This window comes from Congzhengia sp., assembly GCF_037235575.1.
Classification (GTDB): domain Bacteria; phylum Bacillota; class Clostridia; order UBA1381; family UBA9506; genus Congzhengia; species Congzhengia minquanensis.
In genome coordinates this window covers 1-57671 of record NZ_JAXUNN010000014.1, presented here as the reverse complement: position 1 = coordinate 57671, position 57671 = coordinate 1, and the positions used below count along the sequence as shown (strand labels likewise).

General features: G+C 48.6%; 53 protein-coding genes (1 of these 53 running past the window's edge). 29 read left to right on the top strand and 24 right to left on the bottom strand.

The genetic code is table 11. The annotated features are described in order from the left end of the window. The 16 genes from WIG73_RS02780 to WIG73_RS02705 all read right to left on the bottom strand — a co-directional run. Positions 1–138: the 5' portion of an XRE family transcriptional regulator gene (locus WIG73_RS02780; RefSeq protein ID WP_337399194.1), read on the bottom strand. 90 nt of this gene lie to the left of the window's left edge; the window shows 138 of its 228 coding nt (coding positions 1–138); it begins with the start codon at positions 136–138; its stop codon lies off the left edge, out of view. 327 nt (positions 139–465) lie between these two features. Further along, entirely contained in the window at positions 466–1458 is a 993-nt protein-coding gene (locus WIG73_RS02775; protein WP_337399193.1) for a hypothetical protein, read from the bottom strand. Positions 1459–1524: 66 nt separating this feature from the next. Next, positions 1525–2268 carry a peptidylprolyl isomerase gene (locus tag WIG73_RS02770; RefSeq protein ID WP_337399192.1) on the bottom strand — a complete coding sequence of 248 codons (744 nt, stop codon included), beginning with the start codon at positions 2266–2268 and terminating at the stop codon, positions 1525–1527. A gap of 59 nt (positions 2269–2327) precedes the next feature. After that, the gene (locus WIG73_RS02765) at positions 2328–2744 is read right to left on the bottom strand and encodes an aspartate carbamoyltransferase regulatory subunit (protein ID WP_177680377.1); all 417 of its coding nucleotides are present in this window, start codon (positions 2742–2744) and stop codon (positions 2328–2330) included. Then, entirely contained in the window at positions 2741–3676 is a 936-nt protein-coding gene (gene pyrB / locus WIG73_RS02760) for an aspartate carbamoyltransferase (protein WP_337399191.1), read from the bottom strand. Before pyrB ends, WIG73_RS02765 begins: the two co-directional genes overlap by 4 nt. Positions 3677–3757: 81 nt before the next feature. Beyond that, a complete protein-coding gene (gene pyrE, locus WIG73_RS02755) occupies positions 3758–4396 on the bottom strand; it encodes an orotate phosphoribosyltransferase (protein ID WP_337399190.1) in 639 nt (212 codons plus the stop codon). 16 nt (positions 4397–4412) lie between these two features. Continuing rightward, positions 4413–5114: an orotidine-5'-phosphate decarboxylase gene (gene pyrF / locus WIG73_RS02750; RefSeq protein WP_337399189.1), complete on the bottom strand. Its 702-nt coding sequence runs from the start codon at positions 5112–5114 to the stop codon at positions 4413–4415. Beyond that, positions 5114–6025 carry a dihydroorotate dehydrogenase gene (locus tag WIG73_RS02745; RefSeq protein WP_249313226.1) on the bottom strand — a complete coding sequence of 304 codons (912 nt, stop codon included), beginning with the start codon at positions 6023–6025 and terminating at the stop codon, positions 5114–5116. Before WIG73_RS02745 ends, pyrF begins: the two co-directional genes overlap by 1 nt. Then, a complete protein-coding gene (locus WIG73_RS02740; RefSeq protein ID WP_337399188.1) occupies positions 6019–6750 on the bottom strand; it encodes a dihydroorotate dehydrogenase electron transfer subunit in 732 nt (243 codons plus the stop codon). The genes WIG73_RS02745 and WIG73_RS02740 overlap by 7 nt, the downstream gene beginning before the upstream one ends. A 1-nt stretch (position 6751) precedes the next feature. Beyond that, entirely contained in the window at positions 6752–7960 is a 1209-nt protein-coding gene (locus WIG73_RS02735; protein WP_337399187.1) for a dihydroorotase, read from the bottom strand. Positions 7961–8131: 171 nt separating this feature from the next. Continuing rightward, a complete protein-coding gene (locus tag WIG73_RS02730; protein ID WP_177679922.1) occupies positions 8132–8458 on the bottom strand; it encodes a methylated-DNA--[protein]-cysteine S-methyltransferase in 327 nt (108 codons plus the stop codon). Between the two features lie 2 nt (positions 8459–8460). Next, positions 8461–8673: a helix-turn-helix transcriptional regulator gene (locus tag WIG73_RS02725; protein WP_337399186.1), complete on the bottom strand. Its 213-nt coding sequence runs from the start codon at positions 8671–8673 to the stop codon at positions 8461–8463. Between the two features lie 424 nt (positions 8674–9097). Next, the gene (locus WIG73_RS02720; RefSeq protein WP_337399185.1) at positions 9098–10153 is read right to left on the bottom strand and encodes an alpha/beta hydrolase; all 1056 of its coding nucleotides are present in this window, start codon (positions 10151–10153) and stop codon (positions 9098–9100) included. Positions 10154–10160: 7 nt separating this feature from the next. Beyond that, entirely contained in the window at positions 10161–11576 is a 1416-nt protein-coding gene (locus tag WIG73_RS02715; RefSeq protein WP_337399184.1) for an MATE family efflux transporter, read from the bottom strand. Between the two features lie 134 nt (positions 11577–11710). After that, positions 11711–13471 (bottom strand): ammonium transporter, encoded by a 1761-nt coding sequence (amt, locus tag WIG73_RS02710; protein ID WP_337399183.1) that lies wholly within the window; start codon positions 13469–13471, stop codon positions 11711–11713. Between the two features lie 130 nt (positions 13472–13601). Further along, complete coding sequence (locus tag WIG73_RS02705; RefSeq protein ID WP_177678928.1) at positions 13602–15701, bottom strand: glutamine synthetase III; 2100 nt, start codon at positions 15699–15701, stop codon at positions 13602–13604. Positions 15702–16087: 386 nt separating this feature from the next. Here WIG73_RS02705 and WIG73_RS02700 point away from each other — a divergent pair, with 386 nt between their 5' ends. The 26 genes from WIG73_RS02700 (at position 16088) to WIG73_RS02575 (ending at position 44940) form a co-directional block, all read left to right on the top strand. Next, entirely contained in the window at positions 16088–16330 is a 243-nt protein-coding gene (locus WIG73_RS02700) for a helix-turn-helix transcriptional regulator (protein ID WP_249313192.1), read from the top strand. Between the two features lie 74 nt (positions 16331–16404). After that, the gene (locus WIG73_RS02695) at positions 16405–16632 is read left to right on the top strand and encodes a helix-turn-helix transcriptional regulator (protein ID WP_177678932.1); all 228 of its coding nucleotides are present in this window, start codon (positions 16405–16407) and stop codon (positions 16630–16632) included. A 141-nt stretch (positions 16633–16773) separates the two neighbouring features. Continuing rightward, positions 16774–17874: a glutamine amidotransferase family protein gene (locus WIG73_RS02690; RefSeq protein WP_177678934.1), complete on the top strand. Its 1101-nt coding sequence runs from the start codon at positions 16774–16776 to the stop codon at positions 17872–17874. After that, a complete protein-coding gene (locus WIG73_RS02685; RefSeq protein ID WP_249313189.1) occupies positions 17864–19369 on the top strand; it encodes a glutamate synthase-related protein in 1506 nt (501 codons plus the stop codon). Before WIG73_RS02690 ends, WIG73_RS02685 begins: the two co-directional genes overlap by 11 nt. A 24-nt stretch (positions 19370–19393) precedes the next feature. After that, a complete protein-coding gene (locus WIG73_RS02680; RefSeq protein ID WP_177678938.1) occupies positions 19394–19831 on the top strand; it encodes a 4Fe-4S dicluster domain-containing protein in 438 nt (145 codons plus the stop codon). A 3-nt stretch (positions 19832–19834) separates the two neighbouring features. Beyond that, positions 19835–21067 carry an FAD-dependent oxidoreductase gene (locus WIG73_RS02675; protein ID WP_337399182.1) on the top strand — a complete coding sequence of 411 codons (1233 nt, stop codon included), beginning with the start codon at positions 19835–19837 and terminating at the stop codon, positions 21065–21067. After that, positions 21064–21786: a glutamate synthase gene (locus WIG73_RS02670; protein ID WP_337399181.1), complete on the top strand. Its 723-nt coding sequence runs from the start codon at positions 21064–21066 to the stop codon at positions 21784–21786. The genes WIG73_RS02675 and WIG73_RS02670 overlap by 4 nt, the downstream gene beginning before the upstream one ends. Before the next feature lie 159 nt (positions 21787–21945). After that, positions 21946–23646, top strand: a complete 1701-nt coding sequence (locus tag WIG73_RS02665; protein ID WP_337399180.1) for a heparinase II/III family protein — start codon at positions 21946–21948, stop codon at positions 23644–23646. Between the two features lie 53 nt (positions 23647–23699). After that, positions 23700–26048, top strand: a complete 2349-nt coding sequence (locus WIG73_RS02660) for a family 78 glycoside hydrolase catalytic domain (RefSeq protein WP_337399179.1) — start codon at positions 23700–23702, stop codon at positions 26046–26048. Then, the gene (locus tag WIG73_RS02655) at positions 26048–27313 is read left to right on the top strand and encodes a glutamine synthetase family protein (protein ID WP_337399178.1); all 1266 of its coding nucleotides are present in this window, start codon (positions 26048–26050) and stop codon (positions 27311–27313) included. The genes WIG73_RS02660 and WIG73_RS02655 overlap by 1 nt, the downstream gene beginning before the upstream one ends. 35 nt (positions 27314–27348) lie before the next feature. Continuing rightward, positions 27349–27948 carry an ANTAR domain-containing protein gene (locus WIG73_RS02650; RefSeq protein ID WP_177677896.1) on the top strand — a complete coding sequence of 200 codons (600 nt, stop codon included), beginning with the start codon at positions 27349–27351 and terminating at the stop codon, positions 27946–27948. After that, positions 27945–28793, top strand: a complete 849-nt coding sequence (dapF, locus tag WIG73_RS02645) for a diaminopimelate epimerase (protein ID WP_337399177.1) — start codon at positions 27945–27947, stop codon at positions 28791–28793. Before WIG73_RS02650 ends, dapF begins: the two co-directional genes overlap by 4 nt. 32 nt (positions 28794–28825) lie before the next feature. Beyond that, entirely contained in the window at positions 28826–30016 is a 1191-nt protein-coding gene (locus tag WIG73_RS02640) for an LL-diaminopimelate aminotransferase (protein ID WP_337399176.1), read from the top strand. Between the two features lie 3 nt (positions 30017–30019). After that, positions 30020–30775, top strand: coding sequence for an HAD family phosphatase (locus WIG73_RS02635; RefSeq protein ID WP_337399175.1), 756 nt, complete (start codon positions 30020–30022; stop codon positions 30773–30775). 39 nt (positions 30776–30814) lie between these two features. Beyond that, positions 30815–31567: a 16S rRNA (uracil(1498)-N(3))-methyltransferase gene (locus WIG73_RS02630; protein ID WP_337399174.1), complete on the top strand. Its 753-nt coding sequence runs from the start codon at positions 30815–30817 to the stop codon at positions 31565–31567. A gap of 71 nt (positions 31568–31638) precedes the next feature. Further along, a complete protein-coding gene (locus WIG73_RS02625; RefSeq protein ID WP_249313152.1) occupies positions 31639–32124 on the top strand; it encodes a hypothetical protein in 486 nt (161 codons plus the stop codon). Positions 32125–32190: 66 nt separating this feature from the next. After that, on the top strand, positions 32191–33441 hold the full coding sequence (glyA, locus tag WIG73_RS02620) for a serine hydroxymethyltransferase (RefSeq protein ID WP_337399173.1): 1251 nt from the start codon (positions 32191–32193) through the stop codon (positions 33439–33441). A 79-nt stretch (positions 33442–33520) separates the two neighbouring features. Next, positions 33521–34612 (top strand): hypothetical protein, encoded by a 1092-nt coding sequence (locus WIG73_RS02615; protein ID WP_337399172.1) that lies wholly within the window; start codon positions 33521–33523, stop codon positions 34610–34612. Between the two features lie 18 nt (positions 34613–34630). Further along, on the top strand, positions 34631–36181 hold the full coding sequence (locus WIG73_RS02610; protein WP_337399171.1) for a DUF975 family protein: 1551 nt from the start codon (positions 34631–34633) through the stop codon (positions 36179–36181). A gap of 24 nt (positions 36182–36205) precedes the next feature. Beyond that, complete coding sequence (locus WIG73_RS02605; RefSeq protein ID WP_337399170.1) at positions 36206–37429, top strand: FAD-dependent oxidoreductase; 1224 nt, start codon at positions 36206–36208, stop codon at positions 37427–37429. A gap of 345 nt (positions 37430–37774) precedes the next feature. Next, on the top strand, positions 37775–38719 hold the full coding sequence (locus WIG73_RS02600) for an alpha/beta hydrolase (protein ID WP_337399169.1): 945 nt from the start codon (positions 37775–37777) through the stop codon (positions 38717–38719). Beyond that, positions 38720–39967, top strand: coding sequence for a hypothetical protein (locus WIG73_RS02595; protein WP_249313139.1), 1248 nt, complete (start codon positions 38720–38722; stop codon positions 39965–39967). 16 nt (positions 39968–39983) lie between these two features. After that, entirely contained in the window at positions 39984–40643 is a 660-nt protein-coding gene (locus WIG73_RS02590; RefSeq protein WP_337399168.1) for a DUF6320 domain-containing protein, read from the top strand. Positions 40644–40662: 19 nt separating this feature from the next. Beyond that, positions 40663–42249: a response regulator gene (locus WIG73_RS02585; RefSeq protein WP_337399167.1), complete on the top strand. Its 1587-nt coding sequence runs from the start codon at positions 40663–40665 to the stop codon at positions 42247–42249. Further along, entirely contained in the window at positions 42212–43972 is a 1761-nt protein-coding gene (locus WIG73_RS02580) for a sensor histidine kinase (protein ID WP_337399166.1), read from the top strand. Before WIG73_RS02585 ends, WIG73_RS02580 begins: the two co-directional genes overlap by 38 nt. Next, positions 43969–44940, top strand: coding sequence for a substrate-binding domain-containing protein (locus WIG73_RS02575; RefSeq protein ID WP_337399165.1), 972 nt, complete (start codon positions 43969–43971; stop codon positions 44938–44940). Before WIG73_RS02580 ends, WIG73_RS02575 begins: the two co-directional genes overlap by 4 nt. A gap of 55 nt (positions 44941–44995) precedes the next feature. On the opposite strand, the gene WIG73_RS02570 is transcribed toward WIG73_RS02575, so the two are convergent. From WIG73_RS02570 to WIG73_RS02545, 6 genes are all read right to left on the bottom strand, one after another. After that, positions 44996–47422 (bottom strand): GDSL-type esterase/lipase family protein, encoded by a 2427-nt coding sequence (locus WIG73_RS02570; RefSeq protein ID WP_337399164.1) that lies wholly within the window; start codon positions 47420–47422, stop codon positions 44996–44998. Positions 47423–47490: 68 nt separating this feature from the next. Further along, a complete protein-coding gene (locus WIG73_RS02565; protein ID WP_337399163.1) occupies positions 47491–49266 on the bottom strand; it encodes a DUF4173 domain-containing protein in 1776 nt (591 codons plus the stop codon). Further along, entirely contained in the window at positions 49267–49473 is a 207-nt protein-coding gene (locus WIG73_RS02560) for a helix-turn-helix domain-containing protein (protein WP_177677229.1), read from the bottom strand. 4 nt (positions 49474–49477) lie between these two features. After that, positions 49478–49936: a DUF2975 domain-containing protein gene (locus WIG73_RS02555; RefSeq protein ID WP_337399162.1), complete on the bottom strand. Its 459-nt coding sequence runs from the start codon at positions 49934–49936 to the stop codon at positions 49478–49480. Between the two features lie 121 nt (positions 49937–50057). Next, positions 50058–52196 carry a ferrous iron transport protein B gene (feoB, locus tag WIG73_RS02550; protein WP_337399161.1) on the bottom strand — a complete coding sequence of 713 codons (2139 nt, stop codon included), beginning with the start codon at positions 52194–52196 and terminating at the stop codon, positions 50058–50060. Positions 52197–52242: 46 nt separating this feature from the next. Further along, a complete protein-coding gene (locus WIG73_RS02545) occupies positions 52243–52470 on the bottom strand; it encodes a FeoA family protein (RefSeq protein ID WP_337399160.1) in 228 nt (75 codons plus the stop codon). A 259-nt stretch (positions 52471–52729) separates the two neighbouring features. On the opposite strand from WIG73_RS02545, the gene WIG73_RS02540 reads away from it, so the two are divergent. Genes WIG73_RS02540 through WIG73_RS02530 form a run of 3 tightly spaced genes read left to right on the top strand, consistent with a single transcriptional unit; the run spans position 52730 to position 54993 of the window. After that, the gene (locus WIG73_RS02540; protein WP_177677237.1) at positions 52730–54037 is read left to right on the top strand and encodes a phenylacetate--CoA ligase; all 1308 of its coding nucleotides are present in this window, start codon (positions 52730–52732) and stop codon (positions 54035–54037) included. 27 nt (positions 54038–54064) lie between these two features. After that, positions 54065–54496 (top strand): ACT domain-containing protein, encoded by a 432-nt coding sequence (locus WIG73_RS02535; RefSeq protein ID WP_177677239.1) that lies wholly within the window; start codon positions 54065–54067, stop codon positions 54494–54496. A 26-nt stretch (positions 54497–54522) separates the two neighbouring features. Beyond that, positions 54523–54993, top strand: a complete 471-nt coding sequence (locus WIG73_RS02530) for a GNAT family N-acetyltransferase (RefSeq protein ID WP_177677241.1) — start codon at positions 54523–54525, stop codon at positions 54991–54993. Positions 54994–55043: 50 nt separating this feature from the next. Here the strand turns inward: WIG73_RS02530 and WIG73_RS02525 are convergent, their stop codons facing one another. Together WIG73_RS02525 and WIG73_RS02520 are read right to left on the bottom strand one after the other, a co-directional pair. Then, entirely contained in the window at positions 55044–57125 is a 2082-nt protein-coding gene (locus WIG73_RS02525; protein ID WP_337399159.1) for a sodium-translocating pyrophosphatase, read from the bottom strand. A gap of 98 nt (positions 57126–57223) precedes the next feature. Next, a partial coding sequence (locus WIG73_RS02520) for a hypothetical protein (RefSeq protein WP_337399158.1) occupies positions 57224–57671 on the bottom strand: 448 nt, incomplete at its 5' end.

The following is a 57671-nucleotide window of genomic DNA, read 5'->3' as shown; positions in this document are numbered from 1 at the left end:
GGATGGAGAACGATCTTTGTGTTCCATATCGTATAAAAAGCTGTGATTAATTTCACATTCGCTTAGCACCGTTTTAATTGCCACCGAGCGCGCTCTGCATCGAAGCTTAATTCGTTCTGCAATTTGTTTATTCTGCATAATTCCACGCTCCCTTTTTATACAACTTGGCCAAAATTTCAGTTATAACTGATTTTTCTCTTGACTTTCAGCTATAACTGATTTATAATGTAAATGAAATCAAAAAAAGACAGAGATTGCCCTGGAATAGTAATATGTGACAATATCATTATAACAGCAATTGCGCTTTCTGTCAACTGATTTCACGGAGAAACAGCGGTCCCACGCCGTTTCTCTCCCCCTAAAATAAATTACTGCTCCTTTCTTGTATATCTCCTGTGGTAAGTGTGATTGCAATCAGCAGTAATTTTTAAACGCGGCGGAAAATCCGCCGCGTTTTTTTCTGTGCTATTTCGTCTCAGTTGGTTCTTGAGGCTTCGGCTCCTCAGCTTTTGTCTCCGGCGCTGCCGGCTTCGGTTCCGGTGCAGCCGGTTTTGCTGCGGCTTCCGCCGGTTTTGGCTCCGGTGCAGCCGGTTTTGGCTCCGGTGCAGCCGGTTTTGGCTCCGGTGCTGCCGGTTTTGGCTCCGGCGCTGCCGGTTTCGGCTCAGGCGTCGGTGCTACCGGCGGGCGGGGCTGTGCGCCGTTTGGCGCACCGTTGGGCGCAGACTGCGGCGGATATTGCTGATAATATGGTCCGCCATTGGGCGCGCCGCCGGGCGTCTGGCCATAGGGCGGATATTGATAATACACCGGCCTGTGGTTTCTGGTTTCATAAAAATAAGCTTCCACCAGCCCTAAAAACAGCGGGCCGAACGCGATAAACACAATATACACAATCGCCAAAAGCAAGGCAAACAAAACGCCCAGAATGGGAATTTGTGCAAGCAGCGCCAAAATCATAACCACAACAAGGAATCCCAACGCAATGATAATATCTGCGCCAAACATTGCGCCCCTTTTGCCCTGGGTCTCGCGCATGGAAACGCGCAGCGCCTCGGTTGCAGAAATTTCGGGCCGCGTCATCAGTATGTAGGGCGTAAAGCGGTAAGAATATGCCTTAACAATGCCGATTATAATGCCTGCAAAGGGAATGAGTGACCAAATCAGCACCCAAAGCATCATCCATGCCATGCCGCCGGCAACGTGCCAGAAATTTTTAAACCCTAAAAACAGCTGGTCGGAATTGACCTGTTTACCCCGCAGCCCGTCTAAATAAATAATCGACATGCCAGCGGAAAGCGTTAAGCTCACCGGAATGAACACAATGGGCAGCGGCAGGCAGAAAATAACCGCCAAAATGCACAGCAGCCCCGACATGAGTGAAAGTCCCCACAGCACAAACGGTTTTTTTGCCAAAACCGAAAGCGCCGCCTTATAAGCCTGTGTAATCATAAACGCCACATAACCTTTCTTCCCGTATTATTTTTTTATTCCGCCTGCCCACGGGCCGTGCCGGCGGATTTTTAATTACATTTTGTCAACCGGATATAAAATTTTCAATTGGTTAATTTTGCTGTTTAACGCCTTTTGCCGTTTTTCGGTCAGCGCCATGTTTTTCACCTGGTCTTTTACGTCGGAAAACTTTAGTTCTTCCGGGCCGGTTTTGCCTGTCAGCTTAATTAAATGATAGCCAAACTGAGTTTTCACCGGGCCGCGAAGTTCGCCCACGTCCATAGAGAAAACCGCCTGGTCGAACTCGGGAACCATCTGTCCCCGGGTAAACTCGCCCAACGCGCCGCCGTTTTGCGACGACGGGCATGTGCTGTGCTGTCTTGCCGCGTCTTCAAAACCGATTTCGCCGCTTTCAATCTTTTCTTTAATTTCGTTTGCTTTGTCCTCGCTGTCCACCAAAATGTGGCTTGCGCTCACGGCTTCGCCCTTTTGAAACTGGTCTTTATTCTCGTTAAAAAACGTTTGCGCCTCGTCGTCTGTCACGGTAATGTTTTCAATCACCTTCTGCACGTTAAAGTTTGCCAGCATTTCATCTTTAATTTTATCAAGCTCCGCTTTAAACTGCGGATTGTGCTCCAGCAAATTTTTCTTTGCATCAAGCAGCAAAAGCTTTTTGTTAATCACCTGCTCCAAAAGCGCCGCCCTGCCCTGGGGCGTGTCGTAGTTCTGGCCGCGCTGGGCGTAAGCTGCCACCATTTCGTCAATTTCCTGTGCGTAAACGGCGTTCCCGCCAACGTTTGCCACAATATTGTTGTTCATGTTTCGTCTCCTAAACATTTATTTTTTTCCAGTATATCACAAATCAAACCAAATTGCAATCAGTTTCCCTTGCTTTCGCAGTAGATGCAGCGATAAACCTTTTTCTCCCGGTTGGTAAGCTTAAAAATGTGAGGCAGCTCCTGCTCGGTGGTGGTGATGCACCGGGGATTTTTACATTTTAAAATGTTCACAACCCGCTCCGGCACCTCCAGGTGCTTCCGCTTAAAAAGCTTTCCGTCCTTTATTATATTTACGGTAATGCTCTCATCAATATAACCTAACGCGTCTAAATCAATGTCAATTGCCTCGTCAATTTTAATAATGTCCTTGCGGCCCATTTTTTTGCTTTCCGCGTTCTTAATCAGCGCCACCTGGCAGGCCAGGCTGCCTAAACCCAGCTTGTTATAAAGCTCCATGCCCATGCCCGCGGTGATGTGATCAAGCACTATGCCGTTTTTAATCTGTCCAATAATCATAACGCCTTGCCCCCTTCACGTTCCAGCCCCAAAAGCTTTAAAATCAGCGCCATGCGGATAAATTTTCCGTTCAGCGCCTGTTTAAAATAACAGGCGCGGCTGTCGCTGTCTACGTCTTTCGAAATTTCGTTCACTCTGGGCAGAGGGTGCAGAATACACATGTCGTCTTTTGCCGTCTTAAGCTTGTCCGCGGTTAAAATGTAGCTGTCCCGCAGGCGAATGTAGTCCTGCTCGTTAAAAAACCGTTCCCGCTGAACCCGGGTCATATACAAAATGTCCAGCTTCGGCATGGCCTCGTCCAACGAGGTGGTTTCGGTGAACGGCACATGGTTTTTCATTAAAAAGTCTTCTTTTAAATAGTCGGGAATTTTCAGCTCTTCCGGCGATATAAGCACAAAATTAATGTTTTCATACCGCGACATGGCCAAAAGCAGCGAATGAACGGTGCGGCCGAACTTCAAGTCGCCGCAAAGGCCAATGGTTAAGTTGTTCAGCCTGCCCTTTTCCCGGTGAATGGTGAGCAAATCTGTCAGCGTCTGGGTGGGATGGTTGTGCCCCCCGTCCCCGGCATTAATCACCGGCACGGTGGAAGACTGGCACGCCACCACCGGCGCCCCCTCTTTGGGGTGGCGCATGGCGATAATGTCGGCATAGCACCCCACCACCCGCACGGTGTCGGCTACGCTCTCGCCTTTTGAGGCCGAGGAGCTTTGCGCCTCGGAAAAACCCAAAACATTTCCACCCAGCTCATACATGGCCGCTTCAAAGCTCAGCCGCGTGCGGGTAGACGGCTCAAAAAACAGCGTGGCAAGCTTTTTGCCCCGGCATGCTTCGCTATATTGCTCCGGCCGGGCGATAATGTCCTCTGCTGTTTCAATCAGCCGGTCAATCTCCTGCTCGGAAAGCTCTAAAATGTCTATCAAATGGTTCATAAAAAAACCTGCCTTTCTTCCCCCGCGGGGCGTTTGCCGCCCCCGGCACCATTTAAGCCGGCGGCGCCGTTGGAACGAACCTTATTTCCCAATCCACGACTCATCAGACGGGTTGTTGCGGAACGCAATCAGCCGCGCCACGTCTTCCGGCTTTACATAGCCCGTTTCAGCCGCAACCTGTGCAACCGTGTCGAAATCCGTTAAGCTGTGGTTTTCTACCTTTGCGTCGCGCAGGCGGTCTAACCCCTTTTGCATGCCATAGGTAAAAATGCTCACAACGCCCAGCACCTCGGCCCCGGCGTCGCGCAGGGCTTCCACCACGTCAATCACGCTGCCGCCGGTGGAAATTAAGTCCTCCACCACAACCACCTTGTCGCCGGAGCTCAGTTTGCCCTCAATGCGGTTTTGTCTGCCGTGGTCTTTGCTGCCCGAGCGCACATAGCCCATGGGCAGGCCCATCAAATGGCCGCAGATGGCGGCGTGGGCAATTCCCGCGGTAGACGTGCCCATGAGCACCTCCGCCTCAGGAAAGTTCGTTTTAATCAGTTCCACCAAGCCGTTTTCCACATCATTGCGCACTTCCGGCGCGGTCAGCGTAAGCCTGTTATCGCAATAAACCGGGCTTTTAATACCGCTGGCCCAGGTAAACGGCTCCTCCGGCCTAAAAAATACCGCTTTAATTTTTAATAAATCCTGTGCAATTTTTATTTTCATATCCATTGTTTCACAACCCTTTCTATTCATCAACAAATTCTGTCACGCAGCGGCGGTAGGCCGCAACGGGGTCCTCCGCTGCGGTGATAGGCCTGCCCACCACAATATAGTCCGACCCAATTTTTTTTGCCTGCTCCGGCGTCATAACCCGCACCTGGTCGCCCACTTCGCCGCCGGCAAACCGCACCCCGGGGGTTACGGTTAAAAACTGACTACCGCAGGCTTCATGCACCGCTTCTGCCTCCAGCGGCGAGCACACAACCCCATCCAGCCCTGCACGTTTAGCGGTTTCGGCATAATGCATTACAACCTCGTTTATGGGCTTTTCAATTAAAATGTCGCGCTCCATGCGCTCCTGACTGGTAGAGGTGAGCTGCGTCACCGCAATTAAAATCGGTCGCGTGCCGTCCGGCCGGGTTAACCCCTCTATGGCCGCTTCCATCATTGCCTGGGTGCCTGCCGCGTGCAGATTTGTCATGTCCACGTCAAGGCCTGAGAGCACCGCCATTGCCTTTTTCACGGTGTTCGGAATGTCGTGAAGCTTTAAATCTAAAAATATTTTGTGGCCGCGGCGCTTTATCTCGCGCACAATGTCCGGCCCGGCGGCATAAAACAGCTCCATGCCGATTTTCACAAAAGGCTTTTCCTCTGTGAACTTGTCCAAAAACGAAAGCACTTCTTCCCTGCCTGCAAAATCACAGGCCACAATTACATCTTTTCCCATCAGTGCGCTCCTCCTATTATATCTGATAATTTTTCAATTCCCAGCCGTTCCATTTCGCCCGGCAAAGCTTCAATAATCTGTTTGCAGGTCAGCGGCTCCACTAAATTGGCCGCGCCCACCTGCACTGCCGTAGCTCCCGCAAGCATCATTTCAATCACATTTTCAGCAGACATTACGCCCCCCATGCCGATGATGGGGATTTTCACCGCCTCGTAAACCTGATACACCATGCGCAGCGCCACAGGAAACACCGCCGGGCCGGAAAAACCGCCCATTTTGTTTGCTAAAACAGGTCTTTTGGTTTTCAAATCAATCCGCATGCCCAGCAGGGTGTTTATCAGGCTAATTCCGTCTGCCCCTGCATCTTCACAGGCTTTAGCAATGGAAACAATGTCCGTCACGTTGGGAGTAAGCTTCATAAACACCGGCTTTTTCGTCACCTGCTTCACTGCCCGCACCACTTCTGCGGCAGACTGCGGCGAGGTGCCGAAGCTCATGCCGCCGTTATGGACGTTAGGGCAAGAAACGTTCACCTCAAGCCAGCCCACTTGAGGCTCTTTGTCTAACTTTTCGCAGCTGTAAGCATAGTCCTCCACCGAAAAACCGCTGACGTTTGCCATCACCTTTTTGTGAAAGCACTTGGAGAGCTTGGGCAATTCCTCTGAAATCACCTTGTCCACCCCGGGGTTTTGCAGTCCCACAGAGTTTAACATGCCGGCCTCGCACTCGGCGATCCGCGGCGTGGGGTTTCCAAACCGGGGTTCTTTTGTGGTGCCTTTTGTGGAGAACGTTCCCAAAATATTAATATCATAAATTTCTGCAAACTCATATCCAAACCCAAAGGTGCCGCTGGCGGGAATGATGGGGTTTGCAAGCTCTGTTCCGCTTAAAACAACTTTTGTGTCTACCATACGATTTCCTCTTTTCTTAGCACCGGCCCGTCTTTGCAAATGCGTTTTGCGCCGTATTTTGTTTCGCACGAACAACCCATGCACGCGCCGAAGCCGCAGCCCATGCGCTCTTCAAAGCTGAACTGGCCGCCGGTTTCAGCGGCGCTGTAAACTGCTTTCAGCATAGGCTCCGGCCCGCAGGTATAACAGTATGTATAATCCAATCCGCCCATAGCGTTTGTCACAAAGCCTTTCATGCCGTAAGAGCCGTCTGCCGTTGTCACAAGAATCTTCGCGCCAAGAGCGCGAAACTCGTTTTCATAAAAAATTTCTGCCTTTGTGTTAAAGCCCAAAATCACCGTAGGCTGTTTGCCCTGGGCAACGAGCTGTTTGCACAAGCCAAAAAGAGGCGGAACGCCCACGCCGCCGCCAACAAGCAGAGGCCTTGCCCCGCTTTCCTCCAGCGTGTAGCCGTTGCCGAGGCCTGTCAGGCAGTCTGCCTCGTCGCCGGGAACCATGTTTGCCAAAGCCGCCGTGCCGCCGCCCACCACCTTGTAGATAATGGTAAGGCCGTTTTCGTCGCAGTCGCACACCGAAATGGGGCGCCTTAAAAAAAAGTTGTTCAGTTTTATGTTAATAAACTGCCCCGGTGCGGTGATAGCCGACGTGTCGCCGTATAAAAGCATTTCAAACACCGTGTCGGTTAAATTCCGGTTTCCCGCAACCTCAAAAATTTCCTGTTTCATGTTATCTCCTCCAAACGAGGTTTCCGCCGCAAAACGTAGCCATGCACCTGCCAAACACCCGCATTCCGGCAAAGGGCGTGCTTTTGCCCATGCTGAAAAACGCCGCCGGGTCAACCTCATATTCGTCGCTTAAATCAAACACCGCAACATCGCCGGGGTGTTCCGGCAGGCCAAACCGTTTGCGCGGGTTTGTGCTCATCAGTTCAATCAGCTTTTCAAGGGTCAGCACCCCCGGCTTCACCAGATGGGTGTAAAGCACGGGAAATGCGGTTTCTAAGCCCACCACGCCCATGGCGCTTTCTTTTAAGCCCTTTGCCTTTTCCTCGGCGCTGTGGGGCGCGTGGTCGGTAGCAATCATGTCCACCGTGCCGTCTAAAATTCCGTCGATTAGCGCCTGCCTGTCCCGCTCGGCCCGAATTGGCGGGTTCATTTTAAACCGCCCGTCTCCTTGTAAGTCGTTTTCCGTCAACACCAGATAGTGCGGTGCGGTTTCGCAGGAAACATTCAGCCCGGCCTGCTTTGCTTTGCGAATTAAGTCCACACTTTCCGCCGCAGACACGTGGCAAACATGGTAGGCACAGCCGGTATTTTTCACCAGCTCTAAATCCCGCTCAATCTGTTTATATTCGCTTTCCGAACAAATGCCCGCATGGCCGTGGGCTTTGGCATATTCCCCGTCGTGGATATAGCCGCCGTTTAAAAGTGAATTATCCTCACAGTGGGCGCAGATAATTTTTCCCAAAGACTTTGCCCGTTCCATTGCGGCAAGCATCACCCCGTCGTTCTGCACGCCGCTTCCGTCGTCGGTGAAAGCCACAACGTCTTTTGCCATGCCCTCCATGTCGGAAAGGGTTTCACCCTGCCGTCCAATGGTAATTGCGCCGTAAGGAATGATGCGGATTTTGGGGCTTTCCCCAATGCAGCTTTGCTCCGCGGCCAGGTTTTTTACGCTGTCCGGCACGGGGGAAAGGTTCGGCATGGGGCAAACGGCGGTAAATCCGCCTGCTGCGGCTGCGGCCGCCCCGGTTTCAATGGTCTCTTTATAGGAAAAGCCCGGCTCGCGGAAGTGCACATGCACGTCGGCAAAGGCGGGAACCGCCACACAGCCCTCCAAGTTTAAAATTTCAACGTTGGTTTTGTCCTCCCCGGTTACCACGGGGCTTTTTTCCCCTGTTTTTAAGTCAACCGCGCCTTTCAGCAAATACGTCACAGCAATCTCCTGCCTTTCTTGAATATGCCAAATGAAAAAAGCCTTATCGATACCGACAAGGCTTGTACGCGCAAACTTACACAGATACGCACCGCTGCTGTATCCGCTGACCATATGAAACCTTGCTGGCATCTCTGTGCCACTTAAAGATTTTACTTGAGAAAAAGTATATCACACAAACCCGGTTCTGTCAACAGGTTTCCACAAATGTTTTTGAAGGTCTACCCTTCCGTCTAAGGTAAACGTTACGCCCTCAGACCGCAGTAGGGCCTCCTGTAAGCTTTCGCCGTTTATATCGCTGGCGGTGGAAATGCGGCCGTCTTTGGCAACCACACGGTGCCACGGAACAAAGGCAGGGTCGGACAGAACGTGAAGAGCGTAGCCCACCACTCTGGCCCAGCGTGGATTGCCGGCCATTGCCGCCACCTGGCCATAGGTGGCAACAAATCCTTCTGGAATTTGCCCTGCCACCTCATATATTTTTTGAAATGTCGTCATGGTTACTCCTTGTCCGACCTACCGGCTAAATAATCTAACGAACAGTCGAAATAGTCTGCGATTTTGGTTAAATTTTTCACAGTTGGAGATTTACCTTTCTCCAATTCTTGAATAAAGTTCTTGTTTAACCCAACTTCCTCCAAGAAAAATTTTGCTGTAATGTTATTTTCCTTACATAAACGCTTTATCCTCTTTGCTATTTGTTCGTTTTGCATAACATTATCCCTCCTTTTTTGTGTAGATTTCACAAAATACTGTTTTTACAGGATTTTCTCTTGACATACTGCAAAAACAGTATTATAATAAGAGTGAAATCAAAAAGAGCACAAAAAAAGCCACAAAGACAGATATAGTATTTCCTAGACAGAATCATTATATCATTTTGCGGCTCAATTGTCAATTTTTGATTCTCCCAGGGACGGAGGTGCTCATAACTACCGTCCCCTCAGCTGTCAAAAGGGACAAGACGGTTTCACTGAATCCCGTCTTGCACCGATTCATATAGAAATAATCCCCTATATGCTAAAATTACCCCTTGACAGAAAGACGCGACGGTAAAAATCTACCGTCGCGTCCCCTTTTTTCGTGCTTGCTTTATGTGTGTATGTATATAAAAGAGGGGTTCACCTCTCTTATAAGCTAAATGGTTTTGGCATATTCCATAAACAAACGCCAGTCCTCACGGCTTAAAAAGTGCGTGCCGCCCCGCTTATGATATGCCACGTTCCCTTTGTGCAGCTTTTCACCCGCCGCCGGGAACCTGTCGCTGTAAACAAAGCCCTTTTGGCCGTAGTGCTCAAAATAATCTCCTGCCATAACGCAGGACAGAAATTCAAAATCCGGGTCTGCCCACAAATCTTCAGCCGCGCTGGCAACATAAACCTTTCTCGGCGCAATTGCCGCCAGTAAAAAGTGCTGGTCGAACGGCATGTCGTCTTCTTTCCCACGATATTTCTCATAGTTTTTGCAAAACCAATAGCCCAGCCGCGAACAAATGTCTTCCACTCGCTCGCCCTGTTTGCCGCGGGTAATTGCCGCGCCGCTGCAGCCGGAATCGTTAGAAATGGCAAGGGCGAAGCGCGTGTCCTGTGCGCCGGCCAAAAGCGCCGTTTTGCCCAGGCGGGAATGTCCCACCGCCATGGCCCGGTTTGGGTCTAATTCCGGCAGAGTTTCGGCATAGTCTAACACCCGCGAGGCCGCCCATGCCCACATGGCAATTTTGCCACAGTCGTTCGGGCGAACCTGCTCGTTTGCTCCTAAAAGAAAGGGGCTAACGCCGTTGGAAAAATCTGCGTCGTCTGACGTTACTTCCTTATAACAAAACGATAAAACGGCAAAGCCGCTGTCGATAATTTCTTCTGTTGGTTCATATCTGTCCGGCACGTCGGGCCGGAAGTTGATATGCACAAAAAACGGCACCTTTTTTTTGCCCTTTGGAACGGCCGCCCGAACGGGGAACGTAAACGCGCCGGTTTCAAACTGCGCCGTTATGTTCACCGTGCGCAAAATAGCCTTGCCTGCGGCAAAATTTTCTTCCTCGCTTACGGGTTCCCAGCTTAAAGATGTTTCACGGTTTGGCAAAACGCCATATTCCTCTTCCAGCAAAACACCCAGCATGGTGTTTTTTGCTTCTTCAATGGGCATGCCAAAAGGAAACTTTGGCAAATTCAGCCCGTTTAATGTTTCTTTTAACATTTTAAAATCACTCCGCTTCAGCCATATATTCATGTAAGGCCGCCCGGCCCGTTTCGGTTACGGGTTTAATCCATTTTTTCGAGAAAAAGTGTTTCAGGCACAGCACGGATTTTAAATAGTCCTCAAACACATAGCTGCATGCAAACACCAGCACAAACGGAAGCTTAATAACAAACGCCGCAATGAATGTAACAGGCAGCGAAATTGCCCAAAGGCAAATCAGGTCATATTTCATGCCGGTTTTCGTATCGCCGCCGGAACGGAAAATAGCCACAATAATCACATAAGGAATGTTTCTGATGGGCACCTCAATGGCGTAAACCAGCATAATGCCCATTGCGGCGGACAGGGTTTTTTCTGTAATTTTGCCGCCCATGTTAAAGATGTAAATGAGCTGTTCGCGGAAGAAAAGCACAAAAATGCCCACTACCACACCCGCTAAGGGAACAATTATCATAAACCGCCTTGCGTCTTTTAAAGCGCGCTTGATGTTGCCCGCGCCAATGTCCTGCCCAACCATAACACAGCCCGCGTTGTTAAACCCAACAAAGAACGCAAAAGCAATGTTTTCAAAGGTACGCAGAATGGTCACCGCGGCGGAATATTCATACCCTAAGTTTGCAAAAATAATGTTATAGCAAATGGTGCCGAGGCCCCACAGCGATTCGTTTAAAATAACTGGCAGGGCTTTTTTATAAAAGTCTGCCACCATGTGCCTGGTAAAGCCGAAAATTTCCCTCACCGGGGCGAAAAAGATGTCGTCTTTCTGAATGGCCATAACGATGTAAATAATCACCGGGCCGGACCAAGACGAAATCACCGTTGCCACAGCCGCGCCCTCAATGCCCATTTCCGGCAGTCCAAATGCGCCGAAAATTAAGCCATAATCCAAAAAGGCGTTGGCAATGGTGGTGAAAAACGCCACATACATGGGCAGCTTCACCCGTTTTGTAGAACGCAGAACGGCGCATGCTATCATATTCAGCACAATGGCCGGATAGGAAAACACCGCAATTTTTAAATATCTGCTTCCGGCGTCTAACACGCCGGCGTCCCGGTTAAAAATGCTGATAACGCCTTTGGGAACAGAAAGTCCCACAACCAAAAACGCCAGCGACACCAAAAAGGCAGACGACACTGCAATTCCATACGTTTTTACAATGCCGCCGTGGTTTTTGTCGCCAAAATATTGGGCGAAAAACACTGATGCGCCGGAACAAATTCCGAATAAAACCATATTTAAAAACCAGCTCCACTGGCCCGCCATGCCCACAGCCGCAAGGCTTACGTCGCCAAGTTGGCCAACCATGAGCGTATCTACCAGCGTAAACGAGCTTGTAAGCAAATTCTGCACGGCAATGGGAATTGCAAGGGACAACACCGACCCCCAAAATCTTCTGCCGCCTAACACTTTTTGTAGCACGGGAAACCTCCGGAAACTGTAAAATTTGACATAATCTATATTATAGTTCATAAATTCACTTTAGTCAAGTAAAATATCAGATAAAAAGCACGGTTTTCGAAAAACCGTGCTTTTTTTACAGTATCTTAACTTTTCTAATCGTCCTGAAGCGCATCGTAGCCTGTTTCCCCAGTGCGGACTTTAATTGCATCCTCCACGTCGTAAACAAAAATTTTGCCGTCGCCAATGTGGCCGGTGTAAAGCGCGTCTTTTGCCGCTTCAACCACAGTTATAACCGGAATTTTGCTTACAACCACGTCTACCTGCACTTTGGGCAGCAGATTCATTTCAATGGGAACGCCGCGGTAATATTCCGGCTTACCCTTCTGCGCGCCGCAGCCCATGACCTGGGTTACCGTCATGCCGTTTACGCCGATTTGGTTCAGCGCCTCTTTTAATGCCTCGAACCTGCCCTGCTTGGCAATAATGGTTATTTTTGTAAGCTTTGCCGAGCCCTCGGGCGCCTTTGTGGAAACGTCCTTCACGTCAATTGCCCTTGATTTGGGAACAGCTCCAACAGCACCCAATGTAGGAATGTCCAGCTTTTCAACCGCAGGCACAAAGTCTGCATAGGCACTGGGCAGGCCGTGCTCTGTTGCATCCAGTCCCATAATTTCTTCCTCCGGTGTTACCCGCAGACCAATGGTCTTTTTAATTACCGTAAAGGTAATGAGCATGGTTACCACTGCCCATGCTGCAACGGCTACGACTCCAATGAACTGAACAAAAAGCTGGTGCGGATCGCCTGTGTAAAGAAGGCCGTTTAAGCCCGCAGGTGCATCGGGGTTTGCCAGCAGGCCCACCGCCAATGTGCCCCAAATGCCGTTTGCCAGGTGCACGCCCACCGCGCCCACTGGGTCATCTATGTGCAGCTTTAAGTCTAATAATTCAACCACAACCACAACCAAAATGCCAGAAACCACGCCAACAATCAGCGAGCCTGCAGCGTCTAACGCCGCACACCCTGCCGTAATTCCAACCAGCCCTGCCAGCGAGGCGTTTAAGCACATGGAAACGTCTGGCTTGCCGTTTTTAATCCAGGTGAAAATCATACAGACAACTGTTGCAACTGCCGGGGCAATGGTTGTGGTGAGAAAAATGGAACCCAGCTCAGACACGCTTTTTGCCGCCGCGCCGTTAAAGCCATACCAGCCAAACCACAGAATGAAACAGCCCAGCGCGCCAATGGTAATGGCGTGGCCCGGAATTGCATTTACCTTAACCACTTTGCCGTTTTTGTCTTTCGTATATTTTCCAAGACGAGGCCCTAAAATAGCTGCGCCAATGAAGGCTGCAATGCCGCCCACCATGTGAATTGCGCAGGAGCCTGCATAGTCGTGAAAGCCCATCTGCGCCAGCCAGCCCTGAGAATTCCAAATCCAGCCCGCTTCGACGGGATACACCACCAGCGAAATAACCGCAGAATAGATACAATAGGAAACAAATTTTGTGCGCTCTGCCATTGCGCCGGAAACAATGGTAGCCGCCGTCGCGCAGAACACCAAATTAAACACAAAACTTGAAGCATTTGCCTCTAAAAATCCCCCGAAGTCGGTAAAAATTCCCAAATTTGGCACACCGAAAATCCCCATAACATAGTCTTCTGCCATCATCAGGGAAAACCCGAGGAATACAAAGCACGGTGTTCCAATGCAAAAATCCATCAGGTTTTTCATAATGATGTTCCCGGCGTTTTTCGCCCTGGTAAAGCCTGACTCCACCATGGCAAAGCCCGCCTGCATAAAGAACACCAGAGCCGCGCCGATTAAAAACCAAATACCGAAAGCGGCATTGTCCACAACTCCTTCAATAAAGGAAGTGATTTCCCCGTTTGTGAGAATGCTGTTTACGTCCATAGTTCCTTCCTCCCATTTTATGCTAAATTTATTTATAAAATAAAACAACGGCCCGCCGTGGGGAAAAACGTAAAACCGTTTCTCCCCGGGCACGCCGTTGTGTCTCAGGTAAATTTTATTTTATTTTCACTTATTTTACACCGAACAGAAGCTCGCCGTAGGTAGGATAGGGCCAATACCGTTCGCCAACTAAGGTTTCCAATTCATCTGCGTCGGCCCGGGCTTCCTGCATATCTACAAAAATGGTGTTTTTATAATAGTTTGCCAGCGCTTGCGCATCATCTTCATAGTCGCTGGCTGAAACCATGTCGGCCTGCAGTTTCTCCGCCTTCTTATAAAGACAAGCGGAAAGAGACGAAAGCTTTGCGATGAGCTCTGTTTCCACATCTGCGTTGATGTCGGCTGAGAGGCCTTTCTTCATGGTAGCAATTTCTGTTAAATCTTTTATATAGGAACAAACTGCGGGAATAATGTCCTTTTTAATCATTTCCAGCATAGTCAGCGCCTCAATGTTAATAGTTTTGCTATAATTTTCTAGCAAAATCTCAAGCCGCGACTCCATTTCCACTTCGGTGAAGATGTGGTGCTTGTTAAACAGCGCCACGTTTTTGTCGGAAACAAAATATGGCAGCGCCTCTGCGGTAGTCTTTAAGTTATAAAGGCCGCGCCTTGCCGCCTCTTCCTCCCACTCTTTGCTGTAGCTGTTGCCGTTAAAGATAATGCGCTTGTGCTTTTCCACCGTTGCCTGAATGAGGGAATGTAAATCCTCCTCCACAGTGGGGCTTTTTTCCAGCGCATCGGCAAACTGGCACAGCGCTTCGGCCACAATAGTGTTCAGCACAACGTTTACATCAGAAATGGAGCTTGCAGAGCCCAGCATGCGGAACTCAAACTTGTTGCCCGTGAATGCAAAGGGCGACGTGCGGTTTCTGTCGGTTGCATCCTTCGAAATTTTCGGAAGCACCGAAACGCCCACTTCAAATTCCTCTCTGCCGTGGTGAACATAGTCCTCGTCCTCGTTCACAATGGCTTTTAACACCGCTTCTAATTCCTCGCCCAAGAACATAGACACAATAGCCGGAGGCGCTTCGTTTGCACCTAAGCGGTGGTCATTGCCCGGTGTTGCAACAGAAATTCTGAGTAAATCCTGATATTCATCAACTGCTTTGATAACCGCAGATAAAAACAGCAAAAACTGTGCATTTTCCATGGGAGAATCGCCGGGTTCAAGCAAGTTTATGCCGGTGTCGGTGCTCATAGACCAGTTGTTGTGCTTACCGCTGCCGTTTACGCCGGCAAAGGGCTTTTCGTGCAGCAGGCAGGCCAGCCCGTGACGCTGGGCCACCTTTTGCATAATCTCCATGGTGAGCTGGTTGTGGTCCGCCGCAATGTTGGTGGTGGTAAAAATGGGGGCCAGCTCATGCTGAGAAGGGGCAACCTCGTTGTGCTCGGTCTTTGCCAAAACCCCCAGCTTCCACAGCTCCTCGTTTAAGTCTTTCATAAAGGCGCTGACCCTGGGCTTAATGGTGCCGAAATAGTGGTCGTCCATCTCCTGACCCTTGGGGGGCATTGCGCCAAACAACGTTCTGCCTGTAAAAATTAAGTCCTTCCGTTTGTCAAACATGGAACGCTCTACCAAAAAATATTCCTGTTCCGGCCCAACAGTAGTGAACACGCGCTTTACGTTGGTTTTGCCAAACAGCTTTAAAATTCTAAGAGCCTGAATGTTCAACGCTTCCATAGAACGAAGCAATGGCGTTTTTTTGTCCAGCGCCTCGCCGCCATAGGAGTAAAACGCGGTAGGAATACACAGCGCACCGTCTTTAATGAATGCATATGACGTAGGGTCCCACGCGGTGTATCCCCTTGCCTCAAAGGTTGCCCGAAGTCCGCCAGACGGGAAGCTCGAAGCATCGGGCTCACCCTGAACAAGCTCCTTGCCCGAAAACTCCAAAATCACGCTGCCGTCTTCAATGGGGGTAATAAAGCTGTCGTGCTTTTCCGCCGTGATGCCCGTCATGGGCTGGAACCAGTGGGTGTAGTGGGTTGCGCCGTGCTCCACCGCCCAGTCCTTCATGGTTGCCGCAACAACGTTTGCAATGCTTTTGTCAATGGGTTTTCCCATGCGGACGGTTTTTTTCAGCGCCTTGTATGTATCCTTCGGCAGACGCTGCCGCATGGTCTGGTCGTTAAAAACCAGCGAGCCGAAAAATTCCGGTATGTTTGCCATATTCAATTCCTCCCTATATCATCAATTTCAACATATGCGGTAAAAACAAAAAAAGACACTGCGGAAACGGGATACGTTTCGCAGCGCCTTTGCTGTTTACAGTTGTCATTATACGCCGAAAGCTTTTTTTTGTCAATCCCTTTTTTTCATTTTTTTGAATTTTTATAATTTTTACAGTTTTTGCGTTTCAAAAAGGCCAAAACCTATTTACTTTTCCCAAAGCTACACGATGTAACCAATGCGATAAATCTATGAATATTGACAAAATTCTTGTTTTTTTACTCATTACTCGTAATCGAATCTTTAAGTATTTCTTAATATTACGCGGAAACGTATACGCTAAACTGCACAATTGTGTAAAATTTAGACTAAGGGAGGTTACGGTTATGGGGATTAAACAGGCTATTGTCATTCGCATTAAAGATTTATGCGATGAACGTAGAATTAAAATTACTACACTTGCCAGAATGTCCGCAGTTTCTCCATCTACCATTTACAGCATATTTAATGAAGAGCGAAAGGACGTTGGCACTGTTCTGCTGAAAAAAATTTGTGACGGACTGGAAATTGAACTGAAGTCCTTTTATGACGATCCGGTTTTCTCCGATTTGGAACCGGAGGTGAAATAACAACTAACTGCCGGACGTTTATTTTTTAATTGTCCGGTCATTATTTATGCTTAAAAGAGGGTGAAATTTCTTTCATGAGCACAGATTATGAAATGAGGCTGGGAAAAAACATTCAAAAGCTACGCAAAATGCGGGATTTGTCCCAAGAGCAGCTAGCAAAAAAACTGCAGCTTTCGGGCTGCGACATAAGCCCATACACCCTATCGCGGATTGAGCTTTGTCAAAAACACGTTCGGGCGGATGAGCTAAAAAGTTTGAAAGAGGTGTTTGGCATTACCTTTGACGAACTGATGGAAGTTTAAATTTTTTTGAAATTTTTCCTTGACAAAATTTCATTTTTTGTTTATAATAGGAATAACGGAACAATGGAGTTCCACCGAAAAGACAGGTCTGGCTTTTCGGTGGTGCTCTATTTTTTTTTGAATTTAAAGGAGGTTTTTCATATGGTAAAAGAGGGCCAGGTTCGCATTCCGTCCGGCTGCGCCATCTCCGGCATATTTTCTAAGAATGGCAGACGTATGGCGGGGGACGACATCATAAAATCCATCGCCGTAATGCACGACCGCTCCAACGGATTAGGCGGCGGCTTTGCCGGCTATGGCATTTATCCCGAATACCGCGATTTATATGCGTTTCACATTTTTTATGACAGTTTGGAAGCAAAAACAGCATGTGAAAAGTTTTTGGATTTGCATTTCGACGTGGTAAACCTTTCAAAAATTCCCACCAGAAAGGTTGCGTCCATCACCGACGAACCCCTCATCTGGCGCTATTTTGTAACGCCGCTTCCAACAAAACTTGCCGACAGTCAGCTAGAAGAACGCGAGTTTGTGGCGCGGAGCGTAATGAAAATCAACACCCACATTTCTGGTGCCTATGTGTTTTCCAGCGGAAAGAACATGGGAGTGTTTAAGGCGGTGGGCTTTCCCGAAGACGTGGGCGCATTTTACCGCTTAGAGGAATATGAGGGTTACTGCTGGACGGCTCACGGCCGCTACCCAACCAACACCCCAGGCTGGTGGGGCGGTGCCCATCCCTTTGCCATGCTGGACTATTCCATTGTCCACAACGGCGAAATTTCGTCCTACGACGCGAATCGCCGCTATATTGAAATGTTCGGCTACAAGTGCTGCCTGCTCACCGACACCGAGGTTATCACCTATATGATAGATTTCTTAAACAGGCGCAAGGGCCTCTCTTTAAAAGAAACCGCAGAGGTCATAGCCGCGCCGTTTTGGTCCACCATTGATCAGATGCCGGAAAAGGATAAAAAACGGCTGACATACCTGCGGGAAACTTTTCCCGGCCTGCTCATCACCGGTCCGTTTTCCATTCTTTTGGGCTTTGAGGGCGGTATGATGGCGCTGAACGACCGGCTGAAGCTGCGGTCGATGGTGGCTGCAGAACGCGGTGACATTGTCTACGTTGCCAGCGAGGAGGCGGCAATTCGGATTATTGCGCCTGAACTGGACAAAATCTGGTCCCCCGCAGGCGGCGAGCCTGTAATTGTAACGTTAAACGGAGGTGAACCCAATGCCAATTAATTTTCTCTATCCTGAATATGAAATCATACGCGACACAAACAAATGCATTGCTTGCCGGGTGTGTCAGCGCCAATGCGCCAACGAAGCGCATACGTTTGATGAAGAAGCAGGCATCGTGCTCTCCGACAGTGCAAAATGTGTCAATTGCCACCGGTGCGTTTCGCTCTGCCCAACCCGGGCACTGAAAATTGTGAAGACCGACCACACCTTCCGGGAAAACGGAAACTGGGACAGCAACGCCATTACTGAAATATATAAACAGGCCGAAAGCGGCGGCGTTTTACTCTCCTCCATGGGCAATCCCAAAGATTTTCCTGTTTATTTTAATAAAATTCTCATCAATGCGTCCCAGGTGACGAACCCCTCCATAGACCCTTTGCGGGAACCGATGGAAACCAAAGTTACCCTGGGCGCAAAACCAAGCCGCATTGAACGGGACGAAAACGGTGACATTGTTGACAACCGCACCCCATCCCTCACGCTTTCCACCCCGGTAATGTTTTCCGCCATGTCTTACGGTTCCATTAGCTATAACGCTCACAAGAGCTTGGCGTTGGCAGCCAAAGAGCTGGGCATTTATTACAACACCGGCGAGGGCGGCCTCCATGAAGATTTTTATGAATATGGCGCAAACACCATTGTTCAGGTGGCGTCGGGCCGGTTTGGCGTACACAAGGATTTTCTCTCCGCCGGCGCGGCAATTGAAATTAAAATGGGCCAGGGCGCAAAGCCGGGCATCGGCGGTCATCTACCCGGCGAAAAAATTGTGGGCGACGTTGCGAAAACCCGCATGATTCCAGAGGGTAGCGACGCCATTTCCCCCGCTCCCCACCACGACATCTATTCCATTGAAGATCTTAGGCAGCTGGTGTTTTCTTTAAAAGAGGCCACCAACTATCAAAAGCCCGTAATTGTGAAAATTGCGGCGGTGCACAACGTGGCGGCCATTGCCAGCGGTGTTGCAAGAAGCGGCGCGGACATTATTGCCATCGACGGGTTTCGCGGCGGCACAGGCGCGGCGCCCACCCGAATCCGCGACAACGTAGGCATTCCCATTGAGCTGGCTTTGGCCAGCGTAGATGAGCGGCTCCGCCAGGAGGGCATCCGCGACAACGTGTCAATCGTTGTGGGCGGCAGCATCCACTCCAGCGCAGACATGGTGAAAGCAATTGCCTTAGGTGCCGACGCGGTATATATCGGCACAGCGGCTCTTTTGGCCTTAGGGTGCCATTTATGCAGGTCATGCCAGGGGGGCAGGTGCAACTGGGGCATTGCCACCCAGCGGCCTGATTTGGTGAAACGGTTAAACCCTGAAATCGGCAAAAACCGGCTGGTAAATCTGGTAAATGCTTGGACACATGAGATAAAAGAAATGATGGGCGGCATGGGCATTAACTCCATCGAAGCCCTGCGGGGCAACCGGCTCATGCTCCGGGGTGTGGGGCTTACCGAAAAAGAACTTGCAATTTTGGGGATTAAACATGCTGGAGAATAAAAAAGAAAGGCAGGGTTTTAAACGATGAAACGGGTTTATGTAAACGAAGACTGGTGTTTGGGCTGTCATCTTTGCGAATATAACTGCGCTTTTGCAAACTCCGGCAGTCAAGACATGGCAAGGGCGTTAAAAGGTGTAAAAATTCATCCAAGAATTCAGATAGAAGAAGCCGACGGCATTTGCTTTGCAGTTTCGTGCCGTCACTGTGAAGACCCCCTGTGCGTGAAAGCCTGCATCACCGGTGCGCTCACGCAACGCAACGGACTCATTTCCATCGACAGCGGCAAGTGTGTGGGGTGCTTTACCTGCATTTTAAGCTGTCCCTATGGGGCAATTGTGCCAGGCGAGGGTACAGCAGTGCAAAAGTGCGAATTGTGCGCGCAAACAACTAACGGGGAGCCGGCGTGCGTGGCCGGCTGTCCGAACCGCGCAATTGTATTTGAAGAACGGGAGGAGGGCTAAAATATGCGTTATGTAATCATTGGAAATTCCGCAGCAGCAATTGGCGCCGTGGAGGGAATCAGAAATGTGGATAAAGACGGGGACATCACTATTGTTTCAAACGAGTCCCATCACACCTATTCGCGTCCGCTTATCAGCTATTTGTTGTGCGGCCAGACCACCAAGAAAAAAATGAAATACCGTCCGGACTCATTTTATGAAGATAACGGGTGCACGGTTTTTTTCGGAACGGAATGTGAAAAAATTGACGAAAAGGAACAAACCGTCACGCTGTCAGACGGCAGAAAACTTTCCTACGACAGGCTGCTGATTGCCACAGGTTCCTCCCCCGCCGTTCCTCCCATCGACGGTCTGAGCACAGTGCAAAATAAATTCACCTTTATGTCCCTGTCCGATGCAGAAGCATTAGAACAGGCGCTTAAGCCAAAATCACGCGTTTTAATTTTAGGCGCCGGACTGATTGGGCTAAAATGTGCCGAAGGCATTGCCGGTTTGGCAGGCAAAATAACCGTGGTGGATTTGGCAGACCGGATTCTGCCCAACGTGTTAGACGAAGATGCAGCCGCCATTGTGCAAAGACAAATGGAAAACCACGGTATAAACTTTGTTTTGGCCGATAGTGCATCGCGGTTTGAGGAAAAAAAGGCGTTTTTGAAAAGCGGCAGGGAAATTGAGTTTGACGTTTTGGTAGTGGCTGTTGGCGTGCGGCCAAACACTTCACTGATATGCAATTTGGGAGCAGACGCAAAGCGCGGCATTGTGACCAACAATCGTCAGCAAACAGAATTTACAAACATTTTTGCTGCCGGGGACTGCACCGTAAGCCGCGATCTCACCACCGGACAGAATAAAATTTTGGCTTTGCTGCCCAACGCCTACATGCAGGGACATTGCGCCGGTGTCAACATGGCCTTAGGCCAAGCAGTTTATGACAACGCAATTCCCATTAACGCTGCCGGCTTTTTTGGTCTTCACTTAGTCACTGCCGGCTCTTACGACGGCATGGCGTACGTTGAAAAATCGGAAAATGCCTATAAAAAACTGGTGGTGAAGGACGGACTTTTAAAAGGTTTTATCATTATCGGCGACGTGACACGTTCGGGCATCTACACTTCCCTCATCCGAAACCAAACGCCTTTAGATACCATTGATTTTGATTTAATTCGCCGCAGTCCCGGTCTGATGGCCTTTTCCAGACAAAAGCGCGACGTTATTTTAGGAGGTGCCAAGTCATGATGATTGAAGCAAATTCCATGCATTTTTCTGACCTGAACCAAAAGGTGCGCCAGGCAAGTGAACAAAAAATTATAATTAACAACTGCATTGGCCAGCGGTATATCGCAAGCGGCCTGGAGCAAAAGCAAATTGAACTTCACGGAACACCGGGAAACGCCCTGGGAGCATATTTAAACGGCGGGGAAATTACGGTGTTTGGCAACGCCCAGGAAGCCACGGGCGACACCATGAACGACGGCAAAATTGTCATCCACGGTTCCTCGGGAGACGCGACAGGCTATGCCATGCGGGGCGGCAAAATATTTGTCCGCGGCAACACGGGCTACCGGGCCGGAATTCACATGAAGGAATACCACGAAAAAATCCCCGTAATCGTAATAGGCGGAACGGCGGGGAGCTTTTTGGGCGAATATCAGGCCGGCGGAAGGATTATTGTTCTGGGCCTGGGCGCAGACGGCGGCGCTCCGGTGAAAAATTTCTGCGGAACGGGCATGCACGGCGGCAAAATGTTTTTAAGGGGAAACACACCGCCGAAAAACTTGCCGAAGCAGGTTTGCGCTGTGAAAGCCACTAAGGCGGACTTAAAAGAAATTGAGGCCGACATTGCCGAGTTTTGCGCCCTATTCGGCGAGGATTTTGAAGCCATTATCTCGTCCGACTTTTTTGTGCTCACGCCGGACTCGAAAAATCCGTATCAACAGATGTATACCAAAAATTAAATGTGTCAACGGGCCGGCAGGTTTGCCGGCCTTTTTTTCGCGCAAATTTTTGAAAACAGCATTGAAAACAGGTGCAGGATTTGGTATAATGAAATATATTTGATATAATAAAAAGGAAAAATTTATGACGCGGCAAAAGCGCGGGAGGGACAAACGCCAATGTATAACCAGTTTCAGACAAAGCTGCCGGCAAGCAGGCACACAAAAAAATTGATTGCGCCCGTAAAAAAGACGGCGGAGGAGCTAATCAACACAACCGCCGGCTGTCTGCCCTATTCAAAATTCCGCCTGTTTCACGAAACGGGCAGCAGAACGGAATATGAAGCGCTTTATATTGAGCACCGCAAACGCTTAAACGTGTTTGCAGTTATGAGCCTTTATGAGGCCGACAGCAAGTGGATTTCTGCGCTGGAGGATGCCGTCTGGGCAGTTTTAGACGAGTTCTCGTGGTCGTTCCCCGCTCATATTGCTAAGGACAAAACGCCAAAAGAAGCCGCGGAAAACCTGGATTTGTTTTCCACGGAAACTGCGTTCGCGCTGAGCGAAATTCTCTATTTGCTGGGAGACCGAATTGCCCCCTTTGTACGAACACGTGCCGTTTCTGAAATTCAGCGCAGGGTAATTGCGCCTTATGTGAAAACCGACATAACCTGGCCGAAAAACAACTGGTCTGCCGTGTGCGCAGGCTCCATTGCCTGTGCCGTGATTTATCTGGGGTTAAGCGACGTGTGGAACACCATTGAAAACCGGGTGCTTGCCTCGCTTCAGACCTTTGAAGACAGCTATGAAAATGACGGCGGCTGCTTAGAGGGTCCGCTCTACTGGCAATATGGGTTTGGTTTTTTCGTTTACAGCGCGGAATTAATTTGTGAATATACCAACGGGCGGCTAAACCTGCTTTCCGGCGAAAAGGTGCGGCGCATGGCGGAATTTGCCCAAAAGGCCCACATTACGGCAGACTTTGTTCTGCCCTTTGCTGACGCGCCCCACAATTTAAGATTCGATATTGGGCTTTTGCATTATTTAAAGAAGAAATTTTCTTCGGTAACCGTGCCCGACGCAAAATATGAGGCGGTGTTCGGTGACGACATTCGCCACCACTTCTGCGCACTAATCCGCAACTTTTTCTGGTATGACGAAAAATTAGAAACGGAAGGAACCTATGACAGAAGCTGTTATTTTTTAGAGGACTCTGGCTGGTATATCAACAAAAAGCATCGGCTTTATTTTGCCGCAAAGGGCGGCAGCAATGCCGAGCCGCACAACCATTGCGACTTAGGCAGCTTTGTTTTGTTTTCCGGCGGCAATTTTATTTTAGACGATTTAGGCTGGCCGGAATATTATAACGGCTATTTCGGCGAAAAGCGCGAAAATGACCTTTGCGCCTCTTCCCGAGGGCACAGCGTGCCCATGATTGACGGGAAGCCTCAGCCGGCAGGGGAAGCTTACAGTGCGAAGGTGCTGTCCCACACGGAGGCGGGCTTTCGGTTAGAGCTTTCCAAAGCCTACAGCGCGCCGGGCTTAAACTCCTTCCAGCGGAGCTTTACCATAAGCGACGCAGCGCTGATTGTAACCGACACCCTATCCGGCGAAATCAACGATTTCACCGAACGGTTTGTCACCCGCATTGAGCCGAAAATGCTGGGGGGCGGCGTAGTAAAAATTGCAGACTTCACCATCGTCTGCGGTGCAAAGGCCGAGGTGTACGTGTCAAAAGAGGTGTTTACCCCTCGGCTCAGCATTTGTAAAATGGACATGAAGCCGGAAGAAACGGCTTATCTCATCGATTTTCGGTTAGGACGGCAGACGCCTGGCAGCTCTGTCACATTTATTATAGAAAAATCGGCCGGCTCTTTTTAATGGGACGGCAGACAACACAGCCCAAAACATGGGCGGAAAGGTGACTGAACATAATGAACCTGTCAATGAATTTTATCAAGGCGAACGACCAAATGTGTACCTTCGACCACCACGTAAACGCACCACTGTTCCGCAAACGCTTTACGCTGGACAATACACCCCGGTGGGCTAAAATTACCATTTGCGGTCTGGGATTTTATGAGCTGTTTGTGAATGGCAAAAACATTACCAAGGGGCCGCTGGCACCCTATATCAGCGCGCCGGACGACCTTTGCTATTTTGACTGCTACGACGTAGCAGATTATCTTACCGAGGGAGAAAATGTGATTGGCGTAATGCTGGGCAATGGCATGCATAACGCATTTGGCGGCTTTATTTGGGATTTTGAAAAAGCAAGCTGGCGCAGCAGCGTTAAGTTCGCCATGACCTTAACAGCAAACGGCCAGGAGCTTTTCTCAGCAGACGAAACCTTTGTTACACATCCCTCCCCCATCACTTTCGACGACCTGCGCATGGGGTGCTGGTACGACGCAAATTTAGAGCTTCCCGGCTGGAGCGAACCGGGGTTTGACGACTCTTCCTGGCAGCCCGCCCAATCCGCTGACGCTCCCAGAGGCACGCCCAAGCTTTGCGAGGCCGAGCCCATCGCGGTGTCTGCCGAAATAAAACCGGTGAACATTTTCAAGTGTACCGGCGGATATATTTACGATTTTGGGGTGAACACCGCCGGTGTGTGCCGCTTGAAGATAAACGGCAGGCCGGGTCAAAAAATCACCATGACGCATGTGGAAATATTGATGGACAAAAAGCCCTATCTAGAAAATATTTCCTTTGTCCGCCCCGAAAGCTGGGATATTTATCAAAAATATAACCAAAAAGACGTTTACATCTGTCGCGGCGGCGAGGCCGAGTTTGTGCCGAGCTTTACCTACCACGGGTTTCAGTATGTGTTTGTGGAGGGCCTATCGGAAGATCAGGCCACAAAGGATGCGCTGACCTATCTTGAAATGCACTCAGACCTTCCGGTGCGGGGCAGCTTCTCCTGCTCTGACAGCACCGTGAACAAATTATATGAAATGGCCCACCGCTCAGACCTTGCAAACTTTTACTACTTTCCCACAGACTGCCCCCATCGGGAAAAAAACGGCTGGACGGGAGACGCTTCCATGTCTGCCGAGCACATGCTCCAGTGGCTGGGCGCAGAAAAAAGCTTTGCAGAATGGCTGGCAAACATCCGTGCCTGCCAAAGAGAGGACGGCGCAGTTCCCGGCATAGTGCCCACTGGCGGCTGGGGCTTTGAATGGGGCAACGGCCCCGCGTGGGATTCGGTTATTGTGAACCTGCCCTACTACACGTATCAATACACCGGCGATAAAAAGATTATAATCGACAACGCCTCCATGATTATGCGCTATCTTCACTACGCCACGACCCAGTTTGACGAACGGGGGCTCTTGGCCATTGGTCTTGGCGACTGGCTCCAGCCCATGGAGGATGGCACTGCCGCCACTAACTCGGCAGATGCGCCCCTAGAACTTACCGATAGTGCTATCGTATTCGATATGGCAAACAAGGCATCTTTCCTGTTTGAGCAAGTGGGACTTCTCCCCCAGGCGCGATTTGCGGCACACATTGCGGAAAACCTTTTAAATGCCCTCCGCATCAATTTAATGGATCCTAAAACCTGCACCGCGGCCGGAAACTGCCAGACCTCTCAGGCGCTGTTTTTAGCACTGGGGCTGTTTAAGGACGAAGAGATTCCCCAGGCAAAGCAAGTGCTTTTAGATATGATTCATGAGAAAAATGATCACTTAAGCTCCGGCATGATCGGGCTCCGCTATCTATTCCACGTGCTGTCCGCTCTGGGAGAAAGCGAACTAGCATACGCCATGATTACAAATGACACTTACCCTGGTTACGGTCAATGGGTAAAGGATGGTGCTACTACGTTATACGAGAATTTTGAAAAGGATTTGAGCTTTCAAGAGGGTGAAACGGCACACATACCTTCCTTAAACCACCATTTTTTGGGCGATATTGCCAGCTGGTTTGTAAAATCTTTGGCCGGACTGCGCTTTAATCCCAATGCAGACGACGTGCGCCGGGCGGACGTTTGTCCCTCATTTGTGGACGGACTTGCGTTTGCCAAAGCCGAGTTTACCGCACCCGACGGAAAAATTTCTGTGGGCTGGAAACGTGCAGACCGGAACGTAGACGACTTTGTAAACAAAATTCGAAACACTGACGCAGGCGGCGCTATAAACACCATTGTGCTCAGCGTTACCGCGCCGGAAACCATTCACGGCCAAATTGTTCTGCCAAAAGGATATTCATTTTTGCGCGGCGGTACGTGCTGCGATTTGGAAGGCGGAACCTATACCATCGTAAAGGATGTGGAATAATGGACTATACACAATCAGAGGTGCTGCAGTTTGTATCGGAAAACGACGTGAAGTTTATCCGTTTGGCGTTCTGCGACATTTTTGGAAACATGAAAAACATTTCCATCATGCCTGGTGAGCTTTCCCGGGCATTTCGAACGGGTATATCGTTCGATGCCTCCCGCCTTTTGGGAATGATGGATTTTATGGATACGGACCTTTCCCTGTTCCCCGACCCCGCCACGTTAAAAGTGCTGCCCTGGCGGCCGTCCCACGGGCGGGTTGTGCGGCTGTTCTGCGACATTCGCTGCTCCGACGGTACGCCCTTTTTAGGGGACGGGCGAAACCTGCTGCGGCAAACAGAACAAAAGCTGAAAAAAAAGGGGCTTACGGCGCAAATCGGCACAGAGTGCGAGTTTTACCTGTTTGAGCGGGACGACGCAGGCCGCCCCACCAGCATTCCGTTCGACCACGCAGGCTATCTGGACGTGGCGCCACTAGACAAGGGCGAAAACGTGCGTCGTGATATTTGCCTCACTTTAGAAAAAATGGGCATTTCCCCCTCGGCCTCCCACCACGAAAAGGGGCCGGGCCAGAACGAAATTCACTTTAACAGCGCGCCGCCCCTTTTGGCGGCGGATAATTTCATCACTTTTAAGTCGGTGGTGAAAACCATGGCGGCTTCAAACGGGCTGTTTGCCTCGTTTCTGCCCCTTCCCTTAAAAAATGAGGCCGCAAGCGGCCTGCATGTTAACATATCGCTGGAAAAGGGCGGTGCAAACGCGGTAAGCGAAAGCTTTATTGCCGGTGTGCTGAGCCACGCCGCGGAAATAACCGTGTTTTTAAACCCCCTCACCAACTCCTATGAACGGCTCGGAACCGGCGCGCCGAACGATGTTTCCTGGTCTTACAAAAATTTGACCAGCCTGCTCCGGGTGAAGAAAACGCCCGGCGGCACAACAATAAACCTGCGCTCGCCGGACGCGGCTTCAAACCCCTATTGGGCCCTGTGCCTGATTCTAAGCGCCGGGTTAGACGGCATTGCCCGCAGTCTTCCCCTCTGCCCTCCTGCTGAAACGCAAGAGGCCATTGGCAACAGCGAACGCCTGCCCCTTTCCTTAAAAGACGCGGCGCAGGCCGCAGCAGACTCCCCGTTTATCAGCACGGTTTTGCCGCGTCAGCTTGTAGATTTTTACACAGCCTGCAAAATAAAAGAGTTTGAAACAATGCAGGCGGCGGAATCAGCGGAGGCTTTTTGCCAAAACGCCTACTTTTTAACCGTTTGATCGCGGCCGAAATTGCCTTAAAAGGAGAGTGAAACGTGAACAGCATTTTAATTGCCAACAGCGCCCCCAAAAACCAGGATTACTTAAAAGACCTGGTTTCCTCGGGCGACTGTGAAACCCTTGATTTTGCATCAAGCGGCAGCGAGGCAAGGCGCATGGTGATTGACGCCGACTACGATTTGGTAATCATCAACACGCCGCTGTCAGACGAGTTTGGTCACGACTTTGCGCTTTACTGTGCAGACTCTACCGTCTCCGGCGTTATGCTTTTAGTAAAATCCGATTTGGCAGACTCCATTTTAGAACGGGTGGAGGATTTTGGGATTTTTGTGCTGGAAAAGCCCTTTCACAAACCGTTTTTCTATCAGGCGGTGAAGCTGTTAGAGGCCTCGCGCAGCCGTCTTTTGGGGCTAAAGAACGAAAACGTCCAGCTGCAAAAGCGGATTGAGGAAATCCGCATTATTGACCGGGCAAAATGCGTGCTCATGGAACGGCTGTCTTTGTCAGAAGACCAGGCCTACAGCTATTTAAAGCGCCACGCCATGGACATGCGTGTAACAAAAGAAAAGGTCGCCCGGGCGGTACTCGCCACCTACGGAGGCACAGACCCTTTAAAGAAAGGAATCGATAAATGAAACTTCATTTTACAAAAATGCACGGCATTGGAAACGACTATATTTATTTTAACTGTTTTGAAACAGAAATTGAAAACCCCGAGGAGCTTGCAATTCGGCTTTCAGACCGGCACTTTTCTGTGGGCGGCGACGGCATTGTGCTGATTTTGCCGCCGGATGAGCCTGAAAAAGCTGATGCAAAAATGCGCATGTTTAATGCCGACGGCTCGGAGGGGAACATGTGCGGCAACGCCATTCGCTGTGTGGGAAAATTTTTGTTCGACCACGGGCTTGTTTCTAAAACCACCATCTTGGTGGAAACGAAAAGCGGAACAAAGCGCCTGACCCTTTCCGTAAAAAACGGCGAAGTGGCGGCGGTGCGCGTGAACATGGGCAAAGCCGAGCTTGCGCCGGAGAAAATCCCCGTAACGCTCACCGGCGACAAAATTGTGGGCTTTGAAACAACAGTGGGCGGCGAGGTGCACAAAATCACCTGTGTTTCCATGGGCAATCCACACAACGTAATTTTTACAGACGACCCCTATGGCTTAGACCTTGAAAAAATTGGCCCCGGGTTTGAAAACGACCCCCTGTTCCCGGAGCGGGTGAACACCGAATTTGTTCGGTTAACGGGCAAAAACGAACTTACAATGCGCGTGTGGGAACGCGGCAGCGGCGAAACCTGGGCCTGCGGCACAGGTGCCTGTGCGGCGGCGGTAGCCGCCTGTGAAAATGGACTGTGCGAAAAGGGTGCAGACATTTTGGTAAAGCTCCGCGGCGGCGATTTAACCATTTGCTACACAGACGACGCGGTTTACATGACCGGCCCTGCCGCCTATGCATTTTGCGGCGAGGTTGAGGTATAAACATACAACATACTTTGGAGGAGATGCAACATATGAACTTAAACACCAATTACAAAAATTTACAACAGAGCTATCTGTTTTCCACCATCGGAAAAAAAGTGGCAGATTTTCAAAAAACCAATCCATCGCTTCCCATCATTAAGCTTGGCATTGGCGACGTAACCCGCCCCCTTTGCCCCGCCGTGGTAAACGCCATGAAAAAGGCCTGCGACGAAATGGGCAAGGCAGAAAGCTTCCGCGGATATGGCCCAGAGCAGGGTTATGGCTTTTTAAAAGAAGCCATTTTAAATTATTATAAAGAAAAAGGCGTAAGCCTGGAATTAGACGAAATTTTTGTCAGCGACGGCGCAAAAAGCGACGTGGGCAACATTTTAGATTTGTTCGACAAAGACAACACCGTACTGGTTCCCGACCCGGTGTATCCAGTGTATGTGGACACGAACATCATGGACGGAAGAAACATTGTTTACATGAACGCCAATGAAGAAAACGGCTTTTTGCCCATGCCGGACGAAGCGGTGAAAGCCGGCCTTATTTACCTGTGCTCGCCCAACAACCCCACCGGCGCGGTTTATACCAAAGAACAGCTGAAGGCGTGGGTGAACTATGCAATTGAAAACCACGCTGTAATTCTGTTCGACGCAGCCTATGAAGCCTTTGTGCAGGACAGCTCCCTTCCCCGCAGTATTTTTGAAATTGAGGGCGCGAAAAAATGTGCCATTGAATTCTGCTCGTTCTCGAAAACGGCAGGCTTTACGGGAACGCGCTGCGGTTACACCGTTGTTCCTCTGGAGCTGGAGTCAGACGGTCTTTCCTTAAACAAAATGTGGCTGCGCCGCCAAACCACCAAGTTTAACGGCGTGAACTATATCGTTCAGCGTGGTGCCGAGGCGGTGTTCTCCCCCGAGGGCAGAAAGCAAATTCAGGAAAACATTGACGGTTATATGGAAAACGCCAAAGTAATTGTAGCAACCATGAAAAAGCTGGGCATTTTCTACACCGGCGGCGAAAACTCGCCCTACATCTGGCTTAAGTGCCCGGAGGGCATGAAGTCGTGGGACTTTTTCGACTATCTGCTCACCAAGCTTTCCATCAACGGCACGCCGGGGGCGGGCTTTGGCGAAAATGGCGAAGGGTTCTTCCGGCTCACGGCTTTCGGCGACCCGGAGCAGACGAAAGAAGCTATGCGCCGATTAGAAAACGCGGATATTTATAAAAAGTAAGCAATGCTGAAAGATAAAAAGGTAATCATTTTCGATTTAGATGGCACACTGATAGACTCGGTCGGCATGTGGAACGAGGTGGACCGCAGGCTGATTTTGCAGTTGGGCGGCCATCCTGAAGAAGAAACCGTTATTCAAACGCGGCGTGACGAGCTTTTAACCCGGTTCCGCGGAGAAAAAGCCCCCTATGTAGCTTACTGTGCCAGTTTGGGTGCACTTTGCGGATCAGGCCTGTCAGCGGAAGACATTCACAAACTGCGGTATGAAATAGCAGACGGCTATTTGAAAAATACCGTGAAGTTAAAGCCCGGCGCGGCGGAACTGCTGTCTTATTTAAAGGCGCAGGGGCGAACCCTGGTGCTTGCCAGCACCACCTCCCGGGCCAATGTGGAAAAGTATATGCAGTGGAATGAAAACATCAAAAGCAAGGCAAACTTTGGCACGCTGTTTTCGCGCATTTACACCCGGGACGATGTAACAGAGCTAAAGCCCTCGCCTCAGGTGCATGAGCTGATTTTGTCCGCCCTCGGCGTATCCCCGGACGATTGTTTGGTGGTGGAAGACTCCCTGGCCGGCGTGGAGGCGGCAAATGCTGCAAACATTGCAGTCGTTGCCGTGGCAGACCGGAATTCTGCTCAGGACGAAACACAAATCCGCGCACGCTCCGACGCGTTTTTTTCAGACTGCGCCGCTCTGCACGCGTTTTTTGCCGGCGGCAAAGCCGGTGCGTCTTCTCTTGACAAACCGGACGCAAAATGATATAATGAATAAGCGTTTTTTGCTTAGAAAGGCGGAAAAATGCCGAAATTTTTTATAGAAAAAAACTCAATTATAAATGGGCACACCGTTATCTCCGGCAGCGACGCGGCCCACATTGCTAAGGTTTTAAGACTATCAGCGGGCGACGCGCTCACCCTGTGCGACGGCCAGGGAACAGACTTCTCCGCTGTTATTACAGACCTTTATAAAGACCGGGTGGAGCTGAACATCAGCGAAGCGCACCCCTGTCTGGCAGAGCCGGAGCTTGCCGTTACCCTGTTTCAGGCGTTGCCCAAGCAGGGGAAGATGGATTTCATCATTGAAAAGTGCACTGAGCTGGGAATTGGCCGCATTGTGCCCGTATCCGCCCACCGCTGTGTGGCGGCTGTGCGGGATGCAAAGGCGGAGGAAAAAAAGCTTGCCCGCTGGCGCAAAATTGCGGCAGAGTCTGTAAAACAGTGCGGCAGAGGCGTAATTCCTGAGGTAACAGGCGTTGTTCCGCTTCCTGAGGCCATTTTAATGGCCGGCGCGCTGGACGTTACATTTGCGGCCTATGAAAATGAGCGGGACATGCCGCTAAAATCTGTTTTAGAGGCCGCTTCCGGCAATGGAAAACCAAAAAGCCTGGGCTTTTTCATCGGCCCTGAAGGCGGGTTTGAATCGGAGGAGATTGCGTCATTTTCCGCGGCGGGAATTCCTGCTGTAACGCTTGGAAAACGGATTTTGCGCACCGAAACTGCCGGCTGTGCCGTGCTCACCGCCGTGATGTATGCATTTGGCGAACTCAGTTAACAATTGAAACCCCCGGCTTTGCCCGCGCCGGGCGCGTTAAATATCTATGGGCAGAAAGGTATTGGGGACAAATGACAAAAGTTATGACAAGGGAAGAACGGGAAAAACTATCCAACAGGCTGATTTTAAACTTTGGAATTTTGCTCTGCGGGGCGCTCATTATGCTCTACGTCTACAATTTTATCAGCGCGGGCTACGCAATTCAAACGGCTTACACCGTGGGGATTATCGGCATCATTTCCGCTGTGGCGGCAATTGTGTTTTTTGTGCTGGGCAAAACAAAATTTCCGAAAATTAAAAACTACAGCGCAATCTTTTTCGGCATGTTCATTGCCGCACTGGTTACCTATGCGCCGCGGTTTGGGTTTGTTACAAAGCTCGTTCCGGCTTTCACAATGAAGGTCGCCGTTGTTTCCGTTTTCATTTTAATGGCGGTATATTTCATTGTGCTGTCCATTGTAACAGCGGTTATTTTAAAAACCCACCCCGAAGCGCCGGTGGAAAAGAAGAAAATTCAGCACGCTTCTAAGGGTAAAAAGAAGAAAAAGAAAAAATAAGCCGCTTGGCTTTCGGGCGGCATTGCCGCCGTTTTACTACATAACTGAAAAGAGGTTTTATAAAAAATGTTTGGTTTCGACTACATAAAAAACACCGACCCTGAAATTGCCGGCGTCATCTCAGAAGAGCTGGAACGGCAGAACAGGAACATTGAACTGATTGCTTCGGAAAACTGCGTTTCCGAGGCGGTGATGTCCGCCATGGGCTCGCCGCTCACCAATAAATATGCGGAAGGCTATCCCGGCAAACGCTACTACGGTGGCTGCGAAGTTGTTGACAAAGCCGAGGAACTGGCAAGAGAGCGCGCAAAAGAGCTGTTTGGCGCAGAGCACGCAAACGTGCAGGCCCACTCCGGCGCAAGTGCCAATTTGGCCGTGTTTTTTGCTGCCCTTGAACCCGGCGACACCGTGCTTTCCATGAACCTTTCTCACGGGGGACATTTGTCCCACGGCAGCCCGGTGAATATTTCCGGTAAATATTTTAACATCGTTCCCTACGGCGTAAGCGAAAAGGACGAGAAAATTGACTATGACGAAATTTTAAAGCTTGCAAAGGAATGCAAGCCGAAAATGATTATTGCAGGCGCAAGCGCATATCCCAGAATCATTGATTTTGAGCGCTTTGCTCAAATTGCAAAAGAGGTGGGCGCATATCTTTTGGTGGACATGGCTCACATTGCTGGCTTGGTTGCGGCAGGGCTGCACCCCAACCCGGTGCCCTATGCCGACTTTGTAACCACCACCACCCACAAAACCCTTCGCGGCCCCAGGGGCGGACTAATCCTCTGCCGCGAGGAATATGCGAAGATGATTGACAAGGCCATTTTCCCCGGAATTCAGGGCGGCCCGCTGATGCACGTTATCGCATCTAAGGCCGTATGCTTTAAAGAAGCGTTAACAGACGAGTTTAAGGCTTATCAGAATCAGATTGTGAAAAACGCGGCTGTTTTGGCCGACACTTTAACCAAGCAGGGCTTTCGCTTAGTTTCCGGCGGCACGGAAAACCACCTGATGCTGGTAGATTTAACGAACTTTGACGTAACAGGAAAAGAAGCGGAAAAACGGCTGGACGAGGTGCGCATTACGGTGAACAAAAACACCATTCCGTTTGAAACAAAAAGCCCGTTCATCACCAGCGGCATTCGCATCGGCACGCCGGCGGTTACCTCCCGCGGCATGAAAGAGGAAGACATGGTGGAAATCGGCACGCTGATTCATATGCTCATTTCCGATTTTGAAAATTCCAAAGAAGCCGTTGCAAAGCGCGTAGAAGCACTTTGCGCAAAATATCCGCTTTACCGCGGCGGCAATTTATAATTCATAAAAATTACCCCGGCATGATATGCCGGGGATTTTTTTGAGTTTCCAACAACTTTAATAAGTGGGGCCTGTAAACATGAAACGATATAAATTAACATCGCAGCAGCGAAAAATGCTGCTTTTCTGGTTTTGCTTTGTCTCATTTGCAGCGACAGCTTTTATCACTTCTGCAAGCGTTTATCTTATCGCAGATAAAAAAAATGAACAGCTAAGCTGGGACTATTATTTCACAGAAGCAGACACCTATACGGAGGCTGAAATCGCCGCCTCTGCTAACGCTGCGAAATTGACAACCGGCACGTATATTGAGCGGCTGGACAGCGTGGATATTAAAAATTCAAAATATGCTGTCACATTCAAATGCTGGTTTAATTGGAGCGGCTTTGACGATTTAGATATGGAGCACCGTTTTGAACTGTATGAGGGGACTATAAAAAACATTGTGAAAAAGGATGAACACAGGGAAAACGGAAACAATTATCAGCTTTTTGAAGTGACGGCAGATGTGTCGAAGGAATTTGGCACAAAACGGTTTCCCCTGGGGTCGTATCAGCTCAGGCTCTATTTAAAGCCCCTTGATAATATTGAGCACATTGTGCTTATTCCAGATAAGGAAAACAGCGGAATTAATCCAAAGCTGAATGCAGCGGGGTTTTCTCTTGACAGAAGCGGCACTGCGCTCTTTATTCACCGCCGCAGTGCCAATACAGAGGGCGCCTATTACAAAGGCGGCGGCACGGAGAGCTATTCAGAAGTTTTAACTGCGATGGAATTAAAGCGCAATTCTATCGGCCTTTATTTAAAATGTATTATTGCATTAATCGGAACGGGAATTTGGGCGCTGATAACGTTGTATATTTGTGCACACCACCAAACAGATTCTTTGGGTATGATGCCCGCAATTTTAATCGGAACCGTAACCAACCTGATGATTGGTGCAAATCTTGTGCCCGATGCTTTGCACACCGGCCTGCTTGAGTTTATCAATGTGTGGGGAATTTACACCGTTCTGATTGCAACCGTGCTGATTGTCGTTATTAACAGAATACGGTCGAAATATAATGAGAGCGGATTTGCAGAATTTTTTGGAAAAATTTTATTTTATACGGTTTTGATTACCACCGTTTTGGGGCATATCATTTTGCCGCTTTCGGCTTTTCAATTTTAATAACAGGGAGAATTAGCTATGTGGAACAGAAAAGATTTAAAGCACCACGCGAAAGGCGCATTAAAAAGAAATTATTTGGGCATTGTCATAACCTGTATGCTTGTTTCAATTGCCCTGGGATATGCCGTAAGTCCGGTTAAAAGCGCGGAACAGATGTTTCATCCGAACAGCAGGCCGTCTGCCGGGGCATCTGCCGCTAAAACAACGGATAACGCGCGGCAGGAAAGCACCAGTAACACGGAAATTGTCGACAGCTTTCTGGGCGGAATGGGCATAGAAAACGACACGGCAAAAGGCTGGACAGGCGGCGTGTTGTCGCAGTTTGCAAACAACACCCAGGGTGCAGGCAGCGTGATTTATGGAATTATGAACACCATAAACCAAATTGTGTTCAGCGATCGGCTCAGTCCCGGCATTATTATCGGTGCAGGTGCTCTTATCAGTTTTTTAATTTTTATTTTTCTAAAAAACGTTTTGCAAATTGGCTTCTGCCGATATCTGCTTGAGGCCAGAATTTATAGTCGCACGCGGCTCAACAGGATTTTATTTCCCTGGCACATTAAACGCTGTTTCAGCATTGTAAAAATTATGTTTGTCAAATGGCTGTTCCAGCTTTTTTGGACCTTTACCATTGTCGGCGGATTGATTAAAACATACTCTTACCGGCTTGTTCCGTTTATCGCTGCAGAAAACCCGGACATCAGCCCGCGGGAGGCGATTTCTCTTTCCCGTAAAATGATGAAAGGGAACAAATGGAGGGCCTTTGTGCTGGATATTTCGTTCCTGCCGTGGAGCCTTTTGAATATGCTTACGTTTAACCTGCTGGAAATCCTTTTTATTCAGCCATACAAAAAACTGACTAATGCAGAATTTTATATGGCGCTCCGCGCCCAGGCCAAAGCTGGCGGCGTTTCGGGAGTCGACCGTCTGTGCGATGTTCTGCTGGATAAAGAGGAGCAAATTGGCGAATATCCTGTTAACGATTATTTCATTCCCCCTGCTCCTGCAAGGCACTGGGCCCGCGCAGATTACAACAGAAGTTACAGCATCTCGTCGCTAATTCTGATATTTTTTACGTTTTCTTTTGTTGGCTGGGTGTGGGAGGTCAGTCTGCATTTGTTTAAGGACGGCGTTTTTGTAAACAGGGGCGTTTCCTTTGGGCCGTGGCTGCCCATTTACGGGACAGGCGGCGTTTTGGTTCTTATTTTGCTAAAAAAATTCAGAAGCAAGCCCGTACTTATGTTTGCCGCTACCATGGTGCTGTGCGGCGTTGTTGAATATGCCACGTCCTGGTACTTGGAGTTCAGCAAAGGCATGAAATGGTGGGATTACAGCGGATATTTCCTCAATTTAAACGGCCGAATTTGTCTGGAAGGATTATTGGTGTTTGCCCTGGGCGGCTGCGCGGCAGTTTATCTCATTGCTCCCGCTCTGGACGGCCTGTTTCAAAAAATACCGCAGCGGAAAAAAAGAACAATTTGCACTGTGCTTTTAGCGCTGTTCTGCGCCGATCAGGTATATTCACACTTTAACCCCAACAGCGGCAAAGGAATTACGGATTATCAATAAATTATAAATAAAATGGAGAGAAAAATGGAATTTATGAATGAACAGCTCACAACCCCGGTGGCGGGTCGGTTTGACGTAATTGTGGTGGGTGGCGGCCCCGCCGGAAGCTGTGCGGCCATTGCCGCTGCGCGCTGTGGAGCAAAAACCCTTTTGATTGAGCGGCAAAACTGTTTAGGCGGCATGTGGACCAGCGGCTTTATTAACCCCATTTTTGACCATGAGAACAAAAATGGCATTATGCGGGAATTGATTAACGAATTAGACAAGAAAGGATTCTGGGGCGGTTTTTGGAACGAAAGCATGAACTATGAGTATATGAAGCACCTGTTGGAGCAAAAATGCGCCGAAGCAGGTGTTAAACTGCTGTTTCAAACAGCCTTTTCAAAGGCCGTTATGGAGGGCAGCACCATCACTGGCGTAATTTGTGAAAGCGTTTCCGGCAGAAAAGCCTATTTTGCCGACTTTGTTGTAGACTGCTCCGGCGACGCGCTGTGCGCAATTTCTGCCGGCGCAAACGTTACAAAGGAAAACAGTGAAACGCGCCAGGCCATGACGCTGATGTTTCTGGTGGGCAATGTGCCGCAGGCATATCGCGACGGAGCGCTTTTGAAGGATATTTTTATCGCTATGTTCAAAAAAGCGGGCAAGCCTCTGCCCTTTGACATGCCCTATCTAATCACCTCACCCAACTCCCGGTTTGGGGCCATTCAATATACCCACATGTATGGGCTAGACCCTTTCTCCGCCGAAGATTTAACTGCCGCAGCCATTGAAGGCAGGCGGCAAATGATTGAGGCGGTGGAGCTGTTGAAACGCAGCGACAAGGCGTTTTCTGACTTAGACCTTATCTGCTCTTCCCAGGTGATGGGCGTGCGGGAGTCGGTGCAGGTTGTGGGAGAATATACGCTGACGGCAAACGACCTGCTTTCCGGCGCATCGTTTCCCGATGGCATAACGAAAGCGGCATTTAACATTGATATTCACACCCAGAGCAATTTGGGGCAGGACGTAAGGAGCGTAAAGCCTTATGAAATTCCGTTCCGGTGCCTCATTCCAAAGGGCATTCACCATTTGCTGGTTGCGGGCAGAACCATTTCCGGCACCCATGAGGCAATGGCATCTTTTCGCGTAACCGCCAACTGCGCCGCCATGGGCGAGGCGGCAGGCATTGCCGCCAGCCACTGTGCAAAACACAGGACTGACGTGCGCAGCATAAATATCCGTGAGCTTATTCCGGAGCTTTTATAAAAGCAGTTATAAGGATTACAGGACAGAAAGTTATAACGCAATTAAAACAAAAAATGGTTTAATTTATGAAACGAAAGCATATGGTAAACAAATTGAAACAGCAGTGATAAAATTAGCCAATTGACAATAAAATTTGAAAACAAAGCTCCGCTATATAAACAAAGCAAAAAAGCACACTTTTTGATGCACGGTGTGCTTTTTGTTTTGCCCGGCGTTTGTATTCCTGCACAAGCCCGCGGCTTTTGTCGAATGTTAAATTTTTGAAATCAGCCTTCGTTTTCCCTTGTAAACACGCTGTCTTTGTGATAAAATAAAGAAAATGATACAGATTGGAGGCGGCAGGCAATGGCCATTAACAAACTGACGAAAGCGGCACTTGCCGCCCTGTCATATCCCGAATTAGACGTTCGCAAAACCTATAAAATTAACCGAAAAATCCAGCGGCTCATTCACCCGCCCATTGCGCTTACCTGCACCATTGAAAAAACCTCGTTTCAGGCGGAAGACGGGTTCTATGTTCCCGCCAGGATTTTCACGCCCAAAAATTTGGCGCGGAAAGCAGTTTTGCTGTTTTTTCACGGCGGCGGCTGGGTGGTTGGCGATGTAGACAGCTACACCGCCACCTGCGCGTCTTTGGCCGAAAGCACCAAAAGCCGCGTGATTGCTTTGGACTATCGCTTAGCGCCGGAGTTTGCGTTTCCTTACGCTGTGAACGACAGCTACAGCGCCCTGTGTCAGGTAGAAAAAGCCTTTGGCAAGCCCATTGTTATTGGCGACAGCGCTGGGGGGAACATTGCTGCGGTGGTTTGCCAAATGGCGCGTGACCGGGGCGGTCCGCCGGTTCGGGCGCAAATTTTAATCTATCCCGCAACGTTTCACGACCACACGGAAACGTCCCCCTTTGCGTCGGTAAAAAAATTTGGCGAGGGCTTTTTGCTGACAGCAAAGCGCATCTGTGAGTATATGGATTTATATGTGCAGGATAAACGAAATCTTAGCAATCCCTATTTTGCGCCGCTTTTGGCGGAAGATTTGTCCAACCTGCCCCCTGCACTGCTGATTACCGCCGAGTGCGACCCCCTCCGCGACGAGGGTGAGGAATATGCCAGAAGGCTGTGGCTGGCGAAAACCCCGGTGCAAACCTTCCGGATTGAGGACGCGCTGCACGGCTTTTTCTCATTGCCTGCAACCTTTGAGCAGGTGAAAAAGTGCCACAGGCTGATTGACCTGTTTTTAAATGAAACTTGCGACGATACAAAACCGGATACCCTTGAAAGGGATGACACATAAATGGATACGAATTGGAGTAAACTGGACAACGCGGCAAAAATCTTCCCGTCGTCCATTGCAAAATTTAACACCCAGGTGTTCCGCATCTCCTGCGAATTGAACGAGGAGGTTGACGAAACCGTTTTGCAGCAGGCATTAGACGACACGATTAAGGTATTCACCGTATTCCGCTCAGTGTTAAAGCGGGGCTGGTTCTGGTATTATTTTGAGGACACCGACCTTTCCCCCAAAGTGCGGAAGGAGTTTAAGCTCCCCTGTGCCAAAATTTATGAGAGCGGCTACAAAGGGCTTTTGTTTGAGGTGACCTATTTTAGCCGCCGCATTAATTTAGAGGTGTTTCACGCCTTAACCGACGGCACCGGCGCCATGCATTTTTTGCGGATGCTGGTGATAAAATATGTTTCAAAAAAATATGCAGTGGCTGAGCCTGAGTTTGACTACGATGCGTCCCGCGCGCAGATGGGCGACGACAGCTTTTCAAAATATTACACCAAGGAAAAAGCAAATAAACGAAAGCAAAAACAAAAAAAGGGGTGTGCCATTAAATCGCCCCAGTATTTTGAAGACCGCATGCGGATTGTGAGCGGCTGCATGCCCGTAAATCAGGTGTTAGACGCGGCCCACCAAAACCATGCTACCGTAACTGCCTTTTTGTCCGCCTGTTTTATGACGGCCATTGCTGAGGAGCTGCCCATGCGTGCAAAACGGAGGCCAGTGTCGTTAGCCGTGCCGGTGAATTTGCGCAGATTTTTCCCCTCGGTTTCAGCCCGGAACTTTTTCAACCTGGTTTCCGTGCAATATAACTTTTATAAAAAAAATCCCGGCTTAGAGGAGGTCTGCCGCGCGGTAGACGCGGATTTAAAACGCCAGCTCACCAAAGAAAATCTGTTAAACCAGCTAAACCAGTTTTCCCGCATTGAGCACAACATTTTTATAAAGCCCATCCCGCTGATGATAAAAGACAAGGGACTGAAGCTCGCCTACCGGGTTTCGGGCAAAGACACTACGGCCACCATTTCAAACGTAGGCGTTGTTTCCATGCCCGATGAAATTGCGCCCTTTATCCATCAGTTCGACGTGTATAACAGCACAGACAAAATTCAGGCCTGCGTCTGTTCGTTTGAAAACAGGCTTACCGTTGGCTTCGCCTCTGCCTTTGTGAGCACGGACATTGAGCGCCGTTTTTTCAGAAAGCTGACGTCTTTGGGAATTGACGTCACAATTGTGAGCAACTTTGAAGACGATTAGAAAGGACTTGCCATAAATGAAATTTTGCAGCAAATGTAACGTGCAGATTCGGGGCACGCAGAACGTTTGCCCCCTGTGCCAGGCGCAGGTGACAGGCGAAAGCGAAAAAATGTTCCCTGATATCGGAACAGCTAAACAAAGCCGGTTTAAAATCCTTAAAAAACTGATTTTATTTGCCACCATCGCCGTTTGCGTGCTGTCTGCCGCCGTGAATTTGATGATTCCCCAAAGCGGCATGTGGGCACATTTTGTGGTGTTTGGCGCCGTGTGCTTTATCATCATCACAACCATTGCATTCCGGCGGCTTACCAACATCTCAAAGCACATCACATATCTTACGCTGGTGTTCTGCATTTTCAGCATCTTGTGGGACTATGTCACAGGCTGGCACAATTGGTCGTTCGATTATGCGGTGCCCATTTTGTGCTCCGCTGCGCTGATTTCGGTTTCTGTCACCAACTTTGTGCTGAAGGTGCCGCCGAAGGAATATATCCTGAGTTTGTTCACCGACGTTCTTCTTGGTCTTGCGCCCATTGCGCTCTACCTCACGGGGAACATCAGGGTGATCTACCCTACGTTCATCTGCATTGCGCTGAGCGCAGTTTTACTGGCGGGGCTTTTGCTGTTTGAGGGCAGAAGCTTTTACGCCGAGCTGAAGAAAAAATCTCACCTGTAAAAGAAAGGGGGCAACCGGCATGTATCGCGTGATTATAGCGGAAGACGAGCCCAACGTGCGGGAAGGCATTGCCAAAACCGTGGACTTTGCTGCTGCGGGTTTTTCCCTTTGCGGCATGTGCGAAAATGGCCGCGAGGCTCTTGCGCTTATGGAAAAACACCGCCCCGAACTGGTGATAACCGACATTCGCATGCCCGTAATGGACGGTATTGCGCTGGCAGAGGAAGCAAAAGAACGGTTTCCCAAAACAAAAATTGTGTTTTTAACGGGCCACAGCGAGTTTGAATATGCAAAAGCCGCAGTGGCTCTTAAAGTAAACGACTATGTGCTAAAACCCATTTCGGCAAAAATTCTGCGGGAACTATTGGCACGCATTAAACAGGAGTTAGACCGCGAAACCGAGGAGCTGCAAAAGCTGACGCAGATGGAAAACAAGCTTACCCGCTCGGAACAGATTATGCGGGAAGACGCGCTGAGGGCCGCGGTTTCCGGCCAATTGCCGCCGGAGGCCTTAACCGCCGAGGTTGGCATATCTCCGCAAAGAAACGGCTATCGCGTGCTTATTTTCTGTGTGGACAGGCTGGCAGAAGCAGCGGCAAAACAAAGCGTTACCCCAAAGGATATTAACGCTTCGCTGGCGCAGTTGGCCGGAGAGATTTCGGGAGCAGACGGCACAGTCTTTGCGTTTGAAAACACAGTGCTCATTTTAAATGATGGCACAAAAGCAGAACGCATGGCAAATAAAATTCAAAGAGAGGCCAGCCTATCCTTAGGCGTAAGCTTGTCTGTTTACGTCAGCGACCAGGAAAAAGATTTGGCTGCCCTTCCCGCGCTGTTTCAAAAAACAGCGGAAATTGCTGCCTTAAATGCCATGATTGAAGACGGCAGCGTGATTTTCACAGAGGGGCTGGGCAAGGGCGAGTCTATGCCTGAGTTCCACGCAAAGCGCTACAACGCCGAGTTTGTGAAAGCCATTCGCCAAGGCCAGGGGAATGAAGCAAAAGAAGTGGTTTGCGCTATGCTGGACCACATGCGCCGAAAATACCTGTCTTATGCCCGCATTAACGTATATATTCACGATATGGCAGCAGATGCGGCAGAGGCTGTTGAGGAACTGACAGAAACCTGCGCGGACAACCTGCGCACCTTTTCTATTCCCGAAATTTCAGACAGCGTTGGCCCGGACGAAGTAAAAGCTTCTCTCCTCGCCTTCACCGAGCTGTGCATTTCGTGCATTAACAGTGCAAAGGGCGGCTTTTCCAGGCTGTTAATGGAGCGGGCTGAGGAATATATCCGGGCAAACTTTGCATCTCAGGACTTGTCCCTCAGTGACGTTTGCGACTTTCTCTCTGTGAGCCAAAGCTATTTCAGCGCGCTGTTTAAGGCAAAGTATCACAAAACGTTTTTGGAATATTTAACAGATCTGCGGATTGAAAAGGCAAAAAGCCTGCTTTCCACCACCGATTTTAAGCTGTATGAAATTGCCGAAAGGAGCGGCTATGCCGATCCCCACTATTTCAGCGTAATTTTCAAAAAACATACGGGCATGACGCCGAAGGACTACAGAAATGAAAAACATGAAATACACGAAAAGCATTCGCTTTAAAATTCTGCTTTCCTTTATTATTTTAATTTTCACCATCACTGCGACGGTGTTCTCGCTGTCGTATTATTTTACCCTGCGCATTATGGAAAACAACACCATAGCCTACACTCAAAAGCTGGTGGGAATGCTGTCTGACCAGGTGGATTCCTACATTAGCTACATGGACAACATTTCCGACACCATAGCGGCCGATTCCGACGTAAAACGCTTTTTGTCCGGTTCGGATAACGGCCAAGAGGTGCGGGAGCGCATGAACGCGGTTTTAAGCGTGCGCAGCGACATCAGCAGCATCATTTTGTTTTCAGACGACGGCAGGGTCGTGTTAGACAAGGAAAACCAAACCCTAAACCCCTATGCAAACTATCAGGAAACCCAGTGGTACCAGCAGGCGAAGGCCTCAGACAGCGGCTATGCCATTACCTCGTCTTATGTGCAGAATATTATCAAAGACGATTACCGCTGGGTTATCTCCATGGCGAAAACCGTGAGAAACAAAGACGGCGCGCCTGCCGGCGTTTTGCTGATTGACCTAAACTATAACGTAATCCGCGACCTGTGCGTAAACATTACGCTGGGCGAAAACGGATATGTGTTCATATTAAACGAAAGCAGCATGGTTTACCACCCCCACCAGCAATTAATTTATGCCAACATCAAGCAAGAGGCCACCGACGTTGTGAGCCGCGATCCGCGCACGGCGTTTACCACAAGGAACGACGCCACAGGCCGCTACTACACCGTGGAAACCTCGCAAAAAAGCGGCTGGAAAGTGGCAGGAACCTACGACTTAAAAGAAATCCTCACCTACCGGCGCATGGTAAACAACACCTATATTGTGCTGTTTTTGGTGTTTTTGGCAATTGGCTTTTTCATTTCCCAAAAGCTTTCCTCCATGCTGACAAAGCCCATGAACCAGCTCATCGCCGGAATGCGCCGGGCCGAGCAGGGCGCGTTTGACACAAAGGTGAACATCACCACGGAAGACGAAATCGGCCGGTTAGCCAGCGTGTTTAACACCATGCTCTCCCACATTGACGAACTGGTGGAAAAAAACAAGGAGGAACTGGAAAACAAGCGCAAAAGCGAGTTAAAGGCTCTGCAGGCACAAATTAATCCCCATTTTCTTTACAACACGTTAGACTCCATTGTGTGGATGGCAGAGATGGAAAAATCGCAGGACGTGGTGGAAATGACCCTGGCCCTTTCCAATCTGTTCCGCTCCAGCATATCAGACCAAAACGAGCTTGTGCCGCTGGAAACGGAACTGAAAAACATTGAATCTTATTTAACCATTCAAAAATACCGCTACGCGGATAAGTTAAACTTTAAAATCGACATTCCCGGGGAGCTGTATGGCTGTTTGGTAATTAAGCTTATGCTCCAGCCTTTAGTGGAAAACGCCATTTATCACGGCATTAAAGAGAAAAACGGGCCGGGCATGGTGGTAATTTCAGGCTTCGACGCCGGGGCAGATTTTATTCTAAACGTAGAAGACGACGGCACGGGCATGACAAAGGAGCAAATCCGCAGTTTGCTTGACGCAAACAGCGAACCTGTGGCTGGCGGCAGGCATTCGTCCGGCATTGGCGTTAAAAACGTAGACAAACGCATTAAGCTCTATTTTGGCGAAGAATATGGCCTCACCTACTCCTCCGAACCGGGGCGCGGCACCCGGGTCATGATTTTGCTTCCCAAAACAGGTACAAAGGAGGGGGACGCATGAAACCAATTTACAACCGAATTATAACCGGCCTCACCGTGGCGGCGCTGCTGACGGCGGTAGCGCTGGTGATGTTCTACCCCGCAGAAAAAAAGGACTATACCATTGCGGTAATCGGCAAATCGTCGGATACGGGCATTGAGTTCTGGACGGCGGTGAACAAGGGCATTGAGCTTGCGGCAGAGGAACAGGGCGTGCATGTTACCATTGACGCACCCCTTTATGAAAGTGACGTTGCAGGGCAAATTGCCCTGACAGACGAGGTAATTGCAAGAAAGCCCGACGGGGTAATTTTCATTCCCACCGACGAAGACGCTCTGATAGAAAGCGCAAAAAAAATGAAAGCCGCCAGAATTCCCTACGTTTGTTTAGACAGCGACGTGAATTTAGACGACGGGCACGTTTTAATTGCCACCGACAATTTTGCCGCAGGGCAAAAGGCAGGCAAAACTCTGCACGCGCTCACCGGCGGCCAGGGCAAAATTATTGTTGCGGCCCACTCGGAAATTTCGTCAACAGGCCGTCAGCGCATAAGCGGCTTTTTTGACGGATATGGCACAGGAGCAAGCGCCCTGCCCGTGGTTTACAGCGACTCCGTGCCGGAAAACGCCTACAACGGTGTGTATCAGCTGTTGACGGAGCACCCGGACGTGACGGGCATTGTGGGATTGAACGAGCCGTCTACCGTGGGCGCGGTGAACGCCGCAAGGGACTTAGGGCTGCTTGAAAACATTCATGTGGTGGGGTTCGACTCATCTTTCACAGAGATTAAATATTTAGAAAGCGGCGCGGTTTCCGCTGTGGTGAGCCAAGAACCGTTTAATATGGGATATTTGTCGCTCACAGCCATATGCGACATTTTAGACGATAAAAAGGTGAAAGGAAACATTCTAACCAATACCCGGGTAATCACCCGGGAAAACATGTATGATGAAGAAAACCAAAAGTTTTTGTTCATGTTTATGGAGTAAAAGCAATAAAAAATCTCCTATGGTAAAATAAAAGAAATTACCATAGGAGATTTTACTATTTTAAATAGTCTGCAATTCTTAAATCTGTTTCTTTTAAAAACCCACACAGTGTTTTCGCAAAAAAAGTTGCCCCGTCAATATTAATATGCGTGCGGTCGGGTGTGTTTTTAATATACTCCCACTTTGCATCAGACACTGTTTTGCCGTATTCCTTTTCCAGCCGTAAAAATGCGGCCTCGGACAAGTAATACTGCTCAAACGCTTTCGTGCATTGGGCCTCTGTCACAGCTCCTGTGCTGTCTGTCAGCCACTGTTCTACCAGCGCGGTGTTCATGTCGATCACCGTAACGCCAATGGATGCGCCAACCTCTTTCATTGCTTCTCCGCGTTCTTTTAACGCCGGCACCGAAGAAGTTTTGCATTCGGGCAGCGGCGTTACCAAAACAGGCGTTGCGTTCTTTTTGAAAATCTCATTGCAATACATGGTTAAATTCTCTTTATATTGTTCAATGGTTGTGCCTTTTCCTGTTTCGCTGATATTATAAAAATCGTTCAGTCCGAAATTAATCAGCACAAAGTCGCCTTCTTCAATTTGGGCAATCGCCTTTTCCCAATATCCCAAGGTTTGATATGTTTTTGTGCTGGTGCCGCCAACCGCCCTGTTGCTGACATTGGCGCCGCTTTCAAACTGCTCCTGCATATAATAGCCCCAGCCCTGCTGCGGAAACTCGCTTTCCGCATATTGAACACAAACAGAATCGCCTAAAAGGAAAATGCTGATTGGAGCGTTCTCAATATTTGTGATAAGCTTGCTGCTAGTGAGTGGAACAATATTTTGCATATCTTCCCAAATAAACATCTTTGCCGTTTCCGGAGCCTCGTTGGATTTGACATCAACCATTACAGTAGATTCGTCCGAAACGGGCTTTTGCGCCACTCCCACCAGCTGTTTGCCGCGATATAAAGCAGCAATGGCGGTTCCGGATACAGCCTTATCGAAGTTAGCAATGACCTCCACCGTACCGTCGCCAACCACGGCTTTGTCTGTCACATTTTTCTCAAAAGAAATATAGTCCGCCGCAAATTTTACCACATTGTTGCCGGTGGTTTTCACATCCAGTGTCACAACGTGGGAGCCCTTGTCAAAATAAAGTTCAGTGGAATAGACATACATCGGCAAAATGTCATTAAAATATGTTTTATCCATTGAAATGTCTTCGCCGCTGCCAGGTGCGTTGTCTCCAATCGCCGCGCCGTCAATCAGCATTTGCACGTCGCTGACTCCAATGTTGTTCGGATGCTGGGCCATAGAATATTCCACGCGGTAAAAACCGTTTTCCTGCAGGTTAACAGGAAATTCCACCTGATAGGTTTCATCTTTCCCCCAGGATGTTGCGAGCAGTCTCCCGTTGCTGGCATTTTCATTTTCGGTAACATACTTTTCGTCAAAGTCCTCAAACTCAAACCGCGCGCCTGAAGACGGAACATTAAAGCCGGCGCTGGGCATAACCGCTATATAATCTGCAGCAAACTTGACTACACCGTCACCCGTGGTCCCCACCTCTGCTTTTAAAACATGCATTCCGGCTTCTAAAAAAACCGTTTTACCCTGATAGCGATGCATGGGCCATGTTTCATTTACATATGTATTGCTGTTTGAAATGTCCTCCCCCGGCGAAGTGTGTTTATTGCTTCCAATTTCTGTGTCGTCAATTTTTAAAATGACGTCGCTGGTCCCAACTTTGTCCGGGTGCTTTGCAACAGCAAATTCCGAATTGTAATATCCACTGCTCAATACGTTAACAGGGATTGAAATGGTATATGTCGGCACGCCGGTTCCCCATGAGGTATAAACCAGCTTGCCTCCGCTGGCGTTTTCATTTTCTGTCACAAATTTATCTGCATAGTCCTCAAACTCAAGTATAACCTTTTCGCCACCGACTACTTGCGCTTGATTTGGAATGAACTTAACATAATCCATTGCAAATTTTATGCGGCTGTCTTTCGTAACACCCACAGTTACCTGCAGCGTATGTTCACCCGGCGTGAGATAAACCGGAGCGCCGCTGTAACGATACACGATAAAGTTTGAATCGTCCATATATCCGTCTGCAATCGGTGTCCCTTTTGCATTGTTGTCGCCAATCCCGATGCCGTCTACTGCAAACTGCACAAGGCTTAAATATTCGTTGCCGTTTCTGCTGTTTGCAGAATATTCTGTGCTGTAATAGCCTTCTCTTTCCACATTGATTATAATTTCCAATTTAATTTCTTCAATGGTGCCGCTGCCCCAAGTGGTATAAAGCAGCTTGCCTTCGCTGGCGTTATCGTTTTCTTTTCCATACTGGTCATAATAATCTTCCAGTTCAATTACAGTTTCGCCATCCGGCGCCACATTTTCCGCTCCTTGCGCCCCTGCAAACGGAATAAACAGGCTCAAAAGGAGCAATGTTGTTAATAGTACACATAAAAGCTTTTTCATTTTTATCTCCTCTCCTTATTTTGATGCCTTTATTATAGCACATGCGCCACGTGCTTTCAAGTCATAGTTTATTGTTCCGTCCGGTTGTTTAAGTCAATTTTACGACACGCCTCTGAGGAGAAATTAAACCGCTGCCACCGTTTGGGAAGATGAGCATAGCGCTTGTTCTGCCGCTCAAAATAAACTTCTGCCTGCTCCTTCGCATCGGTATGAATTAGACGCGCAATCTGCGGCGCTGCGTCAGATGACAGCGTTAAGGCATATTCCACGCCTTTGCGCCTTCCTTCTAAATACATATCCACCTGGCTCTTTGCCACAAAATAATCCATTGGAACAAGGTTTAACACAAGATAATAGGCAAGTCCTATCCCTAAATAAACCGCAATGATATTAAATTTGGGTTTTATAATATAATAAAAGGTTGCAAGAAGCCCCGCACCCTCGAAAATTAAAAATCCAAACACCAAAAACCGCAGCCGTGTTAAGCCGTCATCCTCGTTATAAAGCCACATGCGGTAGAACGATGAGGCTAATAAAACCAGAGTCATTGCGCACAGGTAAACGCACAGCGCCCTTATCGTTTTCGCAGCCGGCCCTGTTTTATGCTTTGTGAAATGAACAGTCAATAAAATGATAAAAATATTAATTCCCGTTAAAAACAGCAGTTCAAAAAAACCTTTTCGCGCATATTCTGTGTAGGTTAGTCCATAGGGCAGCGTCTGCTCTGCAAACAGATACCGAAACTGGACAACTGCAAAGATTGTATATACCGCCGCTATTGCAAACAGCAAAATATTTAATATGAGCGTATCTCCTTGTTTCGCCGGTTTTGCGGATAAAGCCGCCATATTGCGTTCAGAATAGGAATGACACACCATTCCAAACAGGTAAACCCCGGCCAATAACCCCAGCGCGATTTTCCACACAGCGTAAAAACTTATGGAATGGAACGCCTTTTGAGTAAAGTTAGAAATTCCAGTTCTAAAAACCATATCAGCAGAAGATAACAATACAAGCAATAAAATTAACACAGGAACCGTAATGCAAAGTGCAGCAAGCACCCTTTTAATCACAGGCGCTTTTTGTTTGTTTGCCTCCATAATCCAGCGAAAAGGCTTTGAAAAATGCCGGAAAGGCGCTATTGTTGCGCCAAACAAATTGGGGAAAAAACGGCCATTAAGGTCTGAAAACATAAACCCATAAAGAAAGATGCTGACTAGGAGATTCCACCCGCGCCAAATATTATTTCCACTCAAAACCGCGTTTAAAGATAAAATAAAAATAGGAATATACCGCCACAGACGTTTTTTATCCGGCACAACAAACCACAGGCAAATCAATTGCAGCACGGCAAACACCGGCACGCTGATTCCTGCATATTCCGGAAGTATGAAATATGTAAATCCGGCGGCAGACAAAATGCCGTAAACCAGTAGTTTTATTTTTGTTCGGTTTTCCAATGTAATATCCTCCTTTTTCACCAAAGGTTTCGTAATTGTTCTGACCATAACTATAATAAAAGCCGCAAAAGCCGCTGCCATCGACCCGCAGAAGCCTTCAAAGTATATGATTAACCAATCTGCCTGGTCATCAATTCTTAGCTTGGCTGCGGACAAAAATATTTCAATTCCAATTAAAAATGCCAATCCGGTAAACCCCGTTATAAAAAAACCTTTTACATCGTTTCTTACTAAAAACAAAAACACCACTGCCCCGAAGGCAATCGGTATTATCAGCGTCAGATTCATATTTGGCTGTGCAGAAAAACCGATTACCTTTTGCAGCAATACAAGAGCAGCTCCCAAAATCAAACCATTTCGAAAGTTTTGTTTTACATCAGTCATTTATTCCTCTCTCCATTCCAAAATGTCTGCCGGTTGGCAGGAAAGCGCCTTGCAAATTTCCTCCAGCGTTGAAAAGCGAATTGCTTTGGCCTTGTTGTTTTTCAGTATAGAAAGATTTGCAGGCGTAATATTCATTTTTTCTGCGAGCTCCATAAGTCCAATTTTCCGTTTTGCCATCATAACATCCAAATTAACGATTATTGGCATTTTTTTACACCGTCCAATCATGTTCTTCTTTATAGTACATTGCCTGTTTGAAAATGTCCTTTAACGTCAGGCAAAACAACGCGCCAATTGCAAACACCAGCACAATGATCACCGTTGCCAGAGAAAACAGCAAAAAGCACTTTATAGTGAAAATGAACGAAATAACGCCGCATGCCGCAGCCATCCGCCGAAAAGCGGAAATATTTTTTTCCACAAATGGATTTCCGCCTAGCAAAGTTTGAAACATTTGTTTTAAATTCAATAGAATGAAAACAGCACAAATTCCCGATGCAAACAAAATTGCCGACGTTATGTAATAAAACTGGCTGTTTGCGGGCTTGTCCAAAAGGAAGCATAAATACTTTGTCAGCCAAGGAACAGTCGCCACACATACAATTCCGCCATAAAACATAATGTCCACCAAGACCTTTGTAACATAATGCGTAACCGTGTTTTTATACATAAAAACTACCTCCCAAAGTTTATTGTGCCAATTCTTAACTGGATTATAGCATACAAAAATATAAAAGTCAATAATTATTTATTGAAAAACAATAAATAATTATTGACTTTAAAGAAAAAGTTTAAATGATACCTGTTACGAATTTTGCTGTCAGCGTTACAAGAAAGCATAAGCCAATGCCCATCACCGTTGGAATTGCCGCTGCTGCAAGCGTCCATTTCATGCTGCCGGATTCTTTTTTAATCGTCATCAGTGTGGTGGAGCATGGCCAGTGCATCAAAGAAAACAGCATAACGTTGATTGCCGTAACATAAGTCCAGCCGTTTGAAACAAGCACCTGGCGCAGTTCGCTTAAAGACGCAGCCTCCATCAGGCTTCCGCCGGAAAGATATGCCATGAGCATAATCGGAATCACCGTTTCATTTGCCGGAAATCCCAAAATGAATGCCATAATGATAACGCCGTCCATGCCAATTGCCCGGCCAAAGGGGTCTAATGCGCCGCAGCATATTGCAAGAAGCGTGTTCCCCCCCACTGTTACGTTTGCCATCAGCCAGATGATAAGCCCTGCAGGCGCCGCTACCGCTGCCGCCCTGCCCAGCACAAACAACGTTCTGTCAAAAATGGAGCGAATTAAAACTTTTCCGATTTGCGGCTTCCGATAGGGCGGAAGCTCCAGCGTAAACGATGACGGCACCCCCTTCAAAACTGTTACCGACAGAAGTTTCGACACGAGAAACGTCATGAATATTCCCAGCATGATTACGCCAAGCAGAACCACCGCACTCCCAGCCGACTGCCAGAATCCCGCTGCGGCAGTGATGACAAACATGGAGATTATGGAAATGAGTGTGGGGAACCTGCCGTTGCACGGTACAAAATTGTTGGTTATCATGGCAATAAGCCGCTCGCGGGGTGAATCAATAATTCTGCACCCCACAACTCCCGCCGCATTGCAGCCAAATCCCATACACATGGTCAACGCCTGTTTGCCGCAGGCGCTGCACTTTTTAAAGCATTTGTCTAAATTAAACGCCACCCGGGGCAGATATCCCAAGTCCTCCAGCAGGGTAAACAGCGGAAAGAAAATCGCCATTGGCGGCAGCATAACAGAAACCACCCAAATCAGCATTCTGTAAAGGCCATGCACCGCCATTTCAAGGATAAATACCGGACAGCCTATGTAGGAAAGTCCATTGTAAATCCATTCCTCTGTTTGAAACAAAAATGCACTGAGTAGCTGGGACGGATAGTTCGAACCGGCAATGGTGAGCCAGAAAATAATTAAAAGCATAAACAGCATTACGCCGAAGCCCCATTTTCCTGTTAAAACCCTGTCGATTTTCCTGTCCTTCTCATCGTATTTCTCGTTTTCAAACGTTACGGTTTCCTCGGCAATTTCTTCGGCCCGCTTTACAATTGATGAAACAATTTTATCCTGAAGATTGCTGTCATTCATTTCGTTTTCATTTAAAAGCGCCCGCGCACTTTCTACACTTTCACCCGCGGCCATTTTGATGTCGGTTTCAAGATACCAGGTCACGGAATCAATGGCCTGCACGTCGCCCTCAATGAGCTTTAAGGCCGTCCACCGCGGACTAATTTTGTCTTTACAGATGTTCAAAATTTGCTTTTCTACCATGTGAATTGCTTTTTCTAAGCTTTCCTCATACACAACGGGAATGCTTGTTTCATTCGGCTGTTTCACCTTTTCCTCAAGCTTTTCTAAAAGCTCTTCCAGCCCGGTTCCGCTTCTTGCCGCAGTGCAAACCACAGGCACCCCCAGCAGCTGTTCTAATTTTCTAATGTCAATAGCGATTTTCTTTTTTCTTGCTTCGTCCATCAAATTTACGCAAACAATGGTCTTTTTGGTAATTTCAATGGTCTGCAAAACCAGATTTAAGTTTCGCTCCAAGCATGTGGCGTCGCACACTACAACAACTGCATCAGGCTCGCCAAAACATATAAAATCCCGCGCAACCTCCTCTTCTGCAGAATGTGCCATCAGCGAATAGCAGCCCGGCAAGTCAACGAACGTAAATTTTGTGTCTTTATATGTACATTCTCCCTTCGCACCGGTAACCGTTTTGCCCGGCCAGTTTCCTGTGTGCTGGTGCATGCCCGTAAGCTCGTTGAAAACCGTGCTTTTTCCAACATTTGGATTTCCCGCGAGTGCAATACGGGTTCCCTCGTCCTCCTGCGCATCATACGCGAAACAATCAACAGCAGCAGCCCCGGTTGATGCCTTTGTTAATCCCATGAACCCACCTCCTGATTATGTAAAGGCGGCAAATCTGCCGCCGATTCTATTTAATAAATATGTTTGATGAATCTTCTTCCCGCAGCGCAATAACCGCACCACGGATTGAAAATGCCGTTGGATCCCCCAGCGGACTTCTTTGCAGACACAACACTTTTGTTCCTTCAACCAGTCCTAAATCCTGCAGTCTCCGCTTGATCCCGTTTTCTCCGGAAAGACTCGACACCACGCCGTATTCGCCGGGACGCAGCACCGATAAGCAACTACCCTTCATACACTTCAGCTCCTTATCCTGTTAAGCTAAAATTTGAAATTTGCTTCTCAATCTCAGTATATGCCGCAGAAAGTGTTTCGTGACGCAGTAATCCCAGTTTTCCGACAAAAAATTTCATGTTTTCTGCACAAGAAAAAAAAGTTTCATTTTATATGCTATTTCTAAAATCCATTTTGCAAAACGGCAACAATATGATATAATAAAAATATATGTCAATTTTTAATTAAATGCAACATATGGTGCATCAGGAGGAAAGAAAATGGAAAAGAACTACTACCAGCCGGAAATTGAAACAATGCCCGTGGAGAAAATCCGCGCGCTGCAATCGGAAAGACTGGTAAAACAAGTGAAACATGTTTATGAAAATGTTCCATACTACCGCAGGCTTATGGACGAAAAAGGCGTTACACCGGAAGACATTCACGGCATTGAAGATTTACATAAGCTTCCGTTTTTGACGAAAGCAGACCTGCGCGAGGCCTATCCTTACGGCCTGTTGGCAAAACCGCTGTCTGAGTGTGTGAGAATTCAGTCTACGTCGGGCACCACGGGCAAACGCGTTGTTGCGTTTTACACCCAGCACGACGTTGACCTTTGGGAGGACTGCTGTGCCCGCGCCGTGGTGGCAGCAGGCGGAACCAACGAAGACGTGTGCCAGGTTTGTTACGGCTATGGTCTCTTTACCGGCGGCCCGGGCTTAAACGGCGGTTCCCACAAGGTGGGCTGTTTAACGCTGCCCATGTCGTCGGGAAACACCGAACGCCAAATTCAGTTTATGATGGATTTGGGGTCAACAATTTTGTGCTGTACGCCATCTTATGCCGCTTATATCGGCGAAAGCTTAAAGGAGCGGGGCTATAAGCCGGAGGACAACAAGCTGAAAGCCGGCATTTTCGGTGCCGAACCGTGGACGGAAGAAATGCGCAGAGATATTGAAAACTCATTGGGAATTAAAGCCTATGATATTTATGGTTTAACAGAAACAAGCGGCCCGGGCGTTTCGTTTGAGTGCAGCGAGCAGACCGGTATGCATATTAACGAAGACCATTTCATTGCCGAAATTATCGACCCCGAAACAGGCGAAGTGCTGCCCGAAGGCAGCAAGGGCGAGCTGGTGTTCACCTCAATCACCAAAGAGGCGTTCCCGCTGCTTCGCTACCGCACCCGCGACATTTGTGTATTATCCCGTGAGAAATGCTCCTGCGGAAGAACCTTTGTTAAAATGACAAAGCCAATGGGCAGAAGCGACGATATGATGATTATCCGCGGCGTTAACGTGTTCCCGTCACAGATTGAAACCGTGTTGCTAAACGAGGGATATTCGCCCAACTATCAAATTGTTGTTGACCGCGAAAACAACACCGATACGTTAGACATCAACGTGGAGCTTTCTCCCGAGATGTTCTCAGACACCGTAAAATCAGTAACAGGCCGGGAGAAAAAGCTTGCAGAGGCAATTAAAACCATGCTGGGAATCAGCCCTGCTGTGCACCTTGTTCCCCCGAAAACCATTGCCCGCAGCGAGGGCAAGGCTGTTAGGGTAATTGACAAGCGGAAATTGGTTTAAATAAAAAATGAAAAAGGAGTGTTTTGCATGACAATCAGCCAGTTATCAATTTTTGTGGAAAACAGACCCGGAACACTTTATGAAATTACCGACACGCTGGGCCATGCCGGTGTTGACATTCGGGCAATGTCAATTGCCGACACCAAGGATTTTGGCATTATGCGCCTCATTGTAAACGACATTGAGAAGGCAAAAAAGGCTCTTGAAGATAACGGCTATGTGGTTTCTGAAACCCCGGTAATTGCCGCCGCTGTTTTCGACCGTCCCGGCGCGCTGACAGACATTATGAAGCTTTTGGCAAACAACGGAATTAACATTGAATATATGTATGCCTTTATTACCATATCTAAACAGCATGCCTATACTGTGATTCGTGTGGAGGATAACGACCGCGCGGAAGAAATTTTAAAACAAAACGGCATTAAGCTCGTTACGAAACAGGACATTGAAAAGCTTTAAAAACGGATTCGACAGGAGATGAAAAAATGAATAATGGTAAAGACGCCATATTCATTTGTCTGAAAGACCAGCCTGAGCTTCTCGACAAAGCCTCCCAGTGGTTTCACAGCAAATGGGACGTTCCGTTAGCGGAATACCGCACAAGTATGAAAGAAAGCCTCATGCAGAAATCAAAAATTCCCCGGTGGTATCTTGTTTTAAACACGAAACAGGAAATTGTTGCAGGGGCGGGCATAATTGAAAACGATTTTCATGACCGGAAAGATTTAACACCCAATCTGTGCGCCCTGTTTGTGGAGCCTGAATATCGGAACAACGGCATTGCAAGGTCTATTTTAGATTTTGCGCGCAAAGACGCAGGCAAGGCGGGGTTTTCAACGCTTTATTTAATAACAGATCACACAACATTTTATGAAAAGTGCGGCTGGTCATTTTTAACCATGGCTAACGACAGCAGCGGGCCGGTTCGGGTTTATGCCGCACCAACAATAACGTAATTAAAAAAAACGAGCAAGCCAAATGGCTTGCTCGTTTTATATATTCTGTTTTAAAACAGTCCAAATCCGCCATAGGTCACAACAATGGACGCAAACACAATGGAAACCATAGATAAAAGTTTAATTAAAATGTTAACAGAGGGGCCGGAGGTGTCTTTGAAGGGATCGCCTACCGTGTCGCCCACAACAGCCGCCTTGTGGTTTTCGGAACCCTTTCCGTTAAAGTTTCCGGCTTCAATATATTTTTTTGCATTGTCCCACGAGCCGCCGGAGTTTGCCATCATAATAGCCAGAACAAAGCCAGACACCAAAGCGCCTGCCAGCATTCCCACAACGCCGTTGCACCCAAGCACAAGGCCAACAACAATCGGCGCCAAAACGCCCAGTGCCGCAGGGGCAACCATTTCTTTCAACGAAGATTTTGTGCAGATGTCCACACAGCTTGTGTAATCTGCTTCGGCTTTTCCCTCAAGCAGACCCTTAATTTCTCTGAACTGGCGGCGAACTTCTACAACTATTTTCTGTGCTGCCCGCCCCACTGCCTGCATGGTCATGGCCGAGAACAAAAACGGCAGCATTGCGCCCACAAACAATCCAATGAGCGTTGCAGGGTTTGTGATGGTTAAATTAAGCTTTGTTGGGTCAAGGTCTTGAATTTTATCGGTATAAGATACAATCAGCGCCAAGGCTGTCAGCGCAGCAGAGCCGATGGCAAAGCCTTTGCCTGTTGCCGCGGTGGTGTTGCCCAAAGAGTCCAGCGCGTCTGTCCGCTCTCTAACCTCGCCGGGCAACCCGCTCATTTCAGCAATGCCGCCGGCGTTGTCTGCAACAGGGCCATATGCGTCGGTTGCAAGAGTGATGCCTAAGGTTGAAAGCATTCCCACAGCGGAAAGACCCACGCCATAAAGTCCGCTTTCAAACGAGCCCATTCCGCCCGCAAAGAAATAGCTTGCAATAACAGAAATTCCAATGATAATAACCGGAATGGCGGTAGAGCGCATTCCCAGTGCAATGCCGTCAATGATAATGGTTGCTGCGCCGGTTCCAGACGATTCTGAGAGCTTTTGCGTCGGTTTATACGAGTCAGACGTGTAATACTCTGTGAAAAATCCAATTAAAACGCCCGCCACAAGCCCTGAGATAACTGCGCCGAACAGGCCGTTTGCTCCGGGCATTAATTTCCAAATTAAAATAAAGCTTGCAATTGCAGAAATGATTGCCGCGGAATATGTTCCTTTGCGCAAGGAGCCTAAGAGCATTTTCTGCGTGGCACTCTCTTTGGTGGAAACAAAAAAGGTGGAAACGATGGATGCAACAATTCCAATTGCCGCAATCAGCATTGGCAGCAAAACGCCGCTTATGCCGTGGCCTGCCGCAACAGCCAGCGCGCCGCAGGAAATAATTGAGCCGACATAAGACTCGTAAAGGTCTGCGCCCATTCCGGCAACATCGCCTACGTTGTCACCCACGTTGTCTGCAATAACAGCAGGATTTCTCGGGTCATCTTCCGGAATTCCCGCTTCAACCTTGCCCACAAGGTCTGCGCCAACGTCGGCAGCCTTTGTAAAAATGCCGCCGCCGACCCTTGCAAACAGGGCCATAGAGCTTGCGCCCATACCAAAGGTGAGCATGGCCGCCATAATTTCATCAATGGGAAGCCGAAACACAAATTTTAAAAGAATAAACCACACGCTGATATCTAAAAGGCCAAGGCCGACAACCGTCATTCCCATTACGGTTCCTGAGGAAAAGGCAATTTTTAACCCCTTGTTCAGGCCTTCTTTTGCACCGTTGGCAGTTCTTGAATTGGCATAGGTTGCAATTTTCATTCCAACAAAGCCGGACAGGCCGGAAAAGAATCCGCCTGTTAAAAAGGCAAACGGAACAAATGGCGTTAAAAAGCCGAAGCCTGCTAAAACAGCAAGCAAAACGACCATAACCACAAAAAAGATGCCCACGGTTTTATACTGTCGTTTTAAATATGCCATGGCACCGCTTCTGATTTTTGATGAAATCGAGGCCATCAGTTCTGTGCCCTCGGGCAGCTTTTTCACAGCAAAAAACTTATATGCTGCAAAAATCAACGCTAAAACAGCCGCGCCTAAAACAAAAAAAGGTGCGTAATTCTCCATAGTGTCAACCCCTCGCTTTTTTTATTATAATTTGAATATATTTATTATACCACTTTTTCCCTTTGTTGTAAACATTTATTGGGAAAAAATTACACTTTTCAATTTTCGTCTTCGTGCAATTCAATTTTTTTGTTTTTTATCCCGTTTTCGACAATTTTGTCCTGAAAATATTGACACCGGCTAATGGTTAGAACCGTCTTTCCATAGTCTTTTAACGCGCCGTTGTCATAAAACACAACACGGCTGTCACGCAGGAACGAGTTTAAAATGTGCACGGTGTCCACCGGCGTTTCAATTGATAGGAACGCGTTGTTTTCGTTATGGAGCACACGAATATTGTCAAACACAAGCTGCTCCTGAACCGGTATTTCTGCGTCTGGGTAGTAAGAACGGCTGTATTTATCATTATCAAAGTGAATGGAAAAGTGCGCGGTTCTGGCCTTTTCTAAAAAAATATCCCGGAATGTAACGTTTCTCACGCCCGCTCCATAAACGGCGCCGCTTTGTACCATTACCCAGCAAATGCCGTCTAACACTTGTTCCCCG

What these genes read in the sequence shown, in the direction of transcription:
- WIG73_RS02540 (WP_177677237.1), top strand. Translation starts at nt 52,730, where the DNA reads ATGGAAAAGAACTACTACCAGCCGGAAATTGAAACAATGCCCGTGGAG.
- WIG73_RS02670 (WP_337399181.1), top strand. Translation starts at nt 21,064, where the DNA reads ATGATGATTGAAGCAAATTCCATGCATTTTTCTGACCTGAACCAAAAG.
- pyrF (WP_337399189.1), bottom strand. Translation starts at nt 5,114, where the DNA reads ATGGGAAAAGATGTAATTGTGGCCTGTGATTTTGCAGGCAGGGAAGAA.
- WIG73_RS02525 (WP_337399159.1), bottom strand. Translation starts at nt 57,125, where the DNA reads ATGGAGAATTACGCACCTTTTTTTGTTTTAGGCGCGGCTGTTTTAGCG.
- WIG73_RS02720 (WP_337399185.1), bottom strand. Translation starts at nt 10,153, where the DNA reads ATGTTAAAAGAAACATTAAACGGGCTGAATTTGCCAAAGTTTCCTTTT.
- WIG73_RS02575 (WP_337399165.1), top strand. Translation starts at nt 43,969, where the DNA reads ATGAAACCAATTTACAACCGAATTATAACCGGCCTCACCGTGGCGGCG.
- WIG73_RS02675 (WP_337399182.1), top strand. Translation starts at nt 19,835, where the DNA reads ATGCGTTATGTAATCATTGGAAATTCCGCAGCAGCAATTGGCGCCGTG.
- WIG73_RS02770 (WP_337399192.1), bottom strand. Translation starts at nt 2,268, where the DNA reads ATGAACAACAATATTGTGGCAAACGTTGGCGGGAACGCCGTTTACGCA.
- WIG73_RS02545 (WP_337399160.1), bottom strand. Translation starts at nt 52,470, where the DNA reads ATGAAGGGTAGTTGCTTATCGGTGCTGCGTCCCGGCGAATACGGCGTG.
- WIG73_RS02725 (WP_337399186.1), bottom strand. Translation starts at nt 8,673, where the DNA reads ATGCAAAACGAACAAATAGCAAAGAGGATAAAGCGTTTATGTAAGGAA.
- WIG73_RS02535 (WP_177677239.1), top strand. Translation starts at nt 54,065, where the DNA reads ATGACAATCAGCCAGTTATCAATTTTTGTGGAAAACAGACCCGGAACA.
- WIG73_RS02595 (WP_249313139.1), top strand. Translation starts at nt 38,720, where the DNA reads ATGGATACGAATTGGAGTAAACTGGACAACGCGGCAAAAATCTTCCCG.
- pyrB (WP_337399191.1), bottom strand. Translation starts at nt 3,676, where the DNA reads ATGAACCATTTGATAGACATTTTAGAGCTTTCCGAGCAGGAGATTGAC.
- WIG73_RS02630 (WP_337399174.1), top strand. Translation starts at nt 30,815, where the DNA reads ATGCCGAAATTTTTTATAGAAAAAAACTCAATTATAAATGGGCACACC.
- WIG73_RS02555 (WP_337399162.1), bottom strand. Translation starts at nt 49,936, where the DNA reads ATGTATAAAAACACGGTTACGCATTATGTTACAAAGGTCTTGGTGGAC.
- WIG73_RS02635 (WP_337399175.1), top strand. Translation starts at nt 30,020, where the DNA reads ATGCTGAAAGATAAAAAGGTAATCATTTTCGATTTAGATGGCACACTG.
- WIG73_RS02600 (WP_337399169.1), top strand. Translation starts at nt 37,775, where the DNA reads ATGGCCATTAACAAACTGACGAAAGCGGCACTTGCCGCCCTGTCATAT.
- WIG73_RS02685 (WP_249313189.1), top strand. Translation starts at nt 17,864, where the DNA reads ATGCCAATTAATTTTCTCTATCCTGAATATGAAATCATACGCGACACA.
- feoB (WP_337399161.1), bottom strand. Translation starts at nt 52,196, where the DNA reads ATGGGATTAACAAAGGCATCAACCGGGGCTGCTGCTGTTGATTGTTTC.
- amt (WP_337399183.1), bottom strand. Translation starts at nt 13,471, where the DNA reads ATGGACGTAAACAGCATTCTCACAAACGGGGAAATCACTTCCTTTATT.
- WIG73_RS02610 (WP_337399171.1), top strand. Translation starts at nt 34,631, where the DNA reads ATGTGGAACAGAAAAGATTTAAAGCACCACGCGAAAGGCGCATTAAAA.
- WIG73_RS02695 (WP_177678932.1), top strand. Translation starts at nt 16,405, where the DNA reads ATGAGCACAGATTATGAAATGAGGCTGGGAAAAAACATTCAAAAGCTA.
- WIG73_RS02740 (WP_337399188.1), bottom strand. Translation starts at nt 6,750, where the DNA reads ATGAAACAGGAAATTTTTGAGGTTGCGGGAAACCGGAATTTAACCGAC.
- dapF (WP_337399177.1), top strand. Translation starts at nt 27,945, where the DNA reads ATGAAACTTCATTTTACAAAAATGCACGGCATTGGAAACGACTATATT.
- WIG73_RS02560 (WP_177677229.1), bottom strand. Translation starts at nt 49,473, where the DNA reads ATGCCAATAATCGTTAATTTGGATGTTATGATGGCAAAACGGAAAATT.
- WIG73_RS02730 (WP_177679922.1), bottom strand. Translation starts at nt 8,458, where the DNA reads ATGACGACATTTCAAAAAATATATGAGGTGGCAGGGCAAATTCCAGAA.
- WIG73_RS02655 (WP_337399178.1), top strand. Translation starts at nt 26,048, where the DNA reads ATGGACTATACACAATCAGAGGTGCTGCAGTTTGTATCGGAAAACGAC.
- WIG73_RS02590 (WP_337399168.1), top strand. Translation starts at nt 39,984, where the DNA reads ATGAAATTTTGCAGCAAATGTAACGTGCAGATTCGGGGCACGCAGAAC.
- WIG73_RS02665 (WP_337399180.1), top strand. Translation starts at nt 21,946, where the DNA reads ATGTATAACCAGTTTCAGACAAAGCTGCCGGCAAGCAGGCACACAAAA.
- WIG73_RS02700 (WP_249313192.1), top strand. Translation starts at nt 16,088, where the DNA reads ATGGGGATTAAACAGGCTATTGTCATTCGCATTAAAGATTTATGCGAT.
- WIG73_RS02530 (WP_177677241.1), top strand. Translation starts at nt 54,523, where the DNA reads ATGAATAATGGTAAAGACGCCATATTCATTTGTCTGAAAGACCAGCCT.
- glyA (WP_337399173.1), top strand. Translation starts at nt 32,191, where the DNA reads ATGTTTGGTTTCGACTACATAAAAAACACCGACCCTGAAATTGCCGGC.
- WIG73_RS02585 (WP_337399167.1), top strand. Translation starts at nt 40,663, where the DNA reads ATGTATCGCGTGATTATAGCGGAAGACGAGCCCAACGTGCGGGAAGGC.
- WIG73_RS02640 (WP_337399176.1), top strand. Translation starts at nt 28,826, where the DNA reads ATGAACTTAAACACCAATTACAAAAATTTACAACAGAGCTATCTGTTT.
- WIG73_RS02625 (WP_249313152.1), top strand. Translation starts at nt 31,639, where the DNA reads ATGACAAAAGTTATGACAAGGGAAGAACGGGAAAAACTATCCAACAGG.
- WIG73_RS02565 (WP_337399163.1), bottom strand. Translation starts at nt 49,266, where the DNA reads ATGACTGATGTAAAACAAAACTTTCGAAATGGTTTGATTTTGGGAGCT.
- WIG73_RS02580 (WP_337399166.1), top strand. Translation starts at nt 42,212, where the DNA reads ATGAAAAACATGAAATACACGAAAAGCATTCGCTTTAAAATTCTGCTT.
- WIG73_RS02605 (WP_337399170.1), top strand. Translation starts at nt 36,206, where the DNA reads ATGGAATTTATGAATGAACAGCTCACAACCCCGGTGGCGGGTCGGTTT.
- WIG73_RS02745 (WP_249313226.1), bottom strand. Translation starts at nt 6,025, where the DNA reads ATGGTAGACACAAAAGTTGTTTTAAGCGGAACAGAGCTTGCAAACCCC.
- WIG73_RS02570 (WP_337399164.1), bottom strand. Translation starts at nt 47,422, where the DNA reads ATGAAAAAGCTTTTATGTGTACTATTAACAACATTGCTCCTTTTGAGC.
- WIG73_RS02615 (WP_337399172.1), top strand. Translation starts at nt 33,521, where the DNA reads ATGAAACGATATAAATTAACATCGCAGCAGCGAAAAATGCTGCTTTTC.
- pyrE (WP_337399190.1), bottom strand. Translation starts at nt 4,396, where the DNA reads ATGGATATGAAAATAAAAATTGCACAGGATTTATTAAAAATTAAAGCG.
- WIG73_RS02690 (WP_177678934.1), top strand. Translation starts at nt 16,774, where the DNA reads ATGGTAAAAGAGGGCCAGGTTCGCATTCCGTCCGGCTGCGCCATCTCC.
- WIG73_RS02705 (WP_177678928.1), bottom strand. Translation starts at nt 15,701, where the DNA reads ATGGCAAACATACCGGAATTTTTCGGCTCGCTGGTTTTTAACGACCAG.
- WIG73_RS02765 (WP_177680377.1), bottom strand. Translation starts at nt 2,744, where the DNA reads ATGATTATTGGACAGATTAAAAACGGCATAGTGCTTGATCACATCACC.
- WIG73_RS02660 (WP_337399179.1), top strand. Translation starts at nt 23,700, where the DNA reads ATGAACCTGTCAATGAATTTTATCAAGGCGAACGACCAAATGTGTACC.
- WIG73_RS02680 (WP_177678938.1), top strand. Translation starts at nt 19,394, where the DNA reads ATGAAACGGGTTTATGTAAACGAAGACTGGTGTTTGGGCTGTCATCTT.